We start from the raw sequence: 57,671 nt of genomic DNA on the forward strand, positions 1-57,671 counted from the left end.
TGCGCGCGCGCAACCCTTCCCCCGCGGGGGGCACCACACCGAAAAAAAGATCCCGCAGCGAGAAGACGACTGAGGTTCCGCCACCCGACCCCTGCCCAGGCCGAGAACAGCGACAAGGCCGTCAGGGGTTTTCGTGGAGGGTTAGGAATGTCCAGGTGGAGCCGGGTGCCAAGCCGCTGAGGGACTTGCCGCAGTTCTGCAGGACCACCGGTCCCGAGGTGATGTGCTGGGTACCGGCGTGCAGGTCGCGGAAGAACCGCTGCAGCGCTCCGCGGCGCAACGCCGCCGTGGCGGCCCACTTGTAGACGGTCTGCCCGACGGATTGCGCCGACCAGGTGGCGTTGTTCAACGCCAACCGGGTCAGGGTGTCCTGTTCGGCGGTGAGGAGTTCGCCGCGGACCAGGGTGGCCGCGTTGTCCGCCCAGACCTCGTGGACCCAGGCGCGCGCCGACCGCAACGCGCTCTCCGCCTCGGCGTATTCGGCGTGGAACTGGCCGGTGTCCACGGCGGCGTGGGGCTTGCCGGTCTTCTCGGCGGCCAGCACCTTCATCTCGTCGAGCATGCGGCGGCCCACGCCGAGCGCCCAACCGGCGTGGAAGAGGGAGGACATGTTCACCAATCCCGCGCGGTAGAGGGCGCCACCGTGCGGGTTGTCCGTGGTGGCCGCCTCGTAGACGTGGGAGCCGGGCACGAAGACGTCCGCGCAGCGGTAGTCGATGCTGCTGGTCGCGCGCAGCCCCATCACGTCCCAGTCGTCGATCTGCTCCACCTGGTCTTTCGGCAGGGTGCAGATGAGCGCCGCACCGGTCTGCTCGCACTGCGCGGCGGTGTGGACGTGGTCGGCCAGCGGCAGTCCCGAGGCGAAGTGCCAGCGGCCCGTGATGCGGTAGCCCCCGTCGACCCGCACGGCGGTGCCGGGTTTGGTCCCCTGGCCCGCGATCAACGCGTGGTCGCCGTTGCTCACGTCGGGGAACAGGTCGCGCGCCGCCTCCGCGCCGAGGTACGCGGCGGTCGTCCCGGTCACCATCTGCAGGGCCATCACCGACCAGCTCGCGGTGGAGTCGGCGTGCGCGAGGCGGGCTACGGAGTCGATGATCTGGTGCGGCGCGAACTCGTAGCCGCCCAGTTCGCGGGGGATGCAGACCCGGAAGACACCGGTGTCGCGCAGCGCCTCGACGACCACGTCGGTGAGGCGGCCCAGTTCCTCGGACCGTTCGGCGTTCTCGTCCAGCAGCGGGGCGATGGCGTCCAGCCGCCGCATGAGCGGTGCGTACTCGTCGCTGACGTTGATCCCGGCCTCGGCCATGCTCGTCCCTCCCGCGCAGAGGTGGTCCGGTCGCTGCGGTGCGCCTCGGGCCAGGCTAGGAGGCGGGAACGCGGCGTGCAGGCAGAACGGCGAATTCGCACCGCGTTTCGACGACGACCGCGCGGATCTCGTCAGTCCACAGTGGACTAAGACTAGGGGAATCCGCTCAGAGGCCGAGCCGCAACGTGGAGCCGCACGCCCGCGAGCAGCAGGTCATCATGCTGCGACCGGCGGCGCGCTCGGCCTTGGTCAGCACCCGGTCGCGGTGGTCGATCGCGCCGTCGAGCACCGCGACCTCGCAGGAACCGCACAGGCCCTCCTCGCAGTCGCTGGGCACGTCGACACCGGCCGCGCGCAGCGCGGACAGCAGCGTCCCGTCGGCGGGGACGGCGACGGTACCGCCGGAGTCGGCGAGTTCGACGTCGAACGCGTGCTCGCGGGCGGGGTCGAGGAGTGCCTCCACCGCACCGAAGTGCTCGACGTGCAGGGAATCCGCCGGCCAGTGCCGCATCGACTCCTCGATCGCGTCGAGCAGCCCTCGCGGTCCGCACGCGTAGACCTGCCCGCCCGGCACGGGTTCGGCGAGCAGCGCCGCGACGTCGAGCCGGTCGCCGCGCGCGTGCACCGTCAACGCGTCGCCGTGGTCTTCGCGGAGCCGGTCGAGGAACGCCATCGTCGTTTCGCCGCGCCCGCAGTAGTGGATCTCGTAGGTACCACCGGCGGCGCGGACCTGGTCGGCCATCGCGATGATCGGGGTGATGCCGATGCCACCGGCCACGAACACGTGACCGCCGGCGTCCGGGTCGAGCCGGAAGTGGTTGCGCGGCCCCCGGATCCGCAGCACCTGCCCTGCTTCGAGCCGGTCGTGCACGAATCGCGACCCGCCCCTGCTCCCGGGTTCGCGCAGCACGGCGATCCGGTACCGGTCCGGGTCGGCGGGGTCACCGCACAGCGAGTACTGCCGCGACAGCTCCCCCAGCTCGACGTCGATGTGCGAGCCGGGTGTCCAGCGCGGCAACCCGGAACCGGCCAGCGTCACCGAGACGACGCCGTCGGCGACCGGCTCGACGGCGTCGACCGTCACGGTTCGCGCGAGGGCGCGGCGGACCGGTTCCCCGATGCGCACCGGGTGCTCGCGGCCGAGCAGTCCGAGGTCGCGGCGCTCCGGGTTGGCCGCCGGGTCCCAGCGCACCCACAGGTGCTCCGGCCCGCGGAAGGACGTGTTGGGCAGGTACGTCAGCTCCCGGCCGGGCACCCGCTCCAGGTGCGGGAGCCGCTTGGTGAGCTCTTCCAGGAACACCTGCAGTTCCATCCGGGCGAGGTTCTTGCCCAGGCACTGGTGGCTGCCGTAGCCGAAGGTCAGGTGGTCCGCGGCGTTGTCGCGCCGGATGTCGAAGCCGTCCGGGTCGTCGAAGTGGCGTTCGTCGTGGTTGGCCGAGGAGTTGACGATGAGCAGCTTCGCGCCGCGCGGGATCGACACGCCCCCGATCTCCGCGTCGGCGGTCGCCACGCGCCGCCAGGCGGCGACCGATCCGTTGTGCCGCAGGCATTCCTCGACGGCGTTGGAGATGAGCGACGGGTCCGCGCACAACTCGTCCCACGCGGAACGGTTCTCCAGCAACGACTTCACCGCGTTGGCCGCGGCGTTGGCCGTCGTCTCGTGCGCGGCGACGATCCCGGCCATCATCATCGAGTGCAGGTAGGAATCCGTGATGGTCTCGGGCATCTGCTGCTGCAACCGGATGCTGCACGGCATCCAGCCCGGCCCGGACGGGTCCGCCCGCAGCTTCGCCAGGACTTCGCCCGCGTACCGCCAGAAGTGTCCGACCGCGTCCGCCACCTCCACCTGCTGCTCCGGTGACGGGCGCCCCCAGGTGTTGACGGTGTGGGCGATCGAGTACTTCCGCAGCGTCGGCACGTCCTCCTCCGGCACGCCCAGGAAGTGCAGCGCGACGGTGAGGGTGACCTCCCAGAACATCTCGTCGACGAGGTCCGCTTCGCCCGCGTCGACGAACCGGTCGACGTACTCGCGGGCGAGCTCGCGCACCATCGGCTCGTGCTCCGCCAGCGCCTCGGGCGCGAAGGAGCCCATGAGCGCCCTGCGCCGCGGCTGGTGGGCGGGCTCGTCCTCGTTGACCAGCGTGCGGTCCATGGCGTAGCCGTGTTCGGCGAGCTTGCGGGTGGCCGCCGCCGAGACCGGGGTGATCTTCTCCAACGCGATCGACGGCGAGAACAGCACGTTGTCCCGGAACACCGCCCGCACGTCGGCGTAGCGGGTGATCACCCAATAGCCGATCTCGGGACTGTAGAAGACCGGTTCCTCGTCGCGCGACCAGCGCAGCGAAGCCGGCGGATCGGCCTGGTACCGCTCGCCGAACGGGTCGAACGCCGCCGCGCCGGCCGAGACCGAGCGGGCGACGGGGCACGATCCTGCGCTCATGGTCGCCTCCGGAATTCCGCGCCGGTGACCCGTGCGCGCTTCGGATCCGTCATCGCACTCCTCGAAGGCTAGTGCGGCCCGCGGGAGCGGCCAAGCCCGGCGAAGCCGATCGGGACGCGCGGAGGCCGCTCCTCCGCCCTCGAAGAATCTCACGGCGAAACTGCTTTCGGAATTCAAATCCAGGGAGAGTCTTCCTTGCCTGCGAAATCACAATTCGCGCGCAACATCCTGCGGAAATGCATTCCACTGGACCGGCGGAACCAACATTCACTGCACCGAACAGACGCGATCACCGCCCGATTGAACCCGCGAATTGTGAACAAATTAGGACATCTCGCTAGAAAAGATTCCAGAAGTCCGATTCCGCTACGTTTTCGCAGCTCAGCGCTAATTTAAATAGGCGCTACTCGACTCTTCATAAGCATGCTAATGTCTCGAAACGCCATCTCCGCACATCCGGATCGTGATCGAACGCGGGCGGCCGGAAAAACGCTCCGGGCGCAGCGAGACCACGTCCGCACACCCCGACTCAGGTACATGAAACTTCTGGACGACGCAGCTCCGGGCACGACCGAGAGCCCTTTCCGCATCCGCCGCACCTCGGCGGTTCCATCCGACACGGCGAAGTTCTCCTCACCGATCACGAGAATGCTGCTCAGCAGCGACGGGCTGACCACGACCCTGCTGGAGTCCTGCACCGGACGCCGAGTGCGCCTGCACCGCGCCGCCCACGCCGCGGTCGCCGCCCGCTCCGCACCGTCCGGGGCCGCGGGCCTGCTGGGCCTGGGGCCGGACGACGAGCTCGTGGTCCGGCGCTCGACGCTGGTCGTCGACGACGACCGGACGGTGTCGGTCAACCACGTGGTGGCGCGCACCGACCTCCCCGGCGCCGCATGCCTCACCGACCCGGCGACGCTGCTCGGCTCCGCGTTGCACGCCGCCGGAACCGGATTCCGGCGCACCGTGCTCGACGTGGGCCTGCGCGACTGGGACGGCACGCCGGTGCGGCCCGCCGCGTTCAAGACCTACCTGCTCTGGCACCACGACGTCCCGGCCGTGGCCATCAGCGAACTGTTCAACCCCGAGATCATCCCCGCCTCGCAGGAGGCGGTCCGATGAGCCGCGTGCTGCGCACCACGGTCGCCATCGTCGGCGCGGGCCCGGCCGGACTGGTGCTCGCGAACGTCCTGCACCGGGCCGGGATCGACGCCCTCGTCATCGAGCGGCGCTCCCGCGAACAGGTGCGCGACCAGGCCCGCGCGGGACTGGTGGAACACCGGGTCGTGGAATACCTGCGGCGGTGGGGGCTCGCCGACCGGCTGCTCACCGACGGCACCTGGCACGGCTGGTGCGACGTCGTGGTCTCCGGCGAACGGATCCGGCTCGACTACGCGGCGCGCTCCGGGGGCGATCACCACTGCGTCTACCCCCAGCAGCTGCTGCTGCGCGACCTGCTCGCCGCGCTCGACGACGCCGACCGCACCCCGCTGTTCGACAGCGCCGTGCAAGACGTCGACCTCACGTCCGCGACGCGGGCGCGGGTCCGCTGCGCGGAGTTCGAAGTGGACGCCGACCGCGTGGTGGGGTGCGACGGCGCGCGCGGCGTCGTGTCCCGCTCGTTCCCGGGCAATTCCGGCGTCCAGCGCCGCTACCCGTACGACTGGCTGACGATGCTCGCCGACCTCACCGCACCCGTCGGAGGAATCCGCTACGCCGTCCACGAACGCGGCTTCGCGGGCATGATGCCGAGAGCGGGCCGGCAAGGGCGCCTGTACCTGGAGGTCCCCGCCGACGAGGACGTGGCGAGCTGGTCCGCCGCGCGACTGCGCGACGAGCTCGAGGTCCGGCTCGGCGACGACTCCGGCATCGTCGACATCGGCGAACCGGGCGTGCTGCGGATGCGCAGCAGCATCGCGCGAACCTCCCGGCACAAGCGGGCCTTCCTCGCCGGGGACGCGGCGCACGTCCTGACCCCGTCCGGCGCGAAGGGCATGAACCTCGCCATAGCCGACGCCGCGGACCTCGCCGACTCGCTCGTGCGGTTGTACCGGGACCACGACGCGACGGCTCTGGTCGGGTACCCGGACCGGAGGCGGACCCAGGCGCGCGACGCGCTCAGGTTCTCCGAAGACCTGTTGCAGCTGCTCCACCTCCCGCCGGACGCGGCGGACCCGGCGGCCGAACTCCGCACCCGCCGAGCTCGGGCCCACCGCCTCAGCCGCCCGACGCCGGAGGCTGAGCGGTTCGCCCGCACCTACGTAGGCTCCGGACGACTGTGAGGTCCCTTTCGGGTCCTTTCAGGGAACGACCTGCGTAGCCGGTCGCTCAGCGGAACCTCAGCGGCCTTCTCGCTGCGGGATCGATTTCTGATGTATGCCATGCACGGTAAATCGCTGTCCTCGCGAGAAGGCCGCTGAGAACCCGCCGGTGGTCGGCCTGCTCAAGCTGGTCACTGCTCAGCGGCTTCGCCGCTGACAAGACAAAGATCACCGGCGTCGCTCACCTGGAGCGTCGAGATCAAAGACAGGACAACGATCAGAAGATCATGCTGAAGCGGCCCCCAAGAGGAGCGGAATCGGTGCCGGTCAGCCTCCGCAGGCGCGGTCGGTGAACTGGTGCTTCGGTAGTTGTGCGCGGATCCGGTCTAGGGCGTGCAGCAGCGCGTCCAAGCGGGTCGGGTCGCTGAGGTGCTCCAGCACCGCGCGCTGGAAGGCGTCCCGCATCGGTGACGGCATCAGGTCGGAACCGTCCAGGCACAACCGGTCCCGGCCGTCGGTGAGCACGGCGGCGATGCGGCGCCCGGACGGCGTGCGGTAGGCATCGGCGGGCACCGCGGAGTTCGCCGAGAAGGCCTCCCCTGCCGCCCAGATCTCCTGCGCCCGCCGGGAAACCAGGAACCGGATCAGCTCGCGGGCCTGCGGGGTGTCGCGGAACATCCCGGCCACGTCGGCCGACACCTCCCAGGTCCCGGCGGAGTCGGGGTGTTCCGGCGTGAAACCGGGGAATCGGGCGAAGTCCGCCTCCGGTTCGCCGCGCGCCGCGTGCACACCGGCCATGAAAGAACCCTGGTGCTCCAGCAGGCATTGCGGCGGGTCGGCGGACATCGGGCGGGACGCGTCCTGGAATTCCGTGAGCAGCGCGGCGATCCGCCCACCGCGCACCTGGCCGGAGCCGGCGAACCGCTGCCAGGTCTCCCACGCCTGCCGGACCTGCGGGGAGGTCCACGGCAGCTCACCGGCGATCCACTGGCGGTAGACCTCCGGCCCGGACTGCCGCAGCAGCAGGTCCTCGATCCAGTCCGTGCCGGGCCAGCCGGAGGTGGCGGAGGCGGACATGCCCACGCACCACGGCGCCATGCCCGACTCGCGCAGCGATCGGCTCAGCTCGTCGAGTTCCGCCGCGTCGCTCGGCGGCGGGACACCGGGCGGGAACCAGATCATGCTCTTGAGGTTCACGTGCACCGGGACCGCGCGGATCGGTCCGCCGCCGACGCGCGCCAGGTCCTGCCACTGGCGGCTGTGCTCCGCGGTCCAGCCGCGATCCAGCACGTCGTCGAGCGGTTCGAGCCGGTCGCCGTAGCGCGGCAGGTCGCCGATGCTGGGCAGCACCGCCACGTCCGGCGGCGTGCCGTCGCGCAATCCCGACGACAGCACCTCCCCCAACGCGCGGGTTCCCTGGAAGTCCACCCGGATACCGGTCTGCGCGGTGAACTCGTCGAGCGCCCTGGTGAACTCGGCCTGCTCCCGGCCGGTCCACGGGCCGAGCACGGTCACGCTGCCCGCCGTGCCGGGAATCCGGCATCCGCCGAGCACGGCCAGCAGCACCACCAGGACCGAGCAGCAGACCGCCGCGCGCGCTGTTCGCCTCATCGCGACCGGTATCCGTACTCGTCGATGCGGGCGGCGAGACCGAGCTGCACCAGCAGCGCCGCGGCCACCGCCAGCACCGGGATCGCCCACAGCAGCGCGGCGTCCGCTCCCACCTCCACCGCGCCGGCCCCGGTGTCGACGGGGCCGGGGAACCGCGCCGCCCAGCGCTGCACTGTGACCCCGCAGGCGGCGAGATCGTGCGGGCACTGCTCGGTGAGCACGCCCAGCACCGCGTCCCGGTAGCCGAGGTCGTCGTACCAGGTCCGGTTCGTCCACTGCTCGGCCAGCGGTTCCAGGCGGGCCCGCGTGACCAGGATTCGGGAGGCGAGCTCGGCGAGTCCGGCCGCGCACGCCGTGGCCAGCACCAGCGGCGGGTTCAGCACCCGCCGGAACCGCCGCGCCAGCTGCACCTGCACGACCACCAGCAGCACCAGCAGCAGCACCGCGGGCACCAGCCACAGCACGATCGTCACCACCCGAGCCTCGGCGGCCCGCAGGTATTCGGCGCGCAGCACGTCGAGCTGGAACAGCACTCCCTCGCCCGGCCGGTCCAGCAGCAGCGTCGCGTTCCACAGGTACGTGGTGCCCAGCGGGGAAGCCTGGTCCTCCCGGAAACCGGTGGCGGCGAGGTCCATCTCCGCGCCGTAGGAGGCGAGCAGGCCCTGCGCGACCTCCAGCCGGGACGGATCGACGTCCGGCAGCCCGGTCTGGGCGACCTCGGTGAGGTGCCGCTGCGCGATGGCCAGCTGGGTGCGGTACTCCTCGCCGGGCCCGGACAGCAGCACCTCGCCGGAGCGGATGCCCTCCACCGCTCCCCGGTGCGCGTCGACCAGCGCTTCCCGCGCGGCGAGCACTTCCCCGGCCGCGGGCAGCGCGGTGTGCACGCGGTGGAACGACCACGCGGAGAACACCGCCGTGAGCCCGATCAGCACCAGCAGCGCGGTCCGCCAGCGGCGCAGGTCGCGCATCGTCGTGGACGCCGTCATCGCCCGCTCCCGGTGCCGAACCGGTGCCCGCACTCGCAGAACCGCGCGTCGCCGGGGTTGCGGCGATCGCACTCGGGGCACCGCCGTTGCGGGCCCGCCGCGGCGGGCGACTCCGCGCGCCGCGGGCCTCGGGTGGAGATGTTGGATCCGACGGCGGCGTTGAGGAAGTCCACCCGCCGCAGGTCCGGGCGCACCGCGACCACGCCGCCCGCGGCGTCGCGGATCTGCACCAGCCGCCGCAGCCGGGCCAGCACGTCCTCGTTGCCGGAGCCGTGGGCCAGCACCACCGCCCGCGCCCAGTGCCGCCGCGCGCCCTCGGCGTCGCCGCGGTCGAACGCGTCGCACCCGGCGAGCACGGCCGCGTTCAGGTCGGCCTGACCGGTGTAGTGCGCCACCAGCGGGTCGACGTGGCTCGACCGCTGCGGATCGTCGGTCCAGTGCACCAGCACCGGCACCGGCGGGCCCGCTTCGCCGCCGTCGTCCGCGCGCACCGCCTGCACCACCGCGATCTGCAGGTCCTCGGCCATCGGTTCCCCGTCGTGGCGCAGTTCCACTGCCAGGTGGTACTCGCGGACCTCCCCCGACGCCCAGGCGCCGGTGCGGAACTCGGCGATGCGCTCGCCGCGGGACGTCGGCTGGAGCTCCAGCTCGGCCGGGAACGCCTGCTTGACGAAGCGCAGCCGCGAACCGGGCAGCGCGGTGACCCGGATCAGCAGGTCCGGCAGCACCTTCGCCATCGCCGCCCGGACCAGCCGCCGGAAGTCGTCGGCCAGTTCCGCTTCGACGCGCACCGAATCGGCTCCGCCGCGCAGCGCCGACGCGATGCGGCGCAGCTCGTCCGGGCGCCAGTCCTGCCCGATCCCCCTCGCGTCGCAGACGAAGTGCCCGGCGCACTCGCGCAGCGCGCGGTCCAGCACCGCGACGCTCTCGCCCTCGTTGTGGCCGTCGGTGAGCAGCAGCGCGTGCCGGACCGCGCCGACGTGCCCGGCCAGCAGCCGATCGGCCAGCTTGAGCCAGCCGCCCATCGCCGTGCCGCCGCCCGCGTACAGCCGGGACACCGCCGCGGTGGCCTCGTCGCGGGTCCGCGCGTCCATCCGGGCCAGTTCGGGGCTGCGCGGATACGCCATCCGGGCGCGGTCGGTGCCCTGCACCACGGCGAACAGCACCCCGTCGGGCAGCGCGTCGAGCGCGCCGATCGCGGCCCGGCGCGCTTCGGTGATCTTGGTGGGCGGCGTGCTCATCGAACCGGAGCAGTCCACCAGCAGCACCTCCGCGGAATCCCTCGCCGGGCCGAGCTCACCGGCCGCGACGGTGAGCACCGCGTGCATCCGCGAGTCCGATGTGGACAGATACTTCTGCTGGCTCAGCCGCAAGTGCACCGCGGCCCCCATCGCATCCCCCCGCTCCGCCACCGTCACCACCACGTCCTCGGCCGCACGCCGTTGGCCAGGTCGACCAGCGCCGCGTGCGCGTCCGCTCGCCCGGCCTGCCCGGCGAGCCTGCGGATCGAGTTCTCCAGCAGCGCGCGCAACGAGCGGACGTCCGGGTTCGCGCCGAGCACGGCACCGGCGGGCAGCCGCACCGGTTCCCGACCGGCTCGGGCGAGCGCGACCTCCCGCAGCGACGCGGTCAGCCGGGCCCGGCCCGCGCCGTCCGGCTCACCGCCGTCCAGCGACAGCGCGTCCAACCGGCGCACCGCGTCGGCGAGGTCGTCGACGCCGGGCGGCTCCCCGCCGCGGAGGCGACCGGCCCGCACCCGGAACGCGGCCACCCGGGACTCCTGCGCGTGGCGGCATTCCGGCGGCACGTCGTCCAACGCCTCCACCGCGCGGTCGCGCGCGCCGTCGGCGAGCGCCAGCCGGGCGAGGCCGAACGCGGCGGTCGCGGTCCGGCGGTCCTGCGGCCACGCGGCCTCGTACGCGGCCCGCGCCTCGGTCGCGTCGCCCTCGTGCTCGGCGCAGAACGCCAGCGCCAGCTTGGGAACCAGCTCGCCCGGCAGTGCGTCGCGCACCGCGGTGAACTCCCGCCGGGCCGCGGGCACGTCTTCCCTGGCGAGCGCCAGCAGGCCGCGGAAGTGCGCGGGCCGCCAGTCCGGCGCGTGCTGATCGGCCTGCTCGGCCGCCGCCAGGCGGGATTCCGCCGCGTCGGGCTCGCCGAGCCGGATCAGCGCGCGGCAGGCTCGCAGGTGGATCTCGGGGGACTCGCGCTCGGACGCGTCGAGTGCGGCGAGCAGTTCGCGAGCATCGGTGGTGACCAGCGCGGCGAGGTAGCCGGCCTCCGGGTCGTCGGCGCGCACCAGCGGCGCGGGCAGCGCGGCGGCGGCTCCGGCGGGCGAGGGCCTGCCGTCGTCGAGTTCCACCGCCAGCTGGGCGAGCGTGCGCGCACCGGTCCACCGCCGCAGCGGCGGGATCGAGCCGAGCCCGTTGTCGAGCAGCGCGAGCGGGTCCTCGAACAGCCGGGACGGGCTGGGGCGCAACGACATCCCGCGCAGCGCGAGGATCTCCCGCAGCACACCGCGCAGCTGCTCGCCCATGTCCGCGGCCGTGGTGAACCGCTGTTCGAACGGCCCGGTGGCGCGGGCGAGCACGCGGCGGAAGGACGCCACCCCGCAGGCGTCGCCGGAATCCGGCTCCTCGACCGGACCCGGCTCGGCCTCACCCGGTGCGGTCTCCGAGCTCCCGTTCCGACCGGCACCGGCCGCCTGCCGCCGCGTGCCCGGCGACCAGGACTCCTCCGTCACGTGGAACAAGGTCTCCAAGGTCCGCCCGACCGTGTGCAGGTCGGAGCGGATCGTCAACCCGTGCAGCTCGCGTTCCTCGTCGGACACCTGGTAGCCGCGGGTGCCGACGACGAGACCCTCCTGGTCGTCGATCCCGCGCACCGCGCCCAGGTCGATCACCTTCAGCCGGTTGGTGCTGCGGATGACGTTGCCCGGTTTCATGTCGCAGTACAGCAACCCCGCGGCGTGCAGGTGCTCCAGCGCCGCCAGGATCTCCAGCCCGTAGGCGATGACGTGCTCCACCCGCAGCTCGCCGTGCCGGGCCCGCGCCGCCGGATCGTTCTTGAGCTGCGCGAGTGACGGGCCGCCGACGTGCTCCATCACCAGGTAGTCGACGGGCTCGCCGGAGACCGGGTCGGGATGCTGCACGAAGTCGTAGATGCGCACGATGTTCGGGTGGTCCAGCCTGGTCAGCGCGGTGCGCTCGTTGGCCACCAGCTCGCGGGCCCGCCGGTCCCGGCTGTTGATCAGTCCTTTGAGGACCACGTAGGTGTCGTCCAGGTTGCGCGCCTTGGCGAGGTAGACCCAGCCGAGCCCGCCGCGCTGCAACGGCCCGACCACTTCGTAGCGGTCGGCGAGCAGATCCCCCGCCACGAGCTTCAGCGAGTACGAGTACCGCGCACCGCACTGCCCGCAGACTCCGTCCAGCAGCGGCGGCTGTCCCTCGTAGGTCCGCGCGACGGGATGGCCGCACTCGGCGCAGACCCGGCTCGCCTCCGGCACTTCCGCGTTCGCCAGCACCAGGCTCGACGGGTCCGGCAGCTCGAACACCGGCAGCGACAGCAGATCACCGCTGACCCACGCGCCGCCGTCGCTCTCGCGCGGCCCGCTCGCGGAGCTCGGCGCGACCGCTCGTTCCGCTCGTTCCGCTCGTTCCGCTCGTTCCGCCCGGGTCGGCGGGGCGGCGGGCGAAGGGCGGCGACCGCAGCGATCGCAGAACCCGGTCGCCACCACGGTTCCGCCGCATCCCGGCCGGTCGCAGGGGGCGGTCATGCCGGACCGATCCGCGCGCGCACGGCCGTTCCGTAGCCGCGCACGAGTTCTCCGGCCGCGTCCAGATCGCAGGGTCCCCGCCACAACGCGTCGTGCGAGCGCCGGTACGGCTCGTCCAGCCCGACGTCCTCCACGAAGCCGTGGTCGATCGCCTGCGCCCGGTAGGCCTCCAGCAGCCCGCGCAGGTCGTCGCGCCGCTCCAGCAGGGAGTCCAGTTCGCCGCGCCGCTCCCGCAGCAGGCGCGAGGTCTCCGCCACGTCGGCTTCGGCTCGGGCGAGCCGCCGCGCCCGCGCCTCCGGCGCCATGCCCGGGTCGTCCGTCCGCAACCCGGTGACCACGAGCCGCAGCGCGATGGCGCGGTCCGGGACCGCGGGCGCCCCGGCGATCCTGCCCGCGACGTGCGCGCGGTGGCGGTGCAGCGCGTTCTCCCGCTGCGCGAGTTCGTCGACGGCCCGCGCCAGCAGGTCCAGCCGGGCCCGGAAGACCTCCGGGTCCGCGTCCTGCTCCGGCCACAGCTCCCGCGCCACCCGCAGCGCGGCGGAGGAACCGCTGCGGAACCCCAGCACCAGGCGGATGCCGCTGTTCGCCACGGGCGCGAGCACTTCGCGCAGCACCCGCTCCGGTTCGGACGCCTCGTCGATGCCGTCCAGGACGAGGGTGCGCGGTTCGGCCTCATCCAGTGGGGGCGTTTCGGGCTTCGGCGGTCGGGGCTCGGAGTCCGACCGCACCCGATCGAGGGCGTCGCCGATCTCCGCCCGCGCGTCGCTCGACGTGCGTCCGGCCATGTTCAGCGGCCGTTCGCGCACCGGGTTTCCGTCGCGCAGCACGCCGAACCCGCCGGTGACGAACAGGTAGACGTCGCGGTGCACGTGCACGTCGCCCGCGACGCGGCCCGCCTGCACCACGTTCCCGGCCTCGCCCCGGACCTGGTTGCGCACCGCCTCCGCGGGCCGCGCACCCGTCTCCGGCGTCCGTCGCTCCCCCACGTCGCGCTTCACCCCTTCATCGGAGATCGCTTCGAACGATACTCCGAGTGCACGGATGATCACCGCTGGTTGCGCCGCGCCGCGCTGGGCCGCGCGGCCGCATCACCTGATCCGATCAACGCAGCGGCCGATCGGGGCGGTGTTCGATCACCGGACCCGCCTCGGACGCGGCCGAACGAGCGACGCCCACTCCCCGATCGGCCCCTCGTCCGGCCGGGCCGGAATTACGCCGGGCACGGGGAGAATCCGCCGCAATGCGGGCTGCGGAGCTCCTCCGATATCGACGCCGAATTCCCCCGGCCGCTTTCGAAGAGCACCACTCAGCCGCAGCGACCGTATCGGGGAGTCCCGAAGATCGACCTCGGTTCCCGCGTGCGCACAACTGATCGCACAACGTCGCCACCGAATCCGCGCGGTAATCGGCGCACGGCCGCAAGTCCTGTAACGGCAACGGAAATCGCTGATCACAGCGCCGCGAAAGCGTTGTGCGGAATGCCACTCCGCACTGGTGGACCGCGTGCTCGCGTGGTGCGTAGCCTGTGCCGCGGTTTCGCGGTGATCAGCCATCCGGCAGGGGGCTCCGCGAATCGCACCGAATCGGTGGGCGGCCTCGTCGAGGCGATCGTTCATCCGAGCCTCGGCCCTTCGCGGGCCGATGTGCCGGTGTCAGCGGCAAAAGGAGTTGTGTGCGTTCAGCGTCGTCGTCCAAGTTGAAGCGTTCGATGGGCGGAGCCCTCGCGGCCACGGTGGTCGCCACCGCCGTCGGCGTGTCCGCTCCACCGGCCGTCGCGCAGCCGCCGGGCAACGCGTCGGACGCCCAGAAGCAACTCAAGGAGCTGGGGCGCCAGGCCGAGGAACTCACGGAGACGTACAAGAAGGCGCAGGACGACCACGCCAAGCGGCGGGGCGAGCTGGACCAGGCGAACGCCGACAGCGACCAGGCCGGCCGGGTCGCCGGCCAGGCCCGTGCCGATGAGCAGCGGTTCCGCAGCGGGGTCGACCGGCTGGTGCACGCGTCCTACCAGGGCGCTCGGCTGAACAAGCTCTCCGCGCTGCTGGTCAGCGAGTCGCCGGACGACTTCCTGGACCGGTCCTCGGCGCTGGACGTGCTGGCCAAGGACAACAACGACGCCGTCAAGGCGCTGGCCGGGGCGACCCACCGCGCGGAAGGCGCCGAACGCCAGGCCCAGGACGCGCGCGGGCGCGCGGAGACCGCGGCGGCGGAGGCCGCTCGCATCGAAGGGGAGATCGCGGGCAAGAAGGACGCGATGGACGCCCAGGTCGCGAAGGTCAAGGAGCAGTACGACAGCCTGAGCGAGCAGGAGCAGGAATCGATGTCCGGCGGCAGCTCGGTCGGCTCGCTGCTCGGTTCCGGCACCGCGATCGAGGCCGTCAACGCCGCGCTGAGCAAGCAGGGCTCCCCGTACGTGTTCGGGGCCAAGGGGCCGCAGCAGTTCGACTGCTCCGGACTCGTCGCGTGGTCCTTCCGCCAGGCCGGGGTGTCGCTGCCGAGCTCGACGCAGTCGCAGATCTCGGAGGGCAAGAAGGTCTCCCAGAGCGAGATGAAGCCCGGCGACGTGATCTTCTTCTACAGCTCGGGCAGCCACAACGGCATCTACATCGGCAACGGCAAGATCGTGCACGCCCCGACCGAGGGCCAGGACGTCACCGTCGAAGAGGTCGAGTACATGGGCCAGGTCAACAGCGTCCGCCGCTTCGCAGGCTGACCCGGCCCGCCGGGTCGACGGCCCCCGAGCAGCGGAACGCGGAACGCTCCGCCGCCCCCGAGGAATCCGCGCAGGGTGATCGTTCGATCTTTGTCCTGTCAGCGGCGAAGCCGCTGAGCAGCGAAGCCGCTGAGCAGCGACCAGGCAGAGCAGAACGACCTCCGGCGGATTCTTCTCGCGAGGACAGCGATTTCGCCGGCGTCAGCCCGCGGCGTAGGTGCTCATGAGGGCCTGCACCTCGTAGACGTCGACGCCCTTGCCGAACTGCTTCACGATCGGCTCGACAGCGCCGGAGAGCCAGATCTTCAGCTCCGCGTCGAGGTCGAAGGTTCCCGCGGTCTCGACGGAGAAGTGGGTGATGCTGCGGTACGGGATCGAGTGGTACTCGATCTTGCGACCGGTCATCCCCTGCTTGTCGACGAGGATCAGGCGCCGGTCGGTGAAGATGAACGAGTCCCGGATCAACTGGTACGCGGCGTGGACGACTTCCCCCTGCGCCAGCAGGCGCCCGAACTCCTTGGCCGCCGCACGCGGATCGATGCTCGACGCGTTGCCCATCATGCCGCCGAATAAGGCCATTCCCACTCCCCTGCCGATCTGCGCTCCTGGAGATCACGGTACCGAAGCCCCGCCCCGGGGAGCCGTGATCCGGCACCTCGGCAGGTGCGCTGAGTGGGGACGCGGCTCGATCGCGTCCTTGCGTTCGAGTGCGCTCACACCTCTACCGTCGGCCGGGATGGAACAAGACGAGGCACTGCGTCAGGCCCTGCGCCTGGCGGTGGATCCGCCCGGTGGGGTCTCGATCGAGGCTCTGCGTGAGCTCGCGCGGGATGACGACGCGACCGAGTGGGACATCGCCACAACGGCCAAGCACCTCGGGGTGAATCCCCACACACTGCGGTACTACGAACGCATCGGCCTGGTTCACGTCGCCCGTGATGCAGCCGGTCACCGCCGCTACGACGCGCCCGCGGTGCGCAGGCTGGTGTTCCTGACCCGGATGCGCACCTCGGGCATGCCGATCAGCGACCTGCGCCACTACATCGGCCTCGTCGACGCCGACCAGGACACCGTGTCCGAGCGCATGGACATGTTGCTGGAGCACCGCGACACCGTGCGGGCCCAGATCGCCCAACTGCAGCTCGCCCTCGCCACCACCGAGTACAAGATCGCTACCTACCAGGAAGTGCACCAGCTATGACGAATCCCGCCTCGCAGCACGACATCAACAGTCCCGGCAACCTCGCCCGCCGCCGTCACGGGCAATCGGTCCTGTCCGAGATCGACGGGCAGCAGGGCGAGGCCGTCATCGACTCGCTCGCCGACATCAACCCTGCCCTCGCACACCACGTCGCCGCGTTCGCCTTCGGAGACATCTATGACCGGCCCGGCCTCGACGCCCGCAGCCGCCAGCTGGTCACCCTCGGCGTCCTGACCGCGCTGGGGGGATGCCAACCGCAGCTCAGGGTCCACCTCGGCGCCGCCCTCAACGTGGGCATCAGCCGCGAGGAGATCACCGAAGCGCTCCTGCACGCCGCCGTGTACTGCGGCTTCCCCCGAGCCCTGAACGCGACCTTCACCGCCCGCGAGGTCTTCACCGAGCGGGACGACCCGCCCGCGAGCTGATCCGCTCCGTCCCGTGACCACGGCCCAGGACCCTGCCGAGGAAACCGCGGAGGTACCCCGCCACGACGTCCAAGTGGCTCTCCAGCAGGAAATGTCCGCCGTCGATCAGGTGCACCTCCGCATCCGCGGCGTCGCGGGCGAAGGCGCGGGCGCCGTCCGGGCCGAAGATCTCGTCGTTGCGGCCCCACACCGCGAGCACCGGAACCCCGCTGGTGCGCAGGAATTCGTGCAGCAGCGGGTAGAGCGGCCGGTTGTTCGGGTAGTCGCGGAACAGCGCCAGCTGGATCTCGTCGTTGCCCTCGCGGGAGAGGAGGGCGACGTCGTGCTCCCAGGTGTCGGGACTGACCACGCTCGGGTCGGGCACGCCGTGCAGGTACTGCCAGCGGACGGCGTCGATGCCCAGCGCCGCGCGCACCGGCGGTTCCGTGCCGGGGCCGGGGTTCGCCGCGTACGCCCAGACGTCGTTCCAGAACGACTCGACGAACCCGTCCTCGTAGCCGTTGCCGTTCTGGGTGACCAGCGCGGTGATCCGCTCGGGGTGCTCCAGCGCGAGCCGCCACCCGATGGGTGCGCCGTAGTCCTGGACGTAGAGGGCGTATCGCTCCAGCCCCAGCCGGTCGAGCAGCCCGGAGGTGATCCGGGCGAGCGCGTCGAAGGTGTAGTCGAACTCCTCGGCCGCGGGGGTGGCGGAGCGGCCGAAGCCGAGGTGGTCCGGGGCGATGACGTGGTGGTCCCGAGCCAACAGCGGGATGAGCTCGCGGAACATGAACGAGCTCGTCGGGTAGCCGTGCAGCAGGACGATCGCGGGAGCGTCGGCCGGGCCGGCTTCGCGGTAGAAGATCTCGTGGCCGTCGACGAGGGCGGTCCGGTGTTGCACCGAGTTCATTTCTAACCCCTTCATGCTCTTTATCTGGTTATCTCCGTCATGCAAGCACGACATGAGCTAACCTGTCAAAACGATCGAACAGGTTAGAGGAGGCTCGTGGACACACTGCTCGACCTGCTCAACAGCAGGCCACTGATCAACGGCGTGGAACAGGACGAGCTCGGCGACCCGGACTCCGGCAGGCGCTGGGCACGGGAGCACGGAGGCGACGGGACGCTCGCGGAACTGGCGCTGCTGCGCGAGGCGCGGGACGCACTGCGGGACGTGGTGTGCGCGACGGCCTCGCCCGAAGCGCTGCGCCCGCTGCTCGACGGGGTCCACCAGGTACCGGAGATCACCCCCGAGGGCCTGCGGTGGACGGTCGAGACGCCCCCGCACGCCCGGCTCGCGGTGGCGGCGGTGCTCGCCTGGGCCGACGCCGAGCAGCGCCTGCCCGGCAGGTTGCGCCCCTGCGCCAACGGCGATTGCCGGCTGTTCCTGCTCGACCGCAGCCGCGCCAACCGCGCTCGCTGGTGCTCGATGGCCACCTGCGGCAACCGCGAGAAGGCGCGCCGCCACTACGAGCGCACCCGGTGACCGGAAACCGGATCGTCACGACGGCGGGCGTCCTCGCGCTGCTCGGCGTGGCCTCGGTCGTTCTGCCGCCCGCAGCCGCCCCGCAACGGGAGCCCTCAGTGGACTCGACCGTGTGAACGCGATCCCGCCGCACACCGACGCCGATGCGCGGCGGGGCACGACGCGAAGCGGCGGCCGACCCACGCCTCGCGTGGATCGGCCGCCGACTGCTTCGAGCGAGATCAGCGCATGGCGCCGAGCGTCAGGGTGAACACGTCGGGGTCACCGGCGTTGACCTTGCCGCTGTGGTCCTCGCCCGCGTTCGAGCTGACGTCGTCGTAGGCGAACGCGTAGCCCTTGCCGTCGGGCAGGTTCTCGTGCACCACGCGGGCGTAGTGGTTGGTGATCTCGTTCTGGTAGAAGGTCGCCGGGTCCTCGTCCTGCGGCTGGTTCGGGTTGATCAGCAGCGTGGTGCGGTTGAACGCCGCCGCCAGGCGCGGCACGATCGCCAGGCGCTCCTGCGAGTCGCTCTCCGGGTTGTTGGCGAACGGACCGCTGTTGCAACCCCAGATGTCCACGGAGGACGGCTTCTCGAAGCGCTCCGAACCGAAGACGAACGCGTCGCCCTCGACCTTGCCCTCGATGACGCCGAGGTCGTCGCGCTGGGTGTCGACGAAGATCGACTCACCCGCGTACTTGGCGTAGACCTCGTCCACGTAGGGCTCGAGGTAGCCCTCGAAGTCGGCGGCGCGGTGGTTCGGGTTGAGCACCCGCACGACCCGGCCGTCGGCCTCCTGCACCAGGTTGGCCCAGTTGCCGCCCTGGGCGCGCAGGCCCTCGGCGACGCCGTCGAGCGCACCGGTGGGCATGCCGGGGACTTCCTGGTCACCGCTGGCCGCCTTCAGGTGCAGCGCGATGGGCGCGGCGACGAAGTCGACGTAGCTGATGTTGGCGTAGAGCTGCTCGGAGTTGAGGGTGAACTCCGCGAACGTCCAGTCCTTGCCGTAGTTCGGGTCCTCTTCGGACACGAAGTTCGGGTGCACGACGGAGGTGGCACCGTCGCCGTCCTGCACGACCTGGAATTCCAGCGTGTCGTTGAGGGAGAAGTAGACCCGCGCGCCGTACATCCGCGGGACGGTGACCTCGACGCTGCCGTCAACCGGGATGGCGGCTTCCTCGCCGACCGGGGTCGGCTCGGGACCACTCGCCTCCGGGAAGTACGGGGTGCCGTCCTTCGTGATGAACACGGCCTTCTTCTCGGCGTCCGAGAAGCCGGCGATGTACGCGGTCGCGGGACCACCGGAGTTGTTCTGCAGCACGAACTTCAGGTTCTCGGGCGCGGCGGACGCGAACGGGGCGCTGATCGCCTGGACCCAGAACGGGGTGCTCAACGCGGCAGCGGAATACCCGAGAAACCGGCGGCGAGAAACCATGGGGGATACCTCCTGAGACAACAGGATCGGCCCGGGGGGTGGCCGACCCTTTCGTGATCGATCCCGAGAGTCTGCCGGTCTAGACCTGCCACTTGATACCCCCAAAAGGACCGAATTCACCACCTCCAAACACCAATCAACTCAACCGCACATCAAGCCGGGAAATGCAAGCAGCAGGCGAAATCCAGCCACAGAAATGGGAAAACGGGAGCCCTTTCCGAAGAAAGACGAGCTCAGTCCACTGTGTTCACGAAAGATAAGACGAAAGTCGGTCCGCGAACTCACACCTAAGGCTGCTCACGCGAAGTGACCACAGTGCACCGCGATCAATCGGGCCGCCGAATGAAGACGGCGACCACTGCTCGAATACGCGGAGTGCCCGTCCGGATACAGCGAGGTGAACGTGAACGGCGAGAGGTCGGCGGGGGACGGTCGCGAAGGAGGATCGGCGGCCTTCCCGCCGCGGGTCAGGACCGCGCGAGCAGCAGCGCGAGCACGCCCGGCATCTCCGCTTCCAGCCGCGCGACCTCGTCGTCCAGTCCGGACAACGCGTGACTGAGACCGCGCTGGAAGATCCCGTCGATCATCGCGTAGGCGACCGCGGACGACATCGCGGTCCCGACGCCCGCCAACTCGGCGCAGCGGATGATCACCCGCCAGATCATCTCTTCGCGGCGCTGGTCGATCTCCACCACTTCCTGGCGGAACGACTCGTCGAAGAGGCTCTGGTTGCGCAGGTCGTACCAGAGCCGGTGCAGCGGAGCGTCGGTCTTCAACGTCGCGAAGAACCGGGCGACGAAACCGTCGCGCAATTCGTCCGCGCTCGTCGCGTTCGCGACGAGTTCGTCGTACCGGGTCACGCACACGGCCTCGTACTGGCGGACCGCTTGCACGATCAGGTCCTGCTTGTCCGCGAAGTAGTAGTGCAGGACTCCGTGGGAGAACTCCGAATTCTGCGCGATCTCGCGCAGGCTCGTCCGCGCGTACCCCAGGTCGGCCAGGGTGTTCAGCGTCGCTACGGCGAGCTCGGTCCGCCGCACCTCGAACTTGTCGATCTGGCGGCGGGCGATCCGCTTCTGCTTCGTCTCGGCGACCTCGGTCACGTGCTCGTCCTGTCGGCTGGCGGCGGTGTGCTGCTGCGGCCCGCAGTCTACCGCCACCGCCGTCCATGACAGTCGTCCAAGAAATTCTTGACGACTGTCCAAACCGATGCATACGGTGTGATCCGCGCCGCACGGGAGATCTTGGCAACCGTGCTGACCAGCGATCTCAACGAGGAGATTCCGGATGAGCAGCTATGACCTGACCGGCAGAAGAGCCCTCGTGACAGGGGGTGCGCGCGGCCTCGGCGCCGGAATCGCCGAAGCGCTGACGAAGGCGGGAGCAGCGGTCGTCATCGGCGACGTGCTCGAAGAGGCCGGCAAGGACACGGCGCGAGCGCTGCGCGACGCGGGCGCCGACGCGGAGTTCGTCGCGCTCGACGTCACCGACGACGACAACTGGGCCGCGGCGATCCAGCAGACCGTCGACTCCATCGGCGGCCTGGACATCCTGGTGAACAACGCCGGGGTGGAGATCACCAGCCTGATCGTCGACCTCGACCCGGCCGACGTGCGCAAGATGCTCGACGTCAACGTGCTCGGCAACTCGCTCGGCCTCAAGCACGGCTTCCGCGCCATGCGGCCGGGCGGTGCGGCGGGCGCGGGCGGTGCCGTGGTCAACATCGCGTCGGTGGCCGCGACGATCGCGTTCCCCGGCATCTCGCTGTACTCGGCGACGAAGTCCGCGATCGACCGGCTCACCCGCGTCGCCGCCGCCGAGTCCGGGAAGCTCGGCTACGGCGTGCGCGTCAACTCGATCTACCCGGGCCTGACGCCCACCACCATGGGCAACCAGCTCGCGGCCGACTGCGCCGAGATCGGGCTGTTCCCCTCCCCGCAGGCGGCGGCGGAAGCCGTCGTCGGGCTCACCCCGCAAGGACGGCTCGGGCAGGTCGACGACATGGCCGACGCCGTGGTCTTCCTGGCCTCCGACGCCGCGAAGTACATCACCGGAGCGGGGCTTCCGGTCGATGGCGGCATGGGCATGTGACCAGGACACCACCAGCACTGGAGGACGAATTCATGGCCACTGACAAGCGCGTCGTCGTCTACGGCGCCTCCGGGTACACCGGACGGCTGATCTGCGAATACCTGCGCGAGTACAACATCCCCTTCCTCGCGGCGGGCCGGAACCACCAGCGCGTCAAGGACGCCGTCGACGCGGTGCCCGGCATCGAGACCGTCGAGCACGAGGTCGTGGAGGTCGAGCACACCGCCGCCGCGCTCGCGGAGACCTTCCGCGGCGCCTCGGTCGTGCTCAACACCGTCGGCCCGTTCGCCCGCTACGGCCACGAGGTCGCGCAGGCCTGCCTGGACATCGGGGCGCACTACACCGACACCAACGGCGAGCAGAACTGGATGATCGACGCCGAAGCGCGCTACGGCGCCGACTTCGCCGCGCGGGGCCTGCTGCTCACCCCGGGCCTGGCGCAGATGTACACCATCGGCGAGATCGCGGCGAACATCTGCCTGGAGACGCCCGGCCTGGACACGCTCGACATCGAGGTGTTCTGGAAGGGGCACCCGACCGTCGCCTCCACCAACACGATCCTGCTCAACGCGGCGTTCGCGAAGGCCTACCACCTGGAGCAGAACGAGTACGTGGAGTGGCGGGCGGACGGCTGGCCCGCCGAAGTGGTGGTGCCCGGCCAGCACGAGCTCGGGCTGGCGCTGCCCTGGGGCGGCACGTCGCACCCGGTGTGGTTCAAGAACGACCCGCGGGTGGCCAACGCCCGTGCGCTGGGCGGCGTGTTCGACAGGGCGTTGATGTCGGCCGTGCCGCAGATCGTCAACGCCGCGCTGGAGCAGATGGAGGGGCTCTCCACCGAGGAGAAGCTCAAGATCATCGACGCGACCTCCGCGCAGGTCCGCAGCGAGATGCCGCCGCGGGAGAACCCGCGCATCAACACCTCGCTCGACTCGGTGCACGCCTCGGGTCCGCTGGGGCGCGCGCACTGCGTGATCCACGGCAACTGCAACTACAAGCAGACCGCGCTGCTCAACGTGCACGCCGCCGCGTCGCTGCTGCAGCAGCCGCCGCGCAAGGCCGGGTTCGCCTCCAGCTGCCAGGCCTTCGGGCACCGGGAGCTGCTGGGCACGCTGCGCGCGTTCGGCCTGGTGCTCGACCCGATCCTGGAAGTCCACCGCTGATGCGCGCGTGCGCCGGTCGCCGTGCGCGGCGGCCGGCGCACCCCGCGTCCCGCACGACGAGGTGAGCGATGCAACTGGCCGGCTACTTGGACAAGGGCGCCTCCCTGGGCGGCGGCGAGCCCTGCTTGACGACGAACGGGCAATCGCGCGACTACGCGGCGGTGCAGGAGTCGTCGTGGCGGATCGCGGGGGCGCTGCGCGGATCCGGGATCGGCGCGGGCGACCGCGTCGCGGTGCTGTCGGCGAACGATCCCGACGCGCTCGGCTGCGTGTTCGGCATCTCCCGCGCGGGCGCGGTGTGGTGCCCGGTCAACCCGCGCAACGAGGCCGCCGAGAACGAGCAGCTGCTGGGGATGTTCGGGTGCCGCTGCCTGTTCTTCCAGGCGAAGTTCGCCCCGCTGGTGCAGCGGATCCGCCACGGCCTGCCCGAGCTGACCACGCTGGTGTGCCTGGACGGGGAGGTCGACGGGGCCTGGAACTTCGCCGAGTGGCTCGCGCGCGCCGACCCGCTGCCCGGCCCGGTCACCCGCGCCGGGGACGACCTGTGCATGCTCGCCGCGACCGGCGGCACGACCGGACTGCCGAAGGGCGTCCGCTTGACCGGCACGAACATGGCCACCGCGACGGCGACGACGCTGATGAGCTACCCGTTCGGCGACTCGCCCCGGTATCTGGCGCTCGCGCCGCTCACCCATTCCGCCGGGGTGCTCACCTTCCCGATCATGGCGCTCGGCGGGGAGGTCGTCATCATGCCGAATCCGGACCTCGGCGAGTTCCTGCGGCTCGTGCAGCACCACCGCATCACGCACGCCTTCCTGCCGCCGACGGTCATCTACGGGCTGCTGGAGCACCCCGACCTGGACGCGACGGACCTGAGTTCGCTGCGCTGCCTCTGGTACGGGGCCGCCCCGATGTCGCCGACGCGGCTGGCGGAGGCGCTCACCCGGATCGGGCCGGTCCTCGGGCAGCTGTTCGGGCAGACCGAGGCGCCGAACATGATCTCGACGATGGCCCCGGCCGACCACTTCCGCCCGGACGGCTCCATCGCGACCGAGCGGCTCACCTCCGCCGGGCGCCCGAGCCCGCTGACCCAGGTGGCGGTGATGGGCGAGCAGGGCGCGCTGCTGCCTCGGGGCGAGCGCGGCGAGGTCGTGGTGCGCGGTCCGCTGGTCATGGACGGCTACCACGAGAACCCGGAGGCCACGGCCGCGGTCAGCGAGCACGGCTGGCACCACACCGGCGACATCGGCTACCTCGACGCGGAGAACTTCCTGCACATCGTCGACCGGGCCAAGGACATGATCATCACGGGCGGGTTCAACGTGTACTCCGCCGAGGTGGAGCAGGCGTTGCTGGCGCACCCGGCGGTGCTCGACGCGGCGGTGATCGGGCTGCCCGACGAGAAGTGGGGCGAGCGGCTGACCGCGGTCGTGCAACCGCGCCCGGAGCGGCAGGCGGAACCGGACGAGCTGAAGTCCTTCGTGAAAGAACGGCTGGGGTCGGTGAAAACGCCCAAGCAGATCGAGATCTGGCCCGACCTCCCGCGATCGAAGATCGGCAAGGTGCTCAAGCCGGAGATCAAGAACCGGTTCGCGGCCGATCCGGACACCGCGCCGCGGGGGCTAGATTGAGCGGTATGACCTCCATCGCTGAGAAGGCCACCCGCCTGCAAGAACTCCACGCGGCGCCGGAACTGCTGCTGCTCGTCAACGCGTGGGACTCGATCACCGCGAAGGTCGTCGCCGAGACGCCCGGCACGCGGGCGCTGGCGACCCCGAGCCACGGCATCGCCGCCGCCCGCGGCTACCCCGACGGCGAGCGCATCCCCCGCGACGAGATGATCGCCGAAGTCGCCCTGATCGTGCGGGCGGCCGGCGACCTGCCCGTCACCGCCGACCTCGAAGCGGGCTACGGCGATCCCGGCGGCACCATCGCCCGCGCCATCGACGCCGGAGCGGTCGGCGCCAACCTCGAAGACCAGGTGAAGCCGCTCGCCGAGTCGGTGCGGGCGGTCGAATCCGCCGTCGCCGCCGCCGAATCCGCGGGCATCGACTTCGTCCTCAACGCGCGCACCGACGTGTTCCTCCGGGCCGCCGACCGCGACCCCGAGGAGGTCCTCGCCGACGCCATCACCCGCGGACGCGCCTACTTGGACGCCGGAGCCTCCAACTTCTTCGTCCCCGGCAAGCTCGACGCCGACCAGGTCGGGCGCCTCGTCGAAGCGCTCGGAGACCGCAAGGTCAACCTGATCGGCATCCCCGGTTCCCTCCCGCTGCGAACGGCTCAGGAACTCGGCGTCTCCCGCGTGTCCTACGGTCCGTGGAGCCAGAACGTCGCCCTGACCGCGCTGGCCGAGCTCACCGAGGACGTCCACAACGGCGGCGGACTCCCGGCCGATACCCGCAAGCTGAACTGACCGCCGAGGCCCTGCGGCTCCGCCCCTGGCAAGGCACCGGCCGAATCGTGCGCTCAGGGGAATTCAAAAGGATCTTTTGATCTTTGTCGTGTCAGTGGCGGAGCCGCCGAGCAGTGACCGGCTTGAGCGGAACGACCACCGGCGGGTTCTCAGCGGTTTCCTCGCGAGGACGGCTTTTCTCCTCGTGGCGGAGCCACTGGGAAAAAGATCCCGCGGCGAGGAAACCGCTGAAGTTCCGCCACCCGACCCCTACGCAGGCCAAGCCGAGAGCCCCCTCAGCCCTGAGCTTCTCGTCCTCCCAGGTGTTCACCGAGGAAGCGGTCGGCGGCGTGGAACATCGCGATCAGGTTGTCCGGGTTGGTGAACAGGTGCCCCTCGTCGTCGAAGACGAGGTAGTCGACCTCGACACCGCGGGCGCGCAGCGCCTCGACGAGGTTGTCGGACTCGGCCTGCACGACGCGGACGTCGTTGGCGCCTTGGACGACCATCAGCGGTGTGCGGATCTCGTCGACGCGGGTGATCGGCGAGCGGGCGCGCATGTCCGCCTCCTGCGCCGGGTCGGACGGGTCGCCGACGTAGTGGTACCAGTTGTTGATCAGGGCGGGCTTGGCCATGTCCGGCACCGTGCGCATGAAGTTCGCCAGGTCGGAGATCCCGACGTAGTCCACCGCCGCGGCGAACCGGTCCGGGGTGAACGTGACGCCGACCAAGGTGGCGTAGCCCCCGTAGGAGCCGCCGAAGATCGCGACCCGGTCCGGGTCGGCGTAGCCCTGCGCCACGGCCCAGTCGACCGCGTCGATCAGGTCGTCGTGCATGGCACCGGCGAACTCCCCGACCGCGGAACGCATGTGGTGCTTGCCGAAGCCCGACGAGCCGCGGAAGTTCACCTGCAGCACCGCGTATCCCCGGTTGGCCATCAGCTGCACGCTCTTGTCGAAGCCCCAGGAGTCACGGGCCCACGGTCCGCCGTGGACCATCAGGACCAGCGGCAGCCCGGCGGGCTCGATGCCCACGGGCAGCGTCAGGTACGACGGCAGCGGCAGCCCGTCGCGGGCGGGGATCGTCACCGGCGTCATCGGGGCCATCGCGTCGGGGTCCAGGTGCGGGTTCGGCCGGAACAGCAGCCGCCGCTCCCCCGTCTCGTGATCGTAGAACCAGGTCAGCCCCGCTTCGCGGTCGTGGGTGAACGACACGACCCAGCGGCGGCCGTCCTCGTCGCAGGACACCGCGGCGAGGGTCCCGTCGGACAGCGACTCCAGGTTCGCCAGCACCTCGGCGAATCCCGCGTCCAGCGCGCGGATCACCTGGCGGCTGCCGAGGTAGCGAGCCCCCAGCAGTTCGCCCGTGCGCCGGTGCCGGATCAGCGGGGAGGGCAGCGCGGCGAAGACCGCGGCGCGGGTGTCGAGGTCGAACTCTGGGTGCGAGTCGACTTCGGTCTCCTCGCCGGTGGTCAGGTCGAGCCGGACCAGGCGGGTGCGGTCGGTTCCCCGGTTGGAGCCGATCCAGGCGGCGGTCCCGTCCGGCGTGGCCTCGAACGGGAAGATGCTCATCGGGTGGTCGGCGCCGTCGAAGGTCGTGATGCGGTGCAGTTCGCCCGTGTCGCCGTCGCGGCGGGACAGCGCGAGGTCGCCGTCCTCGGTCAGGGTCTGGGCGAACAGCCGACCCTCCCCCGCGTAGAGCCAGTCGAGCACCGGGCCGGGGTTGCGGGCCAGGGTCGTGAGCTCACCGGTGGCGATGTCGAGCTCGTGCAGGTCGAACTCGGCGGCGTCGCGAGCGTTGAGCTGCAGCACCGCCTTGCCCGGTCGCGCAGCGGGGAGCACGAGGCCGACGGCCGCCGCGCCGGGGAACGGCGTCAGGTCGACCGCGGGCGCGTCGGGCTCGTCCAGGTCGACGCGGAACACGTGCCAGTTCTCGTCGCCGTCGTCGTCCTGCAAGTACAGCAGCCAGCGCGGGTCGTCGGTCCACGCGTAGTGCTGGACGGTGCGGCGTTCGTCGGCGGTCACGCACCGCGGTTCGGCGCGCCCGTCGAGGTCCTCGATCCAGACGTTGAGCCTGTTCTTCCACGGCGCCAGGTAGGCGATCCGGGTGCCGTCGGGCGAGATCGACGCGCCAGCGCGCTCCGGTGGCCGGAAGAAGTCCTCGACGGTGATCCGTTCGGGCAGTGCCATGGCGCTGTCCCCTCCTCGGTGTTCGCAGCGGCGGGTCCGCTGCGACCAGGAAAGGCCGTGCCGCCACGGCATGCTCAAGCCCGGAGCGCCGTGACGGGCACCACTGCCCGGCATCGAGCGCGGAGTCCACGGAGGACTAGGTTCGAGACGACCTGCGCCCCTTCCTCCTTCTCGGGGCCGGTCCTGGCCGGTACCGCCCCGGATCGTGTACTCGGTCGAAGGGACCCGCTCGATCCGTCGTGCGAGGTGCTGATGACGTCCTGGGGAGAGCTCACGTGGCCCGAGATCCCGGCCGCGGTCGCCGAGCACGTCGCCCGGCACCTGGCCGAGCGCGCGGGCCTGCTGCGGCTCCCGACCGTCCCTATGGGCAGGGCAACTCTTCGCCGTCGTCCGGAAGGGGCGCGGAGGACGGAGTTCGCCTCGTTCGGTGGTTCGATTTCTCGCGAGATCGCGGGAATCGTCCACACCGTGACGGCAGGGCTCCGGCTAGTCGTGGTCGCCGTCGACGTAGGTCCAGGACTTGTCCGCCCGGGTGAAGCGGGAGTGCTCGGTGAGCGAGCCCGCCCGGCCGTGCAGGTGGTAGTGCGCGCGGAAGGTCACGGTGCCCTCGGTGTCGAACGGGCCGCCGCCGGTGCGGTCGAGGACGTCGAGGCGCACCCAGCGCTGCTCGGGGTCGAGGTCGAGCTCCGCCGGGCGGGTCGACGGGTGCCAGGTCGCCAGCAGGTAGGCGGCGTCGCCGACGGCGAACGCCGCGTAGCGCGACCGCATGAGCTGCTCGGCCGTCGCGGCCTTGCGCTCGCCCGCGTGCAACGGGCCGCAGCAGGTCGCGAACGGCTCACCGAGTCCGCACGGGCAGGGATTCGCACTCACCCGCACAGGTTCTCACCCCGAACGCGCCCGGAGGCGGCGGCCCCGCCACTCGACGGGGCCGCCCCGGGCGTCCGCCTCACCAGGTGGTGAGGCGGAACAGGATCATGCTCGCCAGCAGGGCGATGTAGCCGAGCAGCGTCCACCCGGCGGGGGCGTAGCGCTCGCCGGTGGTCCTGGCGAACTTGACCAGGCCGCACGCCGTGAACGGCAGCGGCAGCAGGAACAGCAGCAGCTGCGGACCGGCCTGGCCGGCGCTCACCGCGACGACCGCCTGCAACCCGCACGCCAGGACCTGCAGCACGCCCACGACCGTCAACGCCCCGGCCGCGCCGGCCGCCGTCGAGTACAGCTTCTCGCCGGACAGGGCGAATTCGGCGCGGACGGTCTTGCGCGCGATCTCCCAGTGCAGGTAGCCGAGCACGATCGAGAGCAGCACCAGCGCCGTCGGCACCACCGGCACCGACGGGCCGAGCGCGACGACGAGGCACAGCAGCACCGTCTTGAGCTGGACGGTGAGCGCGATGTTGCGCCACATGCTCGCGTCGAACCGGTCCCAGCTCGTCTCCAGCCAGCACAGGAACAGCGAGAACGCCATCGCCGCGACCGCCACCAGCACCGGCGCGAGTCCCGCGACCGCGGCGGCGGCCAGCGCCACCGCCGCGGAGACCAGCAGGTAGGTCCTGATGTCGGTCGTCGTCACCTCACCGGTGACGACGGGGCGGCGCGGGTTGAACTCGCGGTCGTACTCGCGGTCCTTCACCTCGTCCACGGCGCGCAGGAAGAACAGCAGCGCGAACAGCGCCACCGCCGCGCAGACCGCCGCGACGACTCCCGGCCCGGACCCGTCACGCAGCGGCGCCAGCGCGGACAGCACCGCCGCCACCAGCATCGACACGTAGAAGACGTACTTGCGCGGCGGGAAGCGCTTGGTGAAGAACCGCCAGAACACCGCGATCACTCGACCACCCGCACCGTTCCGGCCACGCCGTCGAGCTCCACGGTCGCGCCGTCGGGGATGCGCTCGACGGCGCCCGGCACGGCGACGATGGTCGGGATGCCGAACTTGCGGCCGGTGATGGCGGTGTGCGACAGCAGGCTGCCGCGCTCCACCACGATGCCCTTCGCCGCCAGCATCAGGTACAGCCACCCCGGATCGGTCTCGCGGGCGATGAGCACGTCGCCCTCGTCGAGGTCGTCGGCGAACGACGGGTCGAGCACGACCCGCGCCCGCCCGCGGACCTTGCCGGGGCACGAGCCGAGGCCGCGCATGACGCCGTCAGCGGACTCGGGCACCTCGGTCTCCTGCGGGACGTCGACGACCTCCGGGATCGACAGGCCCACCACGTCCGCCGTGGAGAACTCGCGCTGCGGCCGGCGCCGCTGGGCGCGTTCGTGGTCGCCGCGCCGCACTTCGACGAGACCGGCGAGGTCGTGGGTGGTGCCGGAGCCGTCGAAGAACCCGAGCAGTTCCTCCACGTCGAGCCAGAACACGTCCTGGGCGTCGGCGAGCACCCCGCGCTGCTGCAGGTGACCGCCCAACGCCTTGATCACCTGCTTGCTGTAGCCGAACAGCTCGCTGCGCTGGTAGCGGCCCGCTTCGCGGTAGTAGAGGAAGGTGCGCAGGCGGTCGAACAGGCCCAGCACGACCTTGCGCCGCGCCGCCGAGGGCAGCGCCTCCTTCAGCCGCTGCTCACCGGCCAGCCGCGTCTCGTGCTCGGTGCGCTCCATCTCGGCCGCGACGACGCCGCGGGCGGCGTACTGCCCGGCCAGGCGCAGCAGTTCCCACGGCTGCTCGCGCAGGTTGGGCCGTTCCAGCTTGAGCTCTTCGAGCCCGCGGTCGCCGTACCGGTTCAAGTGCGCGTCCACCGAGGTGGTGAACTCGGCGGGCAGCTCACCGGCGCGCAGCCGCTCCCAGATCTCCTCCGGCGGCTTGGTCCGGAACAGCAGGTCCAGGTCGGCGTCGGCGCGGACCTGCTCGCCCAGCCGCACGGCGCTGAGCGCGATCTCCGCGCCGCGCAGCTGCTTGCCGCCGCAGAGCAGCTGGCTGAACAACGTGTCGGTGTCGCCGACGCCCCACTTCTTCAGCAGGCGCTCCAGCCGACCGTGCACGATCAGCATGAACTGGTAGTTGATGAGCGTGATGCCCCAGAGGTTCCCGGCGCTGCGCCACACTTCGCGGTAGTCGTCGACGAGGGTCAGCGGGTGCGCCTCGGTGAACCGGTCGCCGCGCCTGCTGCGCAGGAGCTCGGTCCACTCGGTCTCGAACGCGGCGAAGTCCCGCGCCATCGTGGCGTAGTTCAACCCCGCCCGCGCCCAGCCGCCGACGAGCTTCGCCGACCGGGTCAGCTGCGCGCGCAGGTCCTTGCCGCGCCCGTCGGAGTGGTAGTAGCTGTTGTCCAGCTCGGCGACCAGCCGCTCCCAGTCCCGGCGCATCCCGTCGAACAGCGGGAACACCGCCAGTTCGCGCAGGAACGAGCTGATGTTGTGGTAGATCCGCCCGTCGATGAACGCGACCAGCCGGGTCATCGTCTCGTGCAGGTCGTGCAGCTCGCGGGCGGGAACTCCGCAGCGGCGCAGGTAGTCGTGGTTGAGCAGCCAGTAGAACCGGCGGGCCACGGAGTACGTCATCGGCGTCGTGGTGCCGGGGAAGCTCTCCGAGACGTTGGCGCTGCTGAACACGCGGTAGTGGCCGGGGTTCATGGTGATCGGCCGGGACTGCAGCACGTGCACCGCGCCGTCGGGCGTGATCGTGGCCTCGATGTCCTGCGGGCTGCCGAACAACCCCTCGATGCGGTCGCCCAGCGCGGACAGCTCCCGCACTTCGTCGTCGCTGAGCACCGGCGCGTCCCGCCGTTCCTGCGGCACCGGCGCGATCCTGGTGCCGTGGCCGCGCTCGGCGTCGAAGGTCACCATCTCCGGCTTCTGCACGACCACCCGGCGCAGCTCGCCGGACTGGCCGTGCAGGAAGTAGTGGTCGGTCGGGGTCTTCTCGGCCACCACGCCTTCCCCGATGCCCCAGCCCGCGCTGATCACGGTGTCCTTGGCGTAGCTGGTCGGGTCGCAGGTGAACAGGACCATGGAGCGCTCGCCGAACACCATCTGCTGCACGCCGACCGCGACGGAGATCCGGTCCAGCGACAACCCCTGCCGGTGGCGGTAGAGCAGCCCCTCGGGGTTGAACGCCGACGCCCAGCACTTGAGCACGGCGTCGCGGACCTGCGCGACGGGCACGTACAGGTAGCTGTCGCTCATGCCGGCGAAGGCGTGCTCGGCGGAGTCCTCGCCCTCTTCGGGGCGGGCGCCCACCATGGACGCGCGCACGGCGACAACGGAGTCGGCGTCGAAGGTCGTGCTGAGCGCGTCGGCGAGCAACCGCTCGCCTTCCGCGCCGAGCCCGCCGCTGAGGATCGTCTCGCGGGCCCGCCGCGAGGCTTCGCGCAGGGCGTGCCAGTCGTCGAAGTCCAGCTCCCCCAAGGCTTCCTTGACGGCACCGGCAGACACGGAGCGGGTGAACAGCTCACCGGTGAGGCAGAACAGCGGGGGCACCGTGACGCCGTCGTCGCGCAAGGTCTTGAGCCGGGCGAACTTCCAGCCGACCCGTTCCGGGAGCATCGGATGGTCCAGGGTCTCGATCACGGACGAACTCCCTCGATGTGCCGGACGCCGTCGACGTCCGCAGTGGATTCGCTCGCGGTGGAGCGACGCAGCGCCAGGTGCACCGCACGGATTCGCGACGGGCCGGGCGCTGAGCACCCGCGGCCCGACCGGGTCGCGCGGGACCGCCGAACCGGTGGCGCGACTGCCGGGAGAACGTCGACCGGCTTCGGCGCCGGCGCGCGGCGGGCATGCGACGGCTGCGATTGGCCAAGATCCACACTAGCCGGGCGAAGACTAGGTGAATCACCACAAACCCGCTGGCACGGTGAAAACCAGGTGCTCCGCGGGAGCGCTCGCAGACCGTCCTGCGTGGACTCCGGGCGGACGGTGCGGCGATCTCGGCGGAGGAGGCTGCGGTGGATCTCGACCAGGCGCTCACGACGACGCGGACGGTCCGGCGACGCCTGGACCTCGCGCGCCCGGTGGACCCCGAACTGATCCGGGAATGCCTGCGGCTCGCGACGTGCGCACCGAATGGCGGGAACCGGCAGGACTGGCGATTCCTCGTCCTCGACGACGCCGAGGTGAAGGAACAGGTCGCCCGCCATTATCGGGAGGCTTCGGCGGAATACCTCGCGGACAAGCCCGAGAACGCGAACACCGCCGCCGCACGAGCGCTCGCGGAACGGCTCGCCGACGTGCCCGCGCTCGTGCTGGTGTGCTCGCGGGGCAGGCTCGCGGCCGACGCGCCCCCGGCGAAGCGATCGAGCTTCTACGGCTCGATCTACCCCGCCGTGTGGAGCTTCATGCTCGCCGCGCGCGCCAGGGAGCTCAGCACCGCGCTGACCACGGTGCACCTCGCCCGCGAACGCGAGGTCGCCGACCTGCTGGGCATCCCCTTCGACGAGGTCACCCAGGTCGCGCTGATCCCCGTCGCGCACCGCCTGGGGCCGCAGCCCTCCGGACGTCCCCCGCGCGGCCCGGTGGAGGAGGTGGTCGCGCACAACCGGTGGACCCCGTGACGGGCCGAAGGGCGCACGAGCACCAGGGCCGAACGGCGCAACGAGATTTCTTCGCGAATCGCGATCAGAGCATTGCGGACAGGTTGCGGAACCAATTCCCGCATTCGACCCGAACGCGCGAATGAACGCGCCACCGGAGTCCGATAATTGCGCCTCCGCGCAGTCTCGGAAATGCGGCGGACGATCTAAGGAAAGCCCCAGACCTGCCGCACCTATAAAGGAAAACATGAAGATCGAAATGTTATCGAGGCGCGGGAGGCGACTATGACCTTGGCGCTCGATTCGCTGGTGCTCACGTTGGAAGGAACGCTGATCGCCGATCAGCAGGACACCTTCTACTTCGACCACCCGCTGGACCACCTGCCCGCCACGCTGCTGCTGGACGGCGCGGTGGACCTCGCCACGGCGTCCCTTCCGGGCCACGTCGCGGAAATGCACGTGAAGTTCCACCGCTTCGGCGAGATCGACGAACCCGTGGACGTGCGGCTCACCCAGACCTCCGACGGTTCCGAGCGGTGCGCGCTGCGGTTCTCCGCACGGGACGCGGACCTCGCCGACGGGCACGTGGTGCTGCGGGAGATGCCGCCCGCACCGGCCGTTCCCCCGGTGCGCGGACCGGAACCGGCCCCCGTCGACCGGGCGCTCGTGCACCGGCACCGCACGGACAACGTCGCGATCGGCGGCGTCGTCGCCGGGCCGGACGGATCTGCCGCCGAGATCCTCGACCTCGCCGCGGACCACCCGCTGCGGCGCCGCGACGCGGCGCACCGCTCACCGGTGGAGCTCATCGAGGCCGCGCGCCAGCTCACCACCTTCATCGGGCACGCGGTGTGGGAGATCCCCGACGACTGGAAGTACGTCTTCTCCGCGGTCGGCTACGAACAGCGCCGCCCGGTGGCCGCCGACGAGCCGCTGCGGCTGCGCACTTCGCGGATGTCGTTGCACCGCAGGCGGATCGACGTCGTAGTGGAACTCGAAGCCGCCGACGGCGTGGTCGGCTCGGTGTCCATCGACGGTCTCGTCGCCGCGCCCCGCATCTACCAGCACCTGCGCTGGTCGCAGCACTGACGGAAAGGATCGTCCATGCTCGGCAGGCTCGAAAGCCTCTTCCCGCCCGCGCTGTTCGTCTGCGCCACCGCGATGCTGGGCTGGGGCACCTGGTCCCACGGCTCGCGAGGTGATCTGCTGGGCGTCGCGGTGCTGGTCGCCTACTTCGCCTGGATTCTGCTGGAAATCCGCATCACCTTCCAGAGCGCGACCCAGGAGACGAGCTCGGGCGACCGGGGAAGCCTCCAGCTCTACGGGATCTCCCGCATGCTGGTGCTGGGCACGCTGGTGTTCCTGCCCTCGGCGTGGGAGGACTGGAGCGCGCTGCGCGTGCTGGCCGCGGTGGCGTTCGTCGCCGGAGTGGTGCTGCGGCTCGGTTCCATCCAGCAGCTCGGGCGGTTCTACTCGCACCGGGTCCGCACGGTGGCCGAGCACCAGATCATCCAATCAGGACCGTACCGGTTCGTGCGCCACCCGTCCTACGCCGGAATGGTGCTCGCCCACCTCGGCGTGGTGGTCGTGTTCTTCAACCCGGTCAGCCCGATCCTGTTCGTGGCGCTGATGGTCCCGGCCATCATCTGGCGGATCCTGGTCGAGGAGAACACCTTGATGCGGCTCGACGAGTACCCCGCCTACGCGCAGGGCCGTCCCCGCCTCGTTCCCGCCGTCTGGTGACCCACCGGCGCCGACCCTCCGCCGGAGTCCGGGTCGAGCCCCGCCTCGGCCCGGATTCCCGCACCTCCCCGCGAGTGGCCTTGCGCACAGTCGGCGGACGGAACTTGAGCATGCCGCGACGGCACGGCATCTCCTGAGCGCGGCTCCCCCGGCCGACGACGGCACGACCGGCGCCGCGAACGCGGGCGGAGCCGTTGCCCGCTGAGGTGTCCCCGCGACAACGAGCCCTCCGGTGCGCGGAACCCCTCCGCCCGGATCGTCGTCGCGAGGCCCGTCGTCTGCTGGAGGATGGTGTGCGTCGCAGTCCGGCGATCTACTTCGCCTCGTACGGTTCTTCCTTGCTGGGTCAGGGAATCGCGAGCGCGGTGCTGCCGCTGCTCGTGCTGGAGCGCACCGGTGACGTGCTCGCGGCCGGGTTGCTCGCCACGGTGTCCACGGCGGCGTCGGCCGGGACTGGGCTGGTGTCCGGGCTCGTGGTCGATCGGATCGATCGGCGCACCGTGTCGATCGTCGCGGACCTGCTCGCCGCGCTGTCGGTGGCGGCGCTGCCCGTGGTCGACGCGGTGGCCGGGCTGAACATCACCGCCTTCCTCGTGCTGGGCGTGATCGGGGCGGTGATCCGCGTGCCGGGCATGACCGCGCGGGAAGCGCTGCTGCCCGCCCTCGCCTGGCTCGGCCCCGTCACGGCGGGGCGGATGGATCGGCTGATCGCCATCCGGGAGACGGTGGGCAACGTCCTGCTGCTGGCCGGTCCCGGGCTCGGCGGGCTGCTCGTCGGGGTGTTCGGGCTGTCGCCCGCGCTGCTGCTGACGACGGCCGCGACGAGCATGCTCGCCGCGTGCAGCACGGTCGTGCTCGACCCGCGCGCCGGAGTCGTCCCGCCGCGGACAGTTACGGCGGGCTCGCCCGCGCGGCGGGCGGTGGCCGACCTGGCGACCTCCTGGCGATTCTTGATCTCCGCCCCGCTGCTGCGCGGCGCCACCCTGGTCAGCGCGGTGCTCGTGGCCGTCCTGAGCTCGCTGCAGACGACGCTGATGCCCGCCTACTTCACCGGCGCGGGCCTGCCGGGGTTCACCGGGTTGACGTTGAGCGCGCTCGCGGCGGGCAGCATCGCCGGCTCAGCGCTCTACGCCGTCACTTCCGGGCGGGTCCGGCGCCGCACCTGGTTCGTCCTCGGCATGCTCGGCATCCTCGCCGGATTCGCCGCCGTCGGGAGCATGGCCGCGCCGTGGCTCGTGCTCGGCGGCGCGATGCTGGTCGGATTCACCAACGCTCCGGTGTCGGCGGTCCTCGGGGTGCTGACGGTCGAGGCGACGCCGGACGCGATGCGCGGTCGCGTCCTGGGCGCGCAGAACACGGTCATGCTCGGCGCACCCGCGCTCACCAGCGCCCCACTCGCGGCGATCGCCGCCACCGCCGGGCTGCCCGCCGCCGGTGCCGCGCTGGCCGGGCTCGCCGCGATCACCGCCGTCGTCGCGCTAGCCGCGCCGGCGTTCCGCTCCCTCGACACCGCCCGACCGGACGCCCCACCTGCCGCTCCCCCAGTCGCCCTCGCAGGAGTCACCGGCACCGCCCCGACCCACGCGGACGGCGACGAGCCGACACCCTCGCGGACCCACACCACCCACCCTTGATCCAGGCGATCGGGCGCCGTTGATCTTCATCCTGTCAGCGGCGAAGCCGCTGAGCAGCGACCAGCCTGAGCAAGAAGACCCGCCGCGGGTTCTCAGCGTTCTTCTCGCGAGGACGGCTTTTTCCCTCGTGACGGAGCCACTCGGGAAAAAGATCCCGCAGCGAGAAGACGACTGAGGTTCCGCCACCCGACCCCTACGCAAGCCGAGAACGGCTAAGAGTCGACCGCAGTGAGGCGACGGATGGCGTCGAGGGTTCGTTCGCGGTCGAGACCGCCGGAGCCGAGCGCCCGGTGGATCGTCAGTCCCTCGATGAGCGCGTCGATCTCGCGGGCGATGTCGGGGGCGAAGTGCCGCCCCAGCGCCTCCTGGCTGCGGCGCATCCACTCGCTGATCAGTTCGCGGTAGGCGGGTTCGCGGGCCGCCAGGGCGTAGAGCTCGTGGGTGAGCACGACGTCGTCGCGGGTGGTGAACACGTCCTCGTGGATGATGTCGGCCACGGCCAGCCGCGCCTCGTCGATGCCGCGAGCCGCTGCCAAGCGGACTTCGAACCGGTCGATCACCGCGCCGGTGAACCGGGAGAACGCTTCGCGCAGCAACTCGTCCATGCTGGCGAAGTGGTAGGTCATCGAGCCGAGTGGCACGTCGGCGCGGGTGGCCACCTTCCGGTGCGAGGTGCCTGCGACGCCTTCGTCGGCGATGAGGCCCAGCACGGCGTCGATGATGCGCGCCCGCCGTTCCGGGTCGAACCGGCGCGGCCTCGGCGTTTCCCCCGTCACCCCAGCAGACCGTAGACGACCCGGATCGCCGCGCGCTGCCCGGGTCTCGCACGCCGCGAAGAGACCGGCCCCGCGTTGCGTACGGTCGTACACATCTCCTGTACGGTCGTGCCCATCGCCGTCCGGGAGCTTCGCGGGCGCACGAATCCGCCACACCGCGCTTCGCCGGGGGAACCATGACCGAACACAAGGGAAGCGGCGCGCCCACGGCCCGCACCGGCACGCGCGCTCGACGCCGAGCGCTGCTGCTGATCTTCTTCCTGGTCGGCGTCGGGCTGGCCTCCTGGGTCACCCGCACCCCCGCCATCAGGGACGCGCTCGCCGCCTCGACCGGCGAGATGGGCCTGGTGCTGTTCGGGCTCTCGATCGGGTCGATGACCGGAATCCTCGCCGCGGGCCCGCTCGTCCGGCGCAGCGGCACCAAACCCGTGATCGCCGTGAGCATGAGTTTCGTGGTCGCGGGACTCGCGGTGCTCGGCGGGTTCACCGCGCTCGGCGCCGCCCCCGGCGCGTTCGCGGGCCTGCTGCTGTTCGGACTCGGCATGGGTTGCTCCGACGTCGCCCTGAACATCGAAGGGGCCGAAGTCGAACGGCTCGCCGCTCGACCGCTGCTGCCGCTGCTGCACGGCACCTACAGCGCCGGGACCGTTCTGGGCTCGCTGCTCGGATTGGCCTTCGCCCACGCCGGAATCGGCGTCGGAGCGCACCTCGCGGGCGTCGCCGTGCTCGGCGCCGCGGCCACCGCGGTCGCCGCGCCCGCGCTGCCCGCCGGGTTCGGGCAGGAGCGCGGCGCGACGGGGCGCGGGATCGGCGTGGCCGCCCGCCAGCAGATCGCCCTGTGGTCGCAACCGCGGATCACGCTCATCGGCTGCGTCGTGCTGTGCATGGCGCTGGCCGAGGGCTCCGCGAACGACTGGCTCCCGCTGCTCATGGTCGACGCGCACGGCTTCGACCCCGTGCTGGGCGCCTTGCTGTTCACCGCGTTCGCCGCCGCGATGACCGCGGGCCGGTTCGCCGGTTCCGGGCTGGTGCGCCGCTTCGGGCGGGCGCCGGTCGTGCGCGCCGGCGCGCTGTGCGCGGGGATCGGCATCGCCCTGGTGATCTTCACGGGGTCGCCCGCGGTCGCGGTCGCCGGCGTGGTGCTCTGGGGGCTCGGCACCTCGCTGGGATTCCCGCTGGCGATCTCCGCCGCCGGGGACGGCGACGGTGACTCGACGGCCAGGGTGAGCGCGGTCGCGACGGCCGGATATCTTGCCTTCCTGGTGGGTCCGCCGATGCTCGGCTTCCTCGGTGACCACTTCGGACTCCGGTACGCGATGATCGTCGTGCTGGTGCTCGTCGGATGCGCGGCGGCCACGGCGTCCGCGGTGCGGGCCCCCGCACGGGACGCGAACGGAGAGGCGATGACCGATGCGTGAACCGAAGCCGTCCGAACGAGCGCTGCGGCGGATCGCAGCGGTGTCCGGACTGCTGGGAGTGCTGGCGGCACTGCTGGTGCCGTTCCTGCCGGTCCGCTACGAGGTCACCGAGCTGCACTGGCCGACGGCCGCCGGAACGCAGGCCGTGTCGGCGCCGCTGGCCGCCTACCAGCCGCTGCGGCTCGACCTGGACGTGCCGTGCGCCACGGCCCGCTCCCTGGACGCGCGCAGCGCCGAACCGGCGGTGCTGCTGAGCACGAATCCGCCCGCGGCGGAGTACGGCACGCTCACCGGCCTGCGGCTGGAAGTGCACGACGGCACCCTGCGCCTGCTCTCGCAGGGCCAGCAGCTCGGCACCGCGCCGCTGCCCGCCGGTGACTGCGCGATCAGCGTGCACTCCGACGGCACGGCCACCAGCGCCGAAGTCGGCGGCGAGCGGTTCGCCCACGTCCCGGGCGACGCGCGGCCGCAGCTGACCGGCATCCATTCCGATGTGGACGGTGCGGTCGACGACGTTCGCGGGCTGTCCTTCTCCGCCGAGGTCGACGACCGCTACAACAGCCACCCCACCCCGCTGAAGATCGCGGCCATGGCGCTCGCCGTGCTCGGCTGCGGGGTCGCGCTGTGGGCGCTGCACCGCATCGACACCTCCGCCGGGCGCATCCCGGTCCGGCGGGCGCGCGGGCGGTGGCGGTTCACCGGGCGCGACGCCGCGGTGACCGCGGCACTGCTGGCGTGGTGGCTGATCGGCGCGATGACCGCCGACGACGGCTACTTCCTCACCATGGCGCGCGCCCGCGACGACCTGGGGTACGTCAACGACTTCTACCGCTGGTTCTCCGGCCCCGTCGCGCCGATGGGCTGGTTCGTCGAACTGCAGGCCCGCTGGGTGGCTTTCTCCACCGCGACGCCGTGGATCCGGTTGCCCGCGCTGGGCATGGGCCTGCTGAGCTGGTTCCTGATGAGCCGGTTCGTGCTGCCCCGGCTCGGGCAGCGCGTCCGGCGCAGCCGCGCCGCCGGGTGGGCCGCGGCGGCGGTGTTCCTGGCCTGCTGGCTGCCCTACGACAACGGGCTGCGGCCGGAGCCGGTCGTGGTCGTGCTCTCGCTGCTCGCGCTGTGCGCCGTGGAGTACGCGGTCGCCACCCACCGGCTCGCCCCCGCCGCGCTCGGGCTGCTCATCGCCGCGTTCGCGGTCGGGGTGAACCCGCACGGCATGGTCGCGGCGCTGCCGTTCCTCGCGGCGGCGAAACCGCTGGTGCTGCTGGTGCGCCGCCGCGCGGAGCGGTTCGGGTGGACCGCGGTGCTCGCCCCGATCGCCGCGTCGGGCGTGCTGGTGCTGGTCGCGGCGTTCTCCGACCAGCCGTGGCAGGCGGTGGTCGACTCGGCCGAGGTGCGCTCGGAGATCGGCCCGTCGCAGTCCTGGTTCGAGGAGCTCAGCCGCTACGCGCTGCTGTTCGGCCAGTCCCCGGACGGTTCGCTCACCCGCCGGTTCCCGGTGCTGCTGCTGGCGCTGTGCCTGGCGACCTGCACGGCGGTGCTGCTGCGCCGCGGCCGGATCCGCGGGGCCGCACTCGGGCCGAGCAGGCGGCTGCTGACCGTCGCGGCGCTGTACTTCGTGGCGCTGGCGCTCACCCCCACCAAGCACACCCACCACTTCGGCGTCATCGCCGCGGTCGGCGGCGCGGTGGCGGCGATGACGGCGCTGGCCACCAGCAGCACCGTGCTGCGCTCCCGGCGCAACCGCGCGGTGTTCTTCGCCGGGCTGATGGTGGTGCTGGCGTTCGCGTTCACCGGCACCAACGCCTGGTGGTACGTCTCCGGATGGGGCGTGCCGTGGTTCGACAAGCCGCCGTCGATCGGCGGGTACCAGTTCAGCACCGGCATCCTGGTGATCGCGGCGGGCGCGCTCGTGCTGGCGCTGGTGGAGCACCTCAAGCTCGACGAGCGCACCCCGCCGGTCGTCGTCGAGGAGGACCGTTCCCGAGGGCTGCGCCTCGGCAGCGCGCCGCTGTCGATCGTGTGCGCGCTGCTGATGCTCGCCGAACTCGCCTCGCTGGCCAAGGCGATCCCCGAGCGCTGGGACACCTACAACCTCGCCACCGACAACGTCCGCCAGCTGGCGGGCGCGAGCTGCGGCCTGTCCGATTCGGTCCACGTCGAGAACGATCCGATCGCCGGGATGCTCGCCATCGCACCGCACCAGCCCGCGACCGCCGTCCCCGACGCACCGTCCGAAGAGGACGAATCGGCCGACGAGCGGCTGCGCCCGGTGGACACCGGTTTCCGGCCGAACGCGCTGCCCGGCACCAAGAATCCCGACACCGGCCAGCCGTTCTGGACGCCGCCGCACCGCTTCGGCACCGACCGCGCCCCGGTGTGGGGGACCTACGGTTCGCCGACCGGCACCGGCCGGTTGCGCACCCCTTGGTACGCCCTGCCGGAGCGGGCGCGCAGCGGTGAGGTGCCGATCGTGGTGAGCGCGGCCGGAACCACCTCCGGCACGAATTCGCTGAACGCCGAGTTCGGCCGGGACACCGAGGACGGCTTCGAGGTCCTCGACAGCGCGCCGCTGGCGCAGGACGGCGAGCGGCACTGGCGCGATCACCGCGTCGCGGCTCCCGCCGAGGCCACGCGGGTGCGCATCGTCGCCCGCGACCGCGCGCTCAGCGAGGACGGCTGGATGGCCGTCAGCGCCCCGCGCGCACCCCGCCTGTCGGTGATGACCGACGTCATCGGCGACGCTCCGGCGTTCGTCGAGTGGCCCGCGGCGATGGCCCACCCCTGCTTGAACGTGACCACCATCCACCACGGCATCGCCGACCTGCCCCGCTACCGGATCTCCGGCGGCGGGGACGTGCGGGGCACCGGCCAGGGCTGGTCGGCGCCGGACGCGGGCGGGCCGTTCGGCTACCTCAACGTGGCCACGAGCATGACCGAGCTGCCGACCTACCTGCGCAACGACATGAGCACCGACTGGGGCTCGCTCTACGCCGTGCACCCGTACGAACCCGACGCACTGCCCGCCTCCGCCGCCGCACGCACCCGCACCGAGGACCACTGGGGCTGGTGGAGCCCCGGCCCGACGCCGAACCCGATCACCTTGCCCGGCGACGTCCCCGACTCCAACGACCGCGACGACGTCCGCCCCGGACCGGGCTGATCCCGGCGGACCCACCCTCCTCGACGCGACCGGGGATGGTGGGTCCTTCCGCACGACCGGAGGCGCTTCGTCGGGCCGGTCCGGTTCACGCCGCCGGACGCGATCCCGGCGGGCGCCGCGTCCGGCGACCGCACCACGTCGCGGAGAGGCCGCGTGTTGAGGTTCGCGCTCAGGTCCGGTGGCGGTAGGGGGTCGTGGTGGAGACCTCGCGGAGACCGGAGCGTTCGAGGATCGGGCGGGAGAACTCCGTGGAGTCGCTGTTGATCAGCGTCTTCCCCAGCTCCAGGGCCGCCCGCGCCCGCGCGGCCGTCAGCGCGCGGTAGATCCCCCTCCCGCGCCAGTCCGGACGGGTCGCGCCGCCCCAGATCCCGGCGAAGTCCGTGCCGCGCACCGGTTCCAGCCGACCGGCGCAGACGATCAGGCCCGCGGACTCGGCGGCCCACAACTGGATCCCGTCGTCGAGCGCGAGGCGGCGGTGCACGGCGTCGACCTGCTCATCGGAGATCGGCACGCCGAACACCTCGTGCTGCATCTCGGTCATCGCCCGGACGTCGGACTCCTCGGTCACCCGGCGGACCCGCACGCCTGCCGGCAGTTCCACGTCGACCGCCAGCGACCGAGTCGCGCCGATCATGATCGACTCCGGGGCGTCGGGGACGAATCCGTTGTCCAGCAAGGCATCGTGCAGCCCCGGCGCGTGGTCGTGGCCTCGGGTCTTCCACTCCACCTCGGTGATCGCCGGATCAGTCCGGTAGTGCGCCACCGCTTCCTCGACCAGCCGCCGGACCCCGTCCGCGTCGGCACCGCCGAGATCCCGGTAGGTGACCAGACCGCGTCCACCGCTGAAGGTCAGCAGCAGCAACGGCCCGCGCCGCGCGGTGCCGAGCGCGCCGACCGCCTCCGCATCGGCGCGCAAGTGCTCGTCATAAGCCGCCAGCAGCCACGCGTGCTCGTCCATGCGGCCATCATCGACGGCGGACGACCGGGAACACCAACGGTTTTCCCCGTCCCGCGCGACCCGCGCCCCAAGACGGCACCAGGCCCGCCGCCCGAACGGGGCGGCGGGCCTGGACGGCACCTGGATCAGGCGCAGAGGTCGCGGATGCGGGGAGCCACGTCCCGGGAGAAGGACTCCAGGAAGCGCGTCTGGTCCGAGCCGGGGGCGTGGAAGACGAGGTGGTCGAAACCGGCGTCGATGTACGCCTTGACCTCGGACAGCACCTCCTCCGGGTCGGAGGCCACGATCCAGCGGCTCGCCACCTGCTCGATGGGCAGGTCGTTGCCGGCCTTCTCCATCGCCTCCGGGTCGGCGAGGCTGTGCTTGAGCTCGGCAGGCAGCGACAGCGGCGCCCAGAAGCGGGTGTTCTGCAGCGCGCGTTCCCGGTCGGGGTCGTAGGAGAGCTTGATCTCGATCATCTTCTCCATGTCGGCGGCGTTCTTGCCACCGGCCTCCGCCCCGGCTTCGACGGCGGGCAGCAGCTTGTCGGTGTAGAGCTCCATGCCCTTGCCGCTGGTGCAGATGAAGCCGTCGCCGACGCGGCCCGCGTACTTGGCGACCATCGGGCCACCGGCGGCCACGTAGATCGGCACGCCGCCTTCGGGGCGGTCGTAGATCGTCGCGTTGGAGGTGCGGTAGTACTCGCCCTCGTAGCTGACCCGATCCTCCGTCCACAATGTACGAATGAGGTCGATGGCCTCGCGGAAGCGACGGAACCGCTCCTTGAACTCCGGCCACTCGCGCGCGGTCACCGCGGTCTCGTTGAGCGCCTCACCGGTGCCGACGCCGAGCATGACCCGGCCCGGGTACAGCGACCCGAGCGTGCCGAACGCCTGCGCCACCACGGCGGGCTCGTACCGGAATGTCGGCGTGAGCACGCTGGTGCCCATTTGGATGCGCGAGGTCCGCTCCCCCACCGCGCTCATCCAGGACATCGCGAACGGCGCGTGCCCCTGGTTGTGGCGCCACGGCTGGAAGTGGTCGGAGACCATCACGCTGTCCAGGCCGTTCTCCTCGGCCTGGACGGCGAACTCCACCAGGTCGCGCGGCGCGAACTGCTCGGCGGACGCCTTGTAACCGATCTTGATGCTCATAGCTCGCTCGTTTACCTAACCCATCACCACGGTTGCCGGAACGTCGTGGCACTCGTCGTTGAACACCGCGAACAAGGTCGGCGTGCCGGTGCGCACCGCCACCGCGCCGTGCGGACCGGTGGGTTCGCGGCGCAGGAGGTCCGCGGTCGGCCGGCTGCGGGCCTCCGATGCGGACCGGGCGGTGGTGCGAACACCTGGCGCGTCACTAGTCGAACAGCCTTGTCGCACAACATATTCCGCGCATGCCCGGAAACCTCGGCCGGTCGTCGGCCCGCGCACGCCGTCCCGGCCGCGATTCGGGCGCGTCGGTGGCGGCGTGGTGGAACCGGATCATGGTGGCCTTTCAGCGGCGCCGGGTGCGCTTGCTCGAACAGTCGTACAGGGTCCCACGGCGCCCGTCGCGACCGGGCCGCACCACCGCCGCGCCGCTATGGGAACGGTCACACCACCCGGAAATCCCTCACCGCACGCGTCCGCACGCGCACCGGAAGTCAGATCGGAACGCTCCGGAATCGAGCGGTTCCGCTGAGTACCCACCGGAACTCCGGGGCAGGGCGCGAAAAAACGCGGCGCGACCGCGGCGACCGGGTGAACGCGTTCGCCCACCCGGCACCGCGATCGCGCCGCGTTCGCAGCGATCCGATCGCCCGCACGCCCCGCCGAGCGGGCGTGCGGCGTCAGCCGTGGCGCTTGACCTTGTTGGACAGCACCACGCCGAGGATCGTCATGCCACCGCAGAGCACCAGGGTCAGCGACAGCGGAACCGAGGAGCCGTCGAAGGTGCCCACCAGCGCCAGCGCGCCGATCGGCAGCAGGCCGCCCGCGATGGCCGTGCCGAAGGCGATGCACAGGCCGGCCCCGGTGTAGCGGGCGTCGACCGGGAACAGCTCCGAGAGCAGCGAGGGCACCGCGCCGTTGAACGCGGCGTAGCAGATCGTGCCGACCAGCATCGCCAGCAGCATCGCGCCGAAACCACCGCTGTCGATCAGCCACAGCGCGGGGAACGCCCACAGCACCAGGATCACGCCGGACCCGATCGTCAGCCGTTCCCGGCCCCACCGGTCCGCGTTCATCGCGCTCACCAGCGTCAGCCCCACCAGGATCACCGAGGTGATGAGCAGGCCGAACTGGACGCTCACCGCGGTGAGCGACGGCACGTACTGCTTGGTGTACGCGACCAGTCCCGTCATCAGCACGTACAGGTACGAGCACGGCGCCGACCACATCAGCGACCCCGCCAGCAGCGCCAGGCCGTTGTCCCGGAACACCGCGCGCACCGTGGGCCGCGCCGCCTTCTCGCCGCTCTCCCGCTTGGCGAGTTCCGCCAGGAACGCCGGGGTCTCCTCCAGCCTCCGGCGCAGCACCAGCCCCAGCACGATCAGCAGCGCGCTCGCCAGGAACGGCAGCCGCCACGCCCAGGACAGGAACGCCTCCTCGCTCACCCACAGGTTCACGACGAGGATCACCGCGCTGGCCAGCCCGATGCCCAGCACCGTGCCCAGCTGCACGAACGCGCCGTAGAGCGACTTGCGCTTGGGCTCCGCGTGCTCGACCGCGACGAGCACCGCGCCGCCCCACTCGCCGCCGACGGCGAGCCCCTGCAGCAGGCGGCACGCCACCAGCAGCACCGGCGCCCAGAACCCGGCGACCGCGAACGGCGGCAGCAGGCCGATGGCGACGGTCGCCCCGCCCATCATCAGCATCGAGGTCAGCAGCGCGGTGCGCCTGCCCCGGCTGTCGCCGAGCTTGCCGAACAGCACCGCCCCGAGCGGGCGCATGCCGAACGCGACCGCGTGCGTGGCCAGCGCGGCCAGCGTGCCCATCCACGGCGAGGCGCCGGGGAAGAACAGCGGGCCGAACACCAAGGCCGCCATGAACGAGTAGATGATGAAGTCGAAGATCTCGATCAGCGTGCCGAGCAGGGACGAACCTGCGATCCGGGCCGCCGACAGGGGCCGCCCGGCCGGTGCCGGTGATCTGTTCTCGCGCGAAGGGTTCGCGGCAGTTTCAGGCATGGGGGTACCGCCCTCGATATGTGGTTTGGGCATGCGCGGGAAGCGCGGGATCAGGCAGCGCGCAGTGCTTCGGCGAATTCGGCGGCGCTGCCTGCCGTGCCGAGCGCGAGCACGTGCTCCATGGTCGGCTGGGCGCGTTCGCCCAAGTTGCCGGTGAACTTGGCGCGGATGTCGGCTTCCGACAGTGGCCGGTCGGTGTGGCCGCGGTTGACGTCCTCGCGGCGGTGCAGGCGGCGGCCGTCGGTGAGCACGATCTCGACCTCCGCGGAGTACGCCTGCGGGAAGCGGCTGTCCGGGTCGTCGGCGATCTCCACCAGCTGCGCGAGCCGCAGGATCTCCGGGTCCGCCAGCGATTCCGGGGTGAACTCGTCGAGCGTGAGCCGGTCGCGGGCCAGGCAGGCCCCCGCGATGAACGGCAGGCTGAACTTCGCGTCGTAGTCGTCCTGGGGGCGACGCTTGCGCTCGATCGGCTCGCACACGGCGGCGGCCGGGGTCTCGTGGATCAGGCAGCGCACCGTCTCGACGTCGCTCGCGGCGAAGCCCTCGGATTCCTTGAGCAGCAGGATCGCGTCGGCGAAGGCGTGGGTGAAGTGGCAGCTCGGATACGGCTTGACCGCGGTCGCCAGCAGCTCCCAGCGCTCCCCGAGCCCGTCGAGCGCCTCGGTGGCGTCCCACTCGGTGTCGCGCAGATGCGTGGCGTAGAGCCCGTACCGGCCTTCGTAGACCTCCTCCGGCCCGGGCCAGCCGACCGAGGCGAACGTGGCCGCGGTCAGCGCGCTCGTGGCCGCCCAGCCGGGGTGCAGGCGCTTCGTCCACGCGCCGTCGGAGAGGAACTCCAGGATGCCGGAGGCCATCGAGCCGACGATGCGCTGCGACTCGGCGATGCCATCGGCGGGCAGCCCCGCCAGCTTCGCCGCGGCGACCGAGGAACCGAACGCCCCGGCCAGCCCCGTCGGGTGGAACCCGGTGGCGTGGAACCCGCCGTGGGCGACGGTGCCGACGCGGGCGCTGATCTCGATGCCGAGCACGTAGGCCAGCAGCAGATCCTCGGCGGAACGCCCGTGCTGGATGGCGGCGGCGAGGCTCACCGGCAGCGCGGTCGCCGAGACGTGCGTGATGGCGGGCAGGTGGGTGTCGTCGAAGTCCAAGCCGTGCACCAGCACGGCGTTGAGCAGCGCGGCCTCGCGCGGCGCGAGCCGGTCCGGCAGGCCCAGCACCGGCTGGTCGCCGGGTCCGAGCGCGGCGGCGGCCTTGCGGGCCCGCTGGGTGAATTCCTGGTCCACCGCGGCGAACGCGACTCCGACCGAATCGAGCGCGAGGTGCCGTGCGCGCCCCAGGACCTCGTCCGGGACGTCCCGCAGCGTGGTGCGTGCGGCGAATTCGCCGATCACGTCCGCGATGGCAGGCATGGGTGCCTCCTTGCTGGCCTCGTCATTGATGACCCCGCGGATGCGCGGCGCATCCGATGCGGACAGTGTGCAATCCCACCCCGCGCCCAATCAAGACAAAAGTCTGACGTTTTCAAATCGGACGTTTCCCCGCCCCCGCCCACAACCGGTGGCCGCGCCTCGAATGCCAGCGCGATGCTGCCGCGCGGCGCAGGATTTCCGCCATCGCTCGACCACCCGGCGCGCGGAGCGCCTGGCCCGCGGGCCGCCTGCGGTCGTTCAGCCCTGACTGTCCGACGTGACGTGCGCGATCCGAGCAGCGTGTTCGTGGCCCCACGCCCCCAACGGCTCCAGCGCGCGGTTCAGACTCTCACCGAACGCGGTGGCGGCGTAGTCCACGTGCGGCGGCACCACGGGGTGAACCGTACGGGAGACCAGATCGTGCGCTTCGAGCTCGCGGAGCTGCTGGGTGAGGACCTTCTCCGAGATCGGGTCCAACCGCCGCCGCAACTCGGAGAAGCGCATCGTGCCGTGCACGGCCAACTCCCAGATGATCAGCGGCTTCCACTTGCCCACCATCACCGCCAGTGCCGCCGTCAGTCCGCACTCCGCGACGCGCCCCGCCATCGATACCCCTTCCTCGAAGGTAAGTACCCCACAAAATGGTGCGTACTGTACCGACGAGGCGGCGGAACGGACACTGCGAACGACCGGAACACCACGTCGCAGGAGCTGCCCTCATGCCAACGACCGCGCAGGCCACCGTCACCGTGATCGGACTCGGCCCGATGGGGCGGGCACTCGCAGGCACCCTCATCGAAGCCGACGAGACGGTCGCGGTCTGGAATCGAACCCCCGGCACAGCGTCGCCGTTGCTCGAACGGGGAGCGCAGTGGGCGAACTCGCCCGCCGAAGCCATCGCCGCCAGCCCGGTCACGCTGATCAACGTGGTCGATCACGACGCGGTCGATCAGATCTTGTCCTCGGCAGAGAGCGTGGTAGAGGGGCGGAGCATCATCGGCCTGACCAGCGACACCCCTGAACGGGCCAGGCACACCGCCCGGCTCGTGGCCGACCGGGGCGGCCGCTACCTGGACGGGGCGATCATGACACCGGCTTACACGATCGGAACCCCGTCGGCGTCCATCCTGCTCTCCGGACCACGAGAACTCTTCGCCGAACACCAGGCGCTGATCGAGCACCTGGCCACCCCGACCTGGCTGGACGACGAACCCGGTCGCGCCGCAGCGCACGACGTCGCGCTGCTGGACCTGTTCTGGAGCACGATCTCGGGATTCCTGCATGCGACCGCGCTCGCGCGCGCCGAAGGAATCTCGCCCACCGCCTTCGTCCCGTTCGCCCACGGGATCCGCGAGATCCTCCCCGCGATCTTCGACGGCTTCGCCGAACGCGCCGAGCAGAACCGGCACGACGACCCCGTTTCGATGATCCGCTCGATCCGCGCCTCGTTGGCGCACCTCATTTCGGCGACCCACGACCGCGGACTCGACGCGGCAGCGCTCGAAGCGATGCGCGGCTACCTCGACCGCGCCGAGCGCGCCGGCCACGGCGAGGACGAGGTCACCCGCATCCTCGAAACGATGTCCCGCGGCTGAAGGACGCCGCTAGTCCTCCATGCGCTCGTAGAGCGGGCGGAGGCTCAGGAGGTGTTCGCGCACCAGGGTCTCGGCGGTGTCGGCCTCGCCGCCGGCGACGGCCTCGTAGACCTTGGCGTGGTCCTCGTCGATGCCCTCCCACGCCTGCCGGGCCACCCGGTCGCGGTGCATCCGGCCGCTGAGGACCACGTTGATCGGCTGGCACATCACGTGCAGCAGCGGGTTCCCGCTGATCGACACGAGCGTCGTGTGGAAGTCCCAGTGGACGGTGAAGCCCTCGTCGGGATCGAGGTGCCCGGTGCGCTCCACGGTGCGCCGCAGCGCGTCGAGGTCCTCGGCGGTGGCGCGTTCGGCGGCCAGCCTCGCCGCGTGCGGTTCCAGCAGCAGGCGGGCTTCGAGCAGGTTGTCGACGCTCATGCTCCGCGAGTTGACCAGCAGCCCGAGGCTGCCGCCGAGGTTGTCGGCGATCAGGCCCGCGTCCGGCGCGGCCACGAAGCTGCCGCCGGTGGCGCCGCGGGTGGTGTCGATCAGGTGCTGGCTGGCGAGCTGGCGCAGCGCTTCGCGCACGGTGCTGCGGCTGACGCCGAACATCGAGCCGAGCTCGGTCTCGCTGGGCAGCCGCGACCCGGAGGGCAGCGCGCCGCTGACGATCTGGTCCCGCAACTGCTCGGCGACCTGCCGGTACGCCGCCTGCACGGGACGCACCCGCAGGCGGGCGGGGCCGCCTGGATCAGCCGTCATGTCGCCTCGTTCTTCCTCGGCCGGGTCCCGTCGGATCTCGCGCCGTACCGATCGGTGTCGCCCCAGGGTACGGGACGCCACCCGTTTCCCCGAGCAACCGCGATTCTAATTGTCAGACGTATTGCGTCGGAGTCGGCGCGCGACGCATACTCCCGGAAGCTCCTGGCGCGGTCGCCACTGCCGATCCGCGCCGCGGGGCCTCGGCGACAAGCACGGAACAGGAGGTGCGGCGGTGGCCGTGCACGGAGGTCGGCAAGGGCGCTACTTCGAGGACTTCGTCGTCGGGGACGTCTACAAGCACCCGCTGGGTCGCACGATCAGCGAGGCGGACAACACGTGGTTCACCTTGCTCACGATGAACACCCATCCCGCGCACTTCGACGCGCACTACGCCTCGAAGACGCCGTTCGAGAAGGTCCTGGTCAACTCGGGCCTCACCATCGCGATGCTGCTCGGCCAGAGCGTCAGCGACATCAGCCAGCGCGCCGTCGCGAACCTGGCGATGACCAACATCCAGCTCACCCACCCCGTGTTCGTCGGCGACACCCTCTACGGCGAGTCGATCTGCACCGGAACCCGGGAGTCGAAGTCCAAGCCGTACGCGGGCCTGGTCAACGTGCACACCCGCGCGCTCAACGCCGACGGCGACCAGTGCCTGTCGTTCGACCGCACGGTGCTGATCTACAAGCGCGCGCACGCCGACGCGATCGACTCGTTCCCCACCGCGAAGAACGGCCCGCTGTCGCTGGACGACCACAGAGGTGAAGCATGAGCAGGCTGCCGTTGGAGGACGTGCGGATCCTGGCCGTCGAGCAGTACGGCGCCGGGCCGTTCGGGTCCGTGCACCTGGCCGACCTCGGCGCGGAGATCATCAAGATCGAGGACCCGCGCTTCGGCGGTGACGTCGGCCGCCTCACCCCGCCCTACGCCGAGGACGGCGACTCGCTGTTCTTCGAGGCGTTCAACCGCAACAAGCGCTCCGTCGTGCTCGACCTCACCAGCGACGCGGGCCGCGAGGTCTTCGAGAAGCTGGTGGCCGTCAGCGACGCGGTGTACTCGAACCTGCGCGGTGACGTGCCCGCCAAGATGGGCATCCGCTACGAGGACCTCAAGCACATCAACCCGCGGATCGTGTGCTGCTCGCTGTCCGGCTACGGCATGACCGGGCCGCGCGCGAAGCAGCCGGGTTACGACTACATGCTGCAGGGCCTCGCGGGCTGGATGTCGGTCACCGGCGAGCCGGACGGTCCCCCGACCAAGTCCGGACTGTCCATGGTGGACTACTCGGGCGGCCTGGTGGCCGGGCTGTCGCTGCTGTCGGCGATCCACGGCGCGCGGCGCGACGGCGTGGGCTCGGACTGCGACGTGAGCCTGTACGACACGGCGATCGGCATGCTCACCTACCTCGCCACCTGGCACCTCAATGCCGGGTTCGAACCGCAGCGCACCCACCACTCGGCGCACCCGAGCCTGGTGCCGTTCCAGAACTTCCCCACCGCGGACTCGTGGATCGTGATCGGCTGCGCGAAGCAGAAGTTCTGGGAGAAGTTCGTCGACGTGCTCGGCTCCCCCGCCTGGGCCGCCGAGGCGCGGTTCGCCACGACCTCGGACCGCTACGAGAACTCCGCGGACTGCGTGCGGCTGATCGAGCAGGAACTCGCCCGCCGCGGCACCGCCGAGTGGCTGGGCCTGCTGGAGGCCGCCGGCGTCCCGTGCGCGCCGATCAACACGATTCCGCAGGCGCTGCAAGAAGAACACACCGAAGCGCGCGGGTTGGTCGTCACCACCGAGCACCCGCGCTTCGGCCAGGTCAAGCAGGTCGCCTCCCCGGTGCGCGCGGGCGAACCCCGCACCGAGCACCAGCGCGCGCCGTTCCTCGGCGAGCACACATCGTCCACTTTGGACGAACTGCTCGGGCTGGACGCGGCGGAGTTCCAGCGGCTGGCGGGCGAAGGTGCTTTCGGAGCGAAGGGAGACGCGCCGTGGATTTCGAGCTGAACGAGGACCAGGCCCAGTTCCAGCAGGTCCTGCGGGACTTCGTGAACACCGAGATCGTGCCGGTCGCCAAGGAGTACGAGCACGAGGGCACCTACCCCACCGAGATCGTGGCGAAGATGGGCGAACTCGGCCTGTTCGGGCTGATGATCCCCGAGGAGTACGGCGGCGTGGACGCGGACTTCGTGTCGTTCACCCTCGTGTTCGAGGAGATCGCGCGCGGCTGGATGGGCGTGGCGGGCATCCTCGGCAGCCACTCCGTGTCCACCTGGATGCTCAGCAGGCACGGCACCGAACAGCAGAAGCGCAAGTACCTGCCGGAGCTGGCCACCGGCGCGCGCCGCACCGGCATCGCACTGACCGAACCGGACGCGGGCACCGACCTGCAGGGCATCCGCACCACCGCCGAACGCGACGGCGACCACTACGTCGTCAACGGCAGCAAGATGTGGATCACCAACGCCCGCTACGCCGACCCGCTGCCGGTGCTGGTCAAGACCGACCGCAGCGCCGAGCCGGCGCACAAGGGCATGAGCGTGCTGCTCATCGACGCGGACACGCCCGGGTTCACGGTCACCAAGGACATCCCGAAGCTCGGCTACAAGGGCACCGAGTCCTGCGAAGTCGTCTTCGAGGACGTGCGGGTGCCCGCGGAGAACCTGCTCGGCGGCGTCGAAGGCCGCGGCATGCAGCAGGTGCTCTCGGCGCTGGAGACGGGCCGGCTCAACATCGCCGGTCGCAGCCTCGGCATCGCGCAGCGCTCCTACGACGAGGCGCTCGCCTACGCCTCCGAGCGCAAGGCGTTCGGCAAGCCCATCGCCGAGTTCCAGGCCATCCAGATCCGCATCGCGGAGATGGCCACCCAGCTGCAGGCCGCGCGGCTGCTGTCGTACTGGTCGGCGAGCAAGCTCGACAGCGGTGAACGCGCCGACCTGCAGACGGGCATGGCGAAGCTGTTCGCCTCCGAGGTCGCGCTGCAGGCCGCGCAGGAGTCGATGCGGGTGCACGGCGGCTACGGCTACTCCGCCGAGTTCGAGATCGAACGCCTCTACCGCGACTCGATCCTGATGACCATCGGCGAGGGCACCAGCGACATCATGCGCACCGTCATCGCGAAATCCCTGGTGGCGGGCAAGGGAAAGGTCGGCTGGTGAACCCGCGCAGCTGGCTGTTCTGCCCCGCCGACCGTCCCGACCGCCTGGGCAAGGCCGCCGGTGCGGCCGACGTCGTGGTCGCCGACCTCGAAGACGCCGTGCACGTCGACGGCAAGCAGGCGGCCCGCGACGCCCTCGTCGCGGTGCTCGACGAGGACCGCGCGCGGGCGGGCCGCATCTGGGTGCGCATCAACAACGACGGGCACAACACCGGGGCCGACCTGGAGGCGCTGCGCGACCGGCCGATCGCCGGGATCGTGGTGCCGAAGGCCGAGCACGAGATCGTCCGCGACGTCTCGGCGCGCAGTTCGGTGCCGCTGCTCGGCCTGGTCGAGACCGCGACCGGCCTCTGGCAGGCCCGGGACATCGCCGCCGTGGACCGGGTGGTGACGCTCGGCCTCGGCGAGTACGACCTGGCCGACGACCTCGGTGTCAGCACGCCGGACGTCGACGCGGAACCGTTGCGCTGGGCGAGATCCCGCGTGGTGGCCGCCGCCGCGTCCGCCGGGCTCGCGCCACCGCCCGCACCGGTGCTGGTGACTCTCGACGACGACGAGGGCTACCGGTCGGACACCGCTTCGCTGCTGCGGTTCGGATTCTTCGGGCGGATGTGCATCCATCCGCGCCAAGTCGGACTGGTGCACGAGGCGATGCGGCCCACCGACGCCGAGGTCCGGACGGCCCGGCAGGTCGTGACGGCGGCGGAGCAGGCGGAGCGCGACGGGCGCTCGGTGCTCGTGGTGGACGGTCGCATGATCGACCCGCCGGTGGTCCGGCGAGCCCGCCAGGTACTCGCCCTCGCAGCGTTGGGCAGCCCCGCTGCGAAGGGTTGAGCGAACGGTCCGTTCGTCCGGCCCCGTTGGACGAACGGACCGTTCACCCCCGATCCGCCGCGCCCCGCCACGGGTCGAGTGAACGGACCGTTCGTCCCATCTGGTCGGTCGAACGGTCCGTTCACTCCGGAAAAGCTCCGGACGCCGCCCGGCCGTCGTCGACGCCCGGACTCCGAGAGGGAGTGAACGGCCTGTTCGTCCAACGGGATTGGTCGAACGGTCCGTTCACTCGGCGAAATCGGGTGCGCCCGTCGCCTGTTCGGCAGGCGGTGGGGCGTTGCGGTGGTGGAGCCGGTCGGGGTGAACGGACCGTTTGTCCCATCGGATTGGACGAACGGTCCGTTCACCCACCTCGCGGCGCGGGACGGGGGAAGCGAGGAGGTCGTGGGGGTCGGATCAGGCGGAGGGGTCGGCGTGGCGCTCCAGCAGCGGGGTGAGGCGGTAGTCCACCAGGTCGCGCATCACCAGCGCCGTGTCCGTGCGTTCGACGCCGGGGATGGCCAGCACTCGCCCGGCGATGCGGTACAGGTCGTCGGTGTCCCTGGCGACCACCTGCACGAACAGATCGGCACCGCCGCTGATCCCGGCGACCTCCAGCACTTCGGGAATGGCCCGCAGCGCCTCCGACACCGTGCTCAGCCTGCTCTGGGTGACCTGGATCGTCACGAACGCGCGCAGCGGATACCCGAGGGCGCGCGGATCCACCCGCCGTTCGAAGGAGCTGAGGGCGCCGCGTTCCTCCAGCCTGCTCACCCGGCTCTGCACGGTGTTGCGGGAGAGCCCGGTCTCCTCGGCGAGCGCGCTGATCGTGGCGCGGGGCGCGGCGGCGATCGCCAGCAGCAGCCGGGCGTCGACTCCGTCGACACCGTCCTGACTTGGCACCTTGCTCAGCTCCTTCGGGGATCGCACGGCGGTGGTTGAGCATTCTGCTTCATCATGACTCGCCCACTTGTGCAGAACGCAAGGAGTTGGTGGGCTTTCCACAATTCATGCCCAAAGGTGGCCGCAGGCCACCCGGTTCGGGAGGAGTTCGGCCGATGGTGGACAACGCAGTCGCACACGAGGACGCGACGCGGGACGCGCGCGAGGACGCGGCGCTCGCGGAGATCGAGCGGCGCGTGCTGTGGCTGTCCACGGCGATCATCCACGAGGCGAACCGGAACCGGCCCAACCCGTCGGGCCTCAAGGTCGGCGGGCACCAGGCGTCCTGCGCCTCGATGGTGTCGATCATGACGGCGCTGTGGTTCCACGAGCTCGGCCCGGACGACCGGGTGTCGGTGAAGCCGCACGCCTCCCCCGTGCTGCACGCCATCAACTACCTCATCGGCGAGCTCGACGAGAGCTACCTGCCGACGCTGCGCGAGTTCGGCGGGCTGCAGAGCTACCCGAGCCGTTCGAAGGACCCCGACCCGGTCGACTACTCCACCGGCTCCGTCGGCATCGGGGCGACCGCGCCGATCTGGGGCGCGCTGGCACGGCGCTACGTGCGCTCCACCACCGAACGCGGCGGCACCGGGCGCCAGTTCTCCCTCGTCGGCGACGCGGAGCTCGACGAGGGCGCGGTGTGGGAGGCGCTGCTGGACCCGTCGGTCGCCGAGCTCGGCGAACTGGTCTGGATCGTCGACCTCAACCGGCAGTCCCTGGACCGGGTGGTGCCGAACATCGCCGCCGGGCGGCTGCGCGGCATGTTCGCCGCCGCGGGCTGGCAGACGCTGGAGCTCAAGTACGGGCGGCTGCTGGAGGAGCTGTTCACCCGGCCCGGCGGCGCGCAGCTGCGCGACCGCATCGACGGGATGACCAACCCCGAGTACCAGCGGCTGCTGCGCTGCGACGCCGCCCAGCTCCGCGAGCGGCTGCCCGGTGACGGGGCGGACCGCGAGGCGATCTCCGCGCTGCTGGCCGAGCTCGACGACGCGACGCTGCTGGACGCGGCGCGCAACCTCGGCGGCCACGACCTGGGCGCGCTGCGCGACGTGTTCGGCGACATCGACGACGACCGGCCGACGGTGATCTTCGCTTACACGGTGAAGGGCCACGGCCTGCCCACCGAGGGGCACCCGCAGAACCACTCCTCGCTGCTCACCCAGGAGCAGTTCGACGCGCTCGCGCCGCGGCTGGGCGCCGACGTGGACCGGCCGTGGGAACGCTTCGCCGTCGACGGCGCCGCGGGCCGGCTGTGCGCCGAGACGGGAGCGCGGCTGCGGCGGGAGAGCACCTCCAGCACGCCGCCGCCCGCGTTGCCGCAGGACATCGGCCGCACCCCGGCGGGTGCGGCGACCACGCAGGCCGCGCTGGGCCGCGTGCTGCTCGACCTCACCCGGCAGTCCCCGGAGGCCGCGCGCCGCGTCGTCACCGTGTGCCCGGACGTCAGCTCCACCACGAACCTCGGCGGCTGGGTGAACAAGGTCGGAGTGTGGTCGTCGCGGCAGCGCCGCGACTGGTTCGCCGACGACGCCGAGACCATCCTGCACTGGCGCGAACAACCCACCGGCCAGCACCTCGAACTCGGCATCGCCGAGACGAACCTGGTGGGACTGCTGGGAGAACTCGGCGCCACCTGGAGCCGGTGGGGCGAGCCGCTGCTGCCGATCGGCGTGCTCTACGACCCGTTCGTGGAGCGCGCGCTGGAGCCGTGGTCGTTCGGGATCTACGCGGGCGGGCAGTCGATCCTCGTCGGCACCCCCTCCGGGGTGAGCCTCGCGCCGGAGGGCGGCGCGCACCAGTCCATCAAGACCCCGTCCATCGGCCTGGAGCAGCCGGGCTGCGTGAGCTACGAACCCGCGTTCGCGCTCGACGTGGAGTGGGCGCTGCTGGCGTCGCTGGCGCAGCTGGGGAAACCGGACGGTTCCTCGGCGTACCTGCGGCTGTCGACGCGGCAGGTCGACCAGACGCTGGCGGCGGTGCCGGCGGACCCGGCGGCGCGCGAACGCCGCAGGCGCCAGGTCGTGGCGGGCGCGTATCCGTTGCGCAGCACGGAGAACCCGAAGCTGACCATCGCCGCGATGGGCGTGACGGTGACCGAGGCGCTGGCCGCCGCGGACCGCCTCGGGCAGGCGGGCGTGGACACCGACGTGGTGTGCGTGACCAGCCCCGACCTGCTGTTCCGCGCGCTGCGGGCGCGACAGGGCCGCCAGGAGGGGTCGAGCTGGATCCTGGACCAGGCGTTCCCCGCGCACCGGGCCGCACCGCTGGTGACGGTCTGCGACGGGCATCCGCACACGCTGGCCTACCTCGCCACCATCAACCAGGTCCCCGGCACGACCTTGGGCGTGACGGGCTTCGGCCAGTCCGGCTCCCCCGAGGACGTTTACCAGCACCACGGACTCGACACCGACAGCATCGTCCGCGCTGGCCTCGACCTGCTGGCGTGAGCCGCTCGGCGCCAGGCGGCGCCGACAGCGCACAGCGGGCCGTCCGGTCGAATCGACCGGACGGCCCCGTTGGGAATCTCGTGGGACCGAGCGGACGGCCACCGTTCGATTCCTGGAGATGTTCCCACCGAGGGCGGTCACCGAACTGTCGTGAGCAGTCGGCGAAGCGGCGTTTCGCCGCGCTTCGACGACTCCCCCGAAACCCGGCCTGTGCGACGCCGCGAAGCCTGACCGTTCCCGCGGCGACGTCCACCGCGTGACACTCGTGCCGGTGAACCCGGGCCTCGCACCGTGATCGGCTCCACGATCGTGACGCCGTTTTCCCTGGTGTGCGCCGATTTCTCGCGAAATCGACGTGGGGTGGGTGAAATTCGGCGACAGGGGCTGGGCGCGGAGTGTGCAGAGGCGGGTGCGCGACGGGGCAGGGCGGATGGCGCCTAGGATGCCGGGCGTGGGGTTTTCGGTGCGGCGGTTCCGATGGGTTCCGCTGATCTTGCTGGTGCTGGGCGTCGTGGTGATGCACCACGTGCCCGCGCACTCGGCCGCGCATCGAGCCCCGTCCGCTCACTCCGCCCTCGGCGCGGTGCCCGCCGAACACCCGCCGACCGCCGTGCCCGAATCTGCCGAGCACGAGCCGGCCGCCGCACTCGGATCCGCCGGGCACCCGGCCGTCGTGCTGGGCGTGGCCTCCCCCGAGCGCGCCGGTGCCGCAGAGCACGAGGTGATCGCGGCGCCCGGCGCCTCCGGCGTCGTGCTGGACGCTCCGGCGATGCCCGCGCACGATCCGCTGCACCTGTGCCTGGCGATCCTCGCCGGGCTGGCGATGCTGCTGCTTCCCCTGCTGGGC

The 57,671-nt window shown here is 71.4% G+C and carries 46 protein-coding genes (1 of these 46 running past the window's edge); 23 read left to right on the forward strand and 23 right to left on the reverse strand.

The window, feature by feature from the left end; translation table 11 throughout:
- Positions 1 to 121 precede the first annotated feature (121 nt).
- Positions 122 to 1,306 (reverse strand): acyl-CoA dehydrogenase, encoded by a 1,185-nt coding sequence (locus tag ACWD38_RS07390; protein WP_450123591.1) that lies wholly within the window; start codon positions 1,304 to 1,306, stop codon positions 122 to 124.
- Between the two features lie 166 nt (positions 1,307 to 1,472).
- Positions 1,473 to 3,746 carry a cytochrome P450 gene (locus ACWD38_RS07395; RefSeq protein WP_450123592.1) on the reverse strand — a complete coding sequence of 758 codons (2,274 nt, stop codon included), beginning with the start codon at positions 3,744 to 3,746 and terminating at the stop codon, positions 1,473 to 1,475.
- 648 nt (positions 3,747 to 4,394) lie between these two features.
- Between ACWD38_RS07395 and ACWD38_RS07400 the strand changes: the two genes are divergently transcribed.
- Both ACWD38_RS07400 and ACWD38_RS07405 read left to right on the forward strand, forming a co-directional pair.
- Positions 4,395 to 4,865 (forward strand): hypothetical protein, encoded by a 471-nt coding sequence (locus ACWD38_RS07400; protein WP_184479834.1) that lies wholly within the window; start codon positions 4,395 to 4,397, stop codon positions 4,863 to 4,865.
- On the forward strand, positions 4,862 to 6,025 hold the full coding sequence (locus ACWD38_RS07405; protein WP_184479835.1) for an FAD-dependent monooxygenase: 1,164 nt from the start codon (positions 4,862 to 4,864) through the stop codon (positions 6,023 to 6,025). Before ACWD38_RS07400 ends, ACWD38_RS07405 begins: the two co-directional genes overlap by 4 nt.
- A gap of 306 nt (positions 6,026 to 6,331) precedes the next feature.
- On the opposite strand, the gene ACWD38_RS07410 is transcribed toward ACWD38_RS07405, so the two are convergent.
- From ACWD38_RS07410 to ACWD38_RS07430, 5 genes are read right to left on the reverse strand one after another with little or no spacing between them, the layout of a single operon-like run.
- Entirely contained in the window at positions 6,332 to 7,615 is a 1,284-nt protein-coding gene (locus ACWD38_RS07410) for an ABC transporter substrate-binding protein (protein WP_184479836.1), read from the reverse strand.
- A complete protein-coding gene (locus tag ACWD38_RS07415) occupies positions 7,612 to 8,601 on the reverse strand; it encodes a hypothetical protein (RefSeq protein ID WP_450123593.1) in 990 nt (329 codons plus the stop codon). The genes ACWD38_RS07410 and ACWD38_RS07415 overlap by 4 nt, the downstream gene beginning before the upstream one ends.
- A complete protein-coding gene (locus ACWD38_RS07420) occupies positions 8,598 to 10,013 on the reverse strand; it encodes a VWA domain-containing protein (RefSeq protein WP_450123594.1) in 1,416 nt (471 codons plus the stop codon). The genes ACWD38_RS07415 and ACWD38_RS07420 overlap by 4 nt, the downstream gene beginning before the upstream one ends.
- A 2-nt stretch (positions 10,014 to 10,015) precedes the next feature.
- Positions 10,016 to 12,373, reverse strand: coding sequence for a tetratricopeptide repeat protein (locus ACWD38_RS07425; RefSeq protein WP_450123595.1), 2,358 nt, complete (start codon positions 12,371 to 12,373; stop codon positions 10,016 to 10,018).
- Positions 12,370 to 13,359 carry a hypothetical protein gene (locus ACWD38_RS07430; protein ID WP_184479840.1) on the reverse strand — a complete coding sequence of 330 codons (990 nt, stop codon included), beginning with the start codon at positions 13,357 to 13,359 and terminating at the stop codon, positions 12,370 to 12,372. The genes ACWD38_RS07425 and ACWD38_RS07430 overlap by 4 nt, the downstream gene beginning before the upstream one ends.
- 686 nt (positions 13,360 to 14,045) lie before the next feature.
- Here ACWD38_RS07430 and ACWD38_RS07435 point away from each other — a divergent pair.
- Positions 14,046 to 15,086, forward strand: coding sequence for a C40 family peptidase (locus ACWD38_RS07435; RefSeq protein WP_343071448.1), 1,041 nt, complete (start codon positions 14,046 to 14,048; stop codon positions 15,084 to 15,086).
- A gap of 201 nt (positions 15,087 to 15,287) precedes the next feature.
- Here ACWD38_RS07435 and ACWD38_RS07440 read toward each other — a convergent pair whose 3' ends face one another.
- Positions 15,288 to 15,665, reverse strand: a complete 378-nt coding sequence (locus tag ACWD38_RS07440) for a PH domain-containing protein (protein WP_184479841.1) — start codon at positions 15,663 to 15,665, stop codon at positions 15,288 to 15,290.
- 157 nt (positions 15,666 to 15,822) lie between these two features.
- Here ACWD38_RS07440 and ACWD38_RS07445 point away from each other — a divergent pair, with 157 nt between their 5' ends.
- Complete coding sequence (locus ACWD38_RS07445; protein WP_184479842.1) at positions 15,823 to 16,287, forward strand: MerR family transcriptional regulator; 465 nt, start codon at positions 15,823 to 15,825, stop codon at positions 16,285 to 16,287.
- Positions 16,284 to 16,712: a carboxymuconolactone decarboxylase family protein gene (locus ACWD38_RS07450; protein WP_184479843.1), complete on the forward strand. Its 429-nt coding sequence runs from the start codon at positions 16,284 to 16,286 to the stop codon at positions 16,710 to 16,712. Before ACWD38_RS07445 ends, ACWD38_RS07450 begins: the two co-directional genes overlap by 4 nt.
- On the opposite strand, the gene ACWD38_RS07455 is transcribed toward ACWD38_RS07450, so the two are convergent.
- Positions 16,681 to 17,598, reverse strand: coding sequence for an alpha/beta fold hydrolase (locus tag ACWD38_RS07455; protein WP_450123596.1), 918 nt, complete (start codon positions 17,596 to 17,598; stop codon positions 16,681 to 16,683). The genes ACWD38_RS07450 and ACWD38_RS07455 overlap by 32 nt on opposite strands.
- Before the next feature lie 96 nt (positions 17,599 to 17,694).
- Between ACWD38_RS07455 and ACWD38_RS07460 the strand changes: the two genes are divergently transcribed.
- Entirely contained in the window at positions 17,695 to 18,174 is a 480-nt protein-coding gene (locus ACWD38_RS07460; protein ID WP_184479845.1) for a CGNR zinc finger domain-containing protein, read from the forward strand.
- Between the two features lie 221 nt (positions 18,175 to 18,395).
- On the opposite strand, the gene ACWD38_RS07465 is transcribed toward ACWD38_RS07460, so the two are convergent.
- Together ACWD38_RS07465 and ACWD38_RS07470 are read right to left on the reverse strand one after the other, a co-directional pair.
- Positions 18,396 to 19,586, reverse strand: a complete 1,191-nt coding sequence (locus tag ACWD38_RS07465) for a beta-1,3-glucanase family protein (RefSeq protein WP_184479846.1) — start codon at positions 19,584 to 19,586, stop codon at positions 18,396 to 18,398.
- 467 nt (positions 19,587 to 20,053) lie between these two features.
- Positions 20,054 to 20,746, reverse strand: coding sequence for a TetR/AcrR family transcriptional regulator (locus ACWD38_RS07470; RefSeq protein WP_343071449.1), 693 nt, complete (start codon positions 20,744 to 20,746; stop codon positions 20,054 to 20,056).
- Positions 20,747 to 20,873: 127 nt separating this feature from the next.
- Here ACWD38_RS07470 and ACWD38_RS07475 point away from each other — a divergent pair, with 127 nt between their 5' ends.
- From ACWD38_RS07475 to ACWD38_RS07490, 4 genes are all read left to right on the forward strand, one after another.
- A complete protein-coding gene (locus ACWD38_RS07475; RefSeq protein WP_184479847.1) occupies positions 20,874 to 21,677 on the forward strand; it encodes an SDR family NAD(P)-dependent oxidoreductase in 804 nt (267 codons plus the stop codon).
- A 32-nt stretch (positions 21,678 to 21,709) separates the two neighbouring features.
- On the forward strand, positions 21,710 to 22,837 hold the full coding sequence (locus tag ACWD38_RS07480; RefSeq protein WP_184479848.1) for a DUF5938 domain-containing protein: 1,128 nt from the start codon (positions 21,710 to 21,712) through the stop codon (positions 22,835 to 22,837).
- A 68-nt stretch (positions 22,838 to 22,905) separates the two neighbouring features.
- On the forward strand, positions 22,906 to 24,468 hold the full coding sequence (locus ACWD38_RS07485) for an AMP-binding protein (protein WP_450123597.1): 1,563 nt from the start codon (positions 22,906 to 22,908) through the stop codon (positions 24,466 to 24,468).
- A 5-nt stretch (positions 24,469 to 24,473) separates the two neighbouring features.
- Positions 24,474 to 25,253 (forward strand): isocitrate lyase/PEP mutase family protein, encoded by a 780-nt coding sequence (locus tag ACWD38_RS07490; RefSeq protein ID WP_184479850.1) that lies wholly within the window; start codon positions 24,474 to 24,476, stop codon positions 25,251 to 25,253.
- A gap of 275 nt (positions 25,254 to 25,528) precedes the next feature.
- Here the strand turns inward: ACWD38_RS07490 and ACWD38_RS07495 are convergent, their stop codons facing one another.
- From ACWD38_RS07495 to ACWD38_RS07510, 4 genes are all read right to left on the reverse strand, one after another.
- The gene (locus ACWD38_RS07495; protein WP_184479851.1) at positions 25,529 to 27,421 is read right to left on the reverse strand and encodes a S9 family peptidase; all 1,893 of its coding nucleotides are present in this window, start codon (positions 27,419 to 27,421) and stop codon (positions 25,529 to 25,531) included.
- A gap of 486 nt (positions 27,422 to 27,907) precedes the next feature.
- Complete coding sequence (locus ACWD38_RS07500) at positions 27,908 to 28,291, reverse strand: YchJ family protein (protein ID WP_343071450.1); 384 nt, start codon at positions 28,289 to 28,291, stop codon at positions 27,908 to 27,910.
- Positions 28,292 to 28,367: 76 nt separating this feature from the next.
- Positions 28,368 to 29,249 (reverse strand): hypothetical protein, encoded by an 882-nt coding sequence (locus tag ACWD38_RS07505; RefSeq protein WP_450123598.1) that lies wholly within the window; start codon positions 29,247 to 29,249, stop codon positions 28,368 to 28,370.
- Positions 29,246 to 31,927 (reverse strand): PEP/pyruvate-binding domain-containing protein, encoded by a 2,682-nt coding sequence (locus ACWD38_RS07510; protein ID WP_184479854.1) that lies wholly within the window; start codon positions 31,925 to 31,927, stop codon positions 29,246 to 29,248. The genes ACWD38_RS07505 and ACWD38_RS07510 overlap by 4 nt, the downstream gene beginning before the upstream one ends.
- Positions 31,928 to 32,304: 377 nt before the next feature.
- On the opposite strand from ACWD38_RS07510, the gene ACWD38_RS07515 reads away from it, so the two are divergent.
- The 4 genes from ACWD38_RS07515 to ACWD38_RS07530 all read left to right on the forward strand — a co-directional run bounded on the left by ACWD38_RS07515 (position 32,305) and on the right by ACWD38_RS07530 (position 36,266).
- Entirely contained in the window at positions 32,305 to 32,910 is a 606-nt protein-coding gene (locus ACWD38_RS07515) for a nitroreductase family protein (protein ID WP_221315851.1), read from the forward strand.
- A 264-nt stretch (positions 32,911 to 33,174) separates the two neighbouring features.
- Positions 33,175 to 33,978 (forward strand): AfsA-related hotdog domain-containing protein, encoded by an 804-nt coding sequence (locus ACWD38_RS07520; protein WP_184479855.1) that lies wholly within the window; start codon positions 33,175 to 33,177, stop codon positions 33,976 to 33,978.
- A gap of 15 nt (positions 33,979 to 33,993) precedes the next feature.
- Positions 33,994 to 34,632, forward strand: coding sequence for a methyltransferase family protein (locus tag ACWD38_RS07525; protein WP_184479856.1), 639 nt, complete (start codon positions 33,994 to 33,996; stop codon positions 34,630 to 34,632).
- A 293-nt stretch (positions 34,633 to 34,925) separates the two neighbouring features.
- Positions 34,926 to 36,266, forward strand: a complete 1,341-nt coding sequence (locus tag ACWD38_RS07530) for an MFS transporter (RefSeq protein ID WP_450123599.1) — start codon at positions 34,926 to 34,928, stop codon at positions 36,264 to 36,266.
- Positions 36,267 to 36,478: 212 nt separating this feature from the next.
- Here ACWD38_RS07530 and ACWD38_RS07535 read toward each other — a convergent pair whose 3' ends face one another.
- On the reverse strand, positions 36,479 to 37,042 hold the full coding sequence (locus ACWD38_RS07535; protein ID WP_450123600.1) for a TetR/AcrR family transcriptional regulator: 564 nt from the start codon (positions 37,040 to 37,042) through the stop codon (positions 36,479 to 36,481).
- Positions 37,043 to 37,218: 176 nt separating this feature from the next.
- Between ACWD38_RS07535 and ACWD38_RS07540 the strand changes: the two genes are divergently transcribed.
- Together ACWD38_RS07540 and ACWD38_RS07545 are read left to right on the forward strand one after the other, a co-directional pair.
- Positions 37,219 to 38,460, forward strand: coding sequence for an MFS transporter (locus ACWD38_RS07540; RefSeq protein WP_450123601.1), 1,242 nt, complete (start codon positions 37,219 to 37,221; stop codon positions 38,458 to 38,460).
- Positions 38,453 to 41,620, forward strand: a complete 3,168-nt coding sequence (locus ACWD38_RS07545; RefSeq protein WP_184479860.1) for an arabinosyltransferase domain-containing protein — start codon at positions 38,453 to 38,455, stop codon at positions 41,618 to 41,620. The genes ACWD38_RS07540 and ACWD38_RS07545 overlap by 8 nt, the downstream gene beginning before the upstream one ends.
- Before the next feature lie 169 nt (positions 41,621 to 41,789).
- Here the strand turns inward: ACWD38_RS07545 and ACWD38_RS07550 are convergent, their stop codons facing one another.
- The 5 genes from ACWD38_RS07550 to ACWD38_RS07570 all read right to left on the reverse strand — a co-directional run bounded on the left by ACWD38_RS07550 (position 41,790) and on the right by ACWD38_RS07570 (position 47,741).
- Positions 41,790 to 42,578, reverse strand: coding sequence for a hypothetical protein (locus ACWD38_RS07550; RefSeq protein ID WP_450123602.1), 789 nt, complete (start codon positions 42,576 to 42,578; stop codon positions 41,790 to 41,792).
- Between the two features lie 125 nt (positions 42,579 to 42,703).
- Complete coding sequence (fgd, locus tag ACWD38_RS07555; RefSeq protein ID WP_184479862.1) at positions 42,704 to 43,711, reverse strand: glucose-6-phosphate dehydrogenase (coenzyme-F420); 1,008 nt, start codon at positions 43,709 to 43,711, stop codon at positions 42,704 to 42,706.
- Positions 43,712 to 44,388: 677 nt separating this feature from the next.
- The gene (locus tag ACWD38_RS07560) at positions 44,389 to 45,726 is read right to left on the reverse strand and encodes an MFS transporter (RefSeq protein ID WP_184479863.1); all 1,338 of its coding nucleotides are present in this window, start codon (positions 45,724 to 45,726) and stop codon (positions 44,389 to 44,391) included.
- Positions 45,727 to 45,776: 50 nt separating this feature from the next.
- The gene (locus ACWD38_RS07565) at positions 45,777 to 47,135 is read right to left on the reverse strand and encodes an MmgE/PrpD family protein (protein WP_450123603.1); all 1,359 of its coding nucleotides are present in this window, start codon (positions 47,133 to 47,135) and stop codon (positions 45,777 to 45,779) included.
- A gap of 258 nt (positions 47,136 to 47,393) precedes the next feature.
- On the reverse strand, positions 47,394 to 47,741 hold the full coding sequence (locus tag ACWD38_RS07570) for a winged helix-turn-helix transcriptional regulator (protein WP_184479865.1): 348 nt from the start codon (positions 47,739 to 47,741) through the stop codon (positions 47,394 to 47,396).
- Between the two features lie 113 nt (positions 47,742 to 47,854).
- On the opposite strand from ACWD38_RS07570, the gene ACWD38_RS07575 reads away from it, so the two are divergent.
- Positions 47,855 to 48,730: an NAD(P)-dependent oxidoreductase gene (locus tag ACWD38_RS07575; RefSeq protein ID WP_450123604.1), complete on the forward strand. Its 876-nt coding sequence runs from the start codon at positions 47,855 to 47,857 to the stop codon at positions 48,728 to 48,730.
- Between the two features lie 9 nt (positions 48,731 to 48,739).
- Here ACWD38_RS07575 and ACWD38_RS07580 read toward each other — a convergent pair whose 3' ends face one another.
- Positions 48,740 to 49,471, reverse strand: coding sequence for a FadR/GntR family transcriptional regulator (locus ACWD38_RS07580; protein WP_450123605.1), 732 nt, complete (start codon positions 49,469 to 49,471; stop codon positions 48,740 to 48,742).
- A 232-nt stretch (positions 49,472 to 49,703) separates the two neighbouring features.
- Between ACWD38_RS07580 and ACWD38_RS07585 the strand changes: the two genes are divergently transcribed.
- Genes ACWD38_RS07585 through ACWD38_RS07600 form a run of 4 tightly spaced genes read left to right on the forward strand, consistent with a single transcriptional unit; the run spans position 49,704 to position 53,453 of the window.
- Positions 49,704 to 50,243: a MaoC family dehydratase gene (locus ACWD38_RS07585; RefSeq protein ID WP_450123606.1), complete on the forward strand. Its 540-nt coding sequence runs from the start codon at positions 49,704 to 49,706 to the stop codon at positions 50,241 to 50,243.
- The gene (locus tag ACWD38_RS07590) at positions 50,240 to 51,469 is read left to right on the forward strand and encodes a CaiB/BaiF CoA transferase family protein (protein ID WP_184479869.1); all 1,230 of its coding nucleotides are present in this window, start codon (positions 50,240 to 50,242) and stop codon (positions 51,467 to 51,469) included. The genes ACWD38_RS07585 and ACWD38_RS07590 overlap by 4 nt, the downstream gene beginning before the upstream one ends.
- Entirely contained in the window at positions 51,454 to 52,620 is a 1,167-nt protein-coding gene (locus tag ACWD38_RS07595) for an acyl-CoA dehydrogenase family protein (protein ID WP_184479870.1), read from the forward strand. The genes ACWD38_RS07590 and ACWD38_RS07595 overlap by 16 nt, the downstream gene beginning before the upstream one ends.
- Complete coding sequence (locus ACWD38_RS07600) at positions 52,617 to 53,453, forward strand: HpcH/HpaI aldolase/citrate lyase family protein (protein ID WP_450123607.1); 837 nt, start codon at positions 52,617 to 52,619, stop codon at positions 53,451 to 53,453. Before ACWD38_RS07595 ends, ACWD38_RS07600 begins: the two co-directional genes overlap by 4 nt.
- Before the next feature lie 396 nt (positions 53,454 to 53,849).
- Here the strand turns inward: ACWD38_RS07600 and ACWD38_RS07605 are convergent, their stop codons facing one another.
- Positions 53,850 to 54,335 (reverse strand): Lrp/AsnC ligand binding domain-containing protein, encoded by a 486-nt coding sequence (locus ACWD38_RS07605; RefSeq protein WP_184479872.1) that lies wholly within the window; start codon positions 54,333 to 54,335, stop codon positions 53,850 to 53,852.
- A 155-nt stretch (positions 54,336 to 54,490) separates the two neighbouring features.
- On the opposite strand from ACWD38_RS07605, the gene ACWD38_RS07610 reads away from it, so the two are divergent.
- Together ACWD38_RS07610 and ACWD38_RS07615 are read left to right on the forward strand one after the other, a co-directional pair.
- Positions 54,491 to 56,824, forward strand: coding sequence for a transketolase-like TK C-terminal-containing protein (locus tag ACWD38_RS07610; RefSeq protein WP_450123608.1), 2,334 nt, complete (start codon positions 54,491 to 54,493; stop codon positions 56,822 to 56,824).
- A gap of 451 nt (positions 56,825 to 57,275) precedes the next feature.
- Positions 57,276 to 57,671: the 5' portion of a hypothetical protein gene (locus tag ACWD38_RS07615; RefSeq protein WP_184479874.1), read on the forward strand. 120 nt of this gene lie beyond the right edge of the window; only the first 396 of its 516 coding nucleotides appear in the window; the start codon lies at positions 57,276 to 57,278; its stop codon lies off the right edge, out of view.

The sequence above is a fragment of the Saccharopolyspora sp. NPDC002578 genome, assembly GCF_053592695.1.

Bases quoted from the DNA above. Each gene is read 5' to 3' on its own strand.
- ACWD38_RS07390 (WP_450123591.1), bottom strand. From the start codon at position 1,306: ATGGCCGAGGCCGGGATCAACGTCAGCGACGAGTACGCACCGCTCATG.
- ACWD38_RS07395 (WP_450123592.1), bottom strand. From the start codon at position 3,746: ATGAGCGCAGGATCGTGCCCCGTCGCCCGCTCGGTCTCGGCCGGCGCG.
- ACWD38_RS07400 (WP_184479834.1), top strand. From the start codon at position 4,395: ATGCTGCTCAGCAGCGACGGGCTGACCACGACCCTGCTGGAGTCCTGC.
- ACWD38_RS07405 (WP_184479835.1), top strand. From the start codon at position 4,862: ATGAGCCGCGTGCTGCGCACCACGGTCGCCATCGTCGGCGCGGGCCCG.
- ACWD38_RS07410 (WP_184479836.1), bottom strand. From the start codon at position 7,615: ATGAGGCGAACAGCGCGCGCGGCGGTCTGCTGCTCGGTCCTGGTGGTG.
- ACWD38_RS07415 (WP_450123593.1), bottom strand. From the start codon at position 8,601: ATGACGGCGTCCACGACGATGCGCGACCTGCGCCGCTGGCGGACCGCG.
- ACWD38_RS07425 (WP_450123595.1), bottom strand. From the start codon at position 12,373: ATGACCGCCCCCTGCGACCGGCCGGGATGCGGCGGAACCGTGGTGGCG.
- ACWD38_RS07440 (WP_184479841.1), bottom strand. From the start codon at position 15,665: ATGGCCTTATTCGGCGGCATGATGGGCAACGCGTCGAGCATCGATCCG.
- ACWD38_RS07445 (WP_184479842.1), top strand. From the start codon at position 15,823: ATGGAACAAGACGAGGCACTGCGTCAGGCCCTGCGCCTGGCGGTGGAT.
- ACWD38_RS07450 (WP_184479843.1), top strand. From the start codon at position 16,284: ATGACGAATCCCGCCTCGCAGCACGACATCAACAGTCCCGGCAACCTC.
- ACWD38_RS07455 (WP_450123596.1), bottom strand. From the start codon at position 17,598: ATGAACTCGGTGCAACACCGGACCGCCCTCGTCGACGGCCACGAGATC.
- ACWD38_RS07465 (WP_184479846.1), bottom strand. From the start codon at position 19,586: ATGGTTTCTCGCCGCCGGTTTCTCGGGTATTCCGCTGCCGCGTTGAGC.
- ACWD38_RS07475 (WP_184479847.1), top strand. From the start codon at position 20,874: ATGAGCAGCTATGACCTGACCGGCAGAAGAGCCCTCGTGACAGGGGGT.
- ACWD38_RS07480 (WP_184479848.1), top strand. From the start codon at position 21,710: ATGGCCACTGACAAGCGCGTCGTCGTCTACGGCGCCTCCGGGTACACC.
- ACWD38_RS07485 (WP_450123597.1), top strand. From the start codon at position 22,906: ATGCAACTGGCCGGCTACTTGGACAAGGGCGCCTCCCTGGGCGGCGGC.
- ACWD38_RS07490 (WP_184479850.1), top strand. From the start codon at position 24,474: ATGACCTCCATCGCTGAGAAGGCCACCCGCCTGCAAGAACTCCACGCG.
- ACWD38_RS07495 (WP_184479851.1), bottom strand. From the start codon at position 27,421: ATGGCACTGCCCGAACGGATCACCGTCGAGGACTTCTTCCGGCCACCG.
- ACWD38_RS07520 (WP_184479855.1), top strand. From the start codon at position 33,175: ATGACCTTGGCGCTCGATTCGCTGGTGCTCACGTTGGAAGGAACGCTG.
- ACWD38_RS07525 (WP_184479856.1), top strand. From the start codon at position 33,994: ATGCTCGGCAGGCTCGAAAGCCTCTTCCCGCCCGCGCTGTTCGTCTGC.
- ACWD38_RS07540 (WP_450123601.1), top strand. From the start codon at position 37,219: ATGACCGAACACAAGGGAAGCGGCGCGCCCACGGCCCGCACCGGCACG.
- ACWD38_RS07545 (WP_184479860.1), top strand. From the start codon at position 38,453: ATGCGTGAACCGAAGCCGTCCGAACGAGCGCTGCGGCGGATCGCAGCG.
- ACWD38_RS07550 (WP_450123602.1), bottom strand. From the start codon at position 42,578: ATGGACGAGCACGCGTGGCTGCTGGCGGCTTATGACGAGCACTTGCGC.
- fgd (WP_184479862.1), bottom strand. From the start codon at position 43,711: ATGAGCATCAAGATCGGTTACAAGGCGTCCGCCGAGCAGTTCGCGCCG.
- ACWD38_RS07560 (WP_184479863.1), bottom strand. From the start codon at position 45,726: ATGCCTGAAACTGCCGCGAACCCTTCGCGCGAGAACAGATCACCGGCA.
- ACWD38_RS07565 (WP_450123603.1), bottom strand. From the start codon at position 47,135: ATGCCTGCCATCGCGGACGTGATCGGCGAATTCGCCGCACGCACCACG.
- ACWD38_RS07570 (WP_184479865.1), bottom strand. From the start codon at position 47,741: ATGGCGGGGCGCGTCGCGGAGTGCGGACTGACGGCGGCACTGGCGGTG.
- ACWD38_RS07575 (WP_450123604.1), top strand. From the start codon at position 47,855: ATGCCAACGACCGCGCAGGCCACCGTCACCGTGATCGGACTCGGCCCG.
- ACWD38_RS07580 (WP_450123605.1), bottom strand. From the start codon at position 49,471: ATGACGGCTGATCCAGGCGGCCCCGCCCGCCTGCGGGTGCGTCCCGTG.
- ACWD38_RS07590 (WP_184479869.1), top strand. From the start codon at position 50,240: ATGAGCAGGCTGCCGTTGGAGGACGTGCGGATCCTGGCCGTCGAGCAG.
- ACWD38_RS07610 (WP_450123608.1), top strand. From the start codon at position 54,491: ATGGTGGACAACGCAGTCGCACACGAGGACGCGACGCGGGACGCGCGC.